59 protein-coding genes, 1 tRNA gene and 1 pseudogene (2 of these 61 only partly in view) are annotated in these 57091 nt (G+C 56.6%); 15 read left to right on the top strand and 46 right to left on the bottom strand.

The genetic code is table 11. The features are described 5' to 3' along the window. Positions 1-409: the 5' portion of a zinc ribbon domain-containing protein gene (locus G439_RS0106820; RefSeq protein WP_022868441.1), read on the bottom strand. Its footprint begins 326 nt before the window's first position; the window shows 409 of its 735 coding nt (coding positions 1-409); it begins with the start codon at positions 407-409; its stop codon lies beyond the left edge, outside the window. Beyond that, positions 406-1254: a Nif3-like dinuclear metal center hexameric protein gene (locus G439_RS0106815; RefSeq protein ID WP_022868440.1), complete on the bottom strand. Its 849-nt coding sequence runs from the start codon at positions 1252-1254 to the stop codon at positions 406-408. The genes G439_RS0106820 and G439_RS0106815 overlap by 4 nt, the downstream gene beginning before the upstream one ends. Positions 1255-1344: 90 nt before the next feature. Between G439_RS0106815 and lipB the strand changes: the two genes are divergently transcribed. The 4 genes from lipB (at position 1345) to G439_RS0106795 (ending at position 6033) form a co-directional block, all read left to right on the top strand. After that, positions 1345-2016, top strand: coding sequence for a lipoyl(octanoyl) transferase LipB (gene lipB / locus G439_RS0106810; RefSeq protein ID WP_022868439.1), 672 nt, complete (start codon positions 1345-1347; stop codon positions 2014-2016). After that, the gene (gene lipA, locus G439_RS11445; protein ID WP_022868438.1) at positions 2013-3134 is read left to right on the top strand and encodes a lipoyl synthase; all 1122 of its coding nucleotides are present in this window, start codon (positions 2013-2015) and stop codon (positions 3132-3134) included. Before lipB ends, lipA begins: the two co-directional genes overlap by 4 nt. Next, positions 3131-4573, top strand: a complete 1443-nt coding sequence (locus G439_RS0106800) for a class I adenylate-forming enzyme family protein (RefSeq protein ID WP_022868437.1) — start codon at positions 3131-3133, stop codon at positions 4571-4573. The genes lipA and G439_RS0106800 overlap by 4 nt, the downstream gene beginning before the upstream one ends. Positions 4574-4653: 80 nt before the next feature. Then, complete coding sequence (locus G439_RS0106795) at positions 4654-6033, top strand: NAD(P)/FAD-dependent oxidoreductase (protein ID WP_022868436.1); 1380 nt, start codon at positions 4654-4656, stop codon at positions 6031-6033. A 14-nt stretch (positions 6034-6047) separates the two neighbouring features. Here G439_RS0106795 and G439_RS0106790 read toward each other — a convergent pair. Both G439_RS0106790 and G439_RS0106785 read right to left on the bottom strand, forming a co-directional pair. Further along, positions 6048-6121, bottom strand: a tRNA-Val gene (locus tag G439_RS0106790). 75 nt (positions 6122-6196) lie between these two features. Beyond that, positions 6197-6595, bottom strand: coding sequence for a DUF3052 domain-containing protein (locus tag G439_RS0106785; protein ID WP_022868435.1), 399 nt, complete (start codon positions 6593-6595; stop codon positions 6197-6199). A gap of 278 nt (positions 6596-6873) precedes the next feature. On the opposite strand from G439_RS0106785, the gene aceE reads away from it, so the two are divergent. After that, the gene (gene aceE, locus G439_RS0106775) at positions 6874-9630 is read left to right on the top strand and encodes a pyruvate dehydrogenase (acetyl-transferring), homodimeric type (RefSeq protein WP_022868433.1); all 2757 of its coding nucleotides are present in this window, start codon (positions 6874-6876) and stop codon (positions 9628-9630) included. Positions 9631-9700: 70 nt separating this feature from the next. Here the strand turns inward: aceE and aspA are convergent, their stop codons facing one another. From aspA to G439_RS0106740, 7 genes are all read right to left on the bottom strand, one after another. Continuing rightward, a complete protein-coding gene (aspA, locus tag G439_RS0106770; protein ID WP_022868432.1) occupies positions 9701-11110 on the bottom strand; it encodes an aspartate ammonia-lyase in 1410 nt (469 codons plus the stop codon). A 121-nt stretch (positions 11111-11231) separates the two neighbouring features. Beyond that, entirely contained in the window at positions 11232-11585 is a 354-nt protein-coding gene (locus G439_RS0106765; protein ID WP_022868431.1) for an acyl carrier protein, read from the bottom strand. 2 nt (positions 11586-11587) lie between these two features. Continuing rightward, positions 11588-12091 carry a DUF3145 domain-containing protein gene (locus G439_RS0106760; RefSeq protein WP_026459483.1) on the bottom strand — a complete coding sequence of 168 codons (504 nt, stop codon included), beginning with the start codon at positions 12089-12091 and terminating at the stop codon, positions 11588-11590. 143 nt (positions 12092-12234) lie between these two features. Next, positions 12235-12726: a peptide deformylase gene (def, locus tag G439_RS0106755; RefSeq protein ID WP_022868429.1), complete on the bottom strand. Its 492-nt coding sequence runs from the start codon at positions 12724-12726 to the stop codon at positions 12235-12237. 1 nt (position 12727) lies between these two features. After that, positions 12728-14542: a proline--tRNA ligase gene (locus tag G439_RS0106750; protein WP_022868428.1), complete on the bottom strand. Its 1815-nt coding sequence runs from the start codon at positions 14540-14542 to the stop codon at positions 12728-12730. A gap of 57 nt (positions 14543-14599) precedes the next feature. Further along, positions 14600-15070 (bottom strand): hypothetical protein, encoded by a 471-nt coding sequence (locus G439_RS11440; RefSeq protein WP_022868427.1) that lies wholly within the window; start codon positions 15068-15070, stop codon positions 14600-14602. Between the two features lie 100 nt (positions 15071-15170). After that, entirely contained in the window at positions 15171-15659 is a 489-nt protein-coding gene (locus G439_RS0106740; RefSeq protein ID WP_022868426.1) for a hypothetical protein, read from the bottom strand. Positions 15660-15808: 149 nt separating this feature from the next. Between G439_RS0106740 and G439_RS0106735 the strand changes: the two genes are divergently transcribed. After that, positions 15809-16834 carry an aldo/keto reductase gene (locus tag G439_RS0106735; RefSeq protein ID WP_243442557.1) on the top strand — a complete coding sequence of 342 codons (1026 nt, stop codon included), beginning with the start codon at positions 15809-15811 and terminating at the stop codon, positions 16832-16834. Positions 16835-16905: 71 nt separating this feature from the next. Here the strand turns inward: G439_RS0106735 and G439_RS0106730 are convergent, their stop codons facing one another. The 8 genes from G439_RS0106730 to rpsB all read right to left on the bottom strand — a co-directional run bounded on the left by G439_RS0106730 (position 16906) and on the right by rpsB (position 23930). After that, complete coding sequence (locus G439_RS0106730; protein WP_022868424.1) at positions 16906-18144, bottom strand: M50 family metallopeptidase; 1239 nt, start codon at positions 18142-18144, stop codon at positions 16906-16908. A gap of 11 nt (positions 18145-18155) precedes the next feature. Next, entirely contained in the window at positions 18156-18707 is a 552-nt protein-coding gene (locus G439_RS0106725) for a DivIVA domain-containing protein (RefSeq protein WP_022868423.1), read from the bottom strand. A gap of 30 nt (positions 18708-18737) precedes the next feature. Next, a complete protein-coding gene (gene rlmN / locus G439_RS11435; RefSeq protein ID WP_022868422.1) occupies positions 18738-19958 on the bottom strand; it encodes a dual-specificity RNA methyltransferase RlmN in 1221 nt (406 codons plus the stop codon). Next, the gene (locus G439_RS0106715; RefSeq protein WP_022868421.1) at positions 19955-20851 is read right to left on the bottom strand and encodes a phosphatidate cytidylyltransferase; all 897 of its coding nucleotides are present in this window, start codon (positions 20849-20851) and stop codon (positions 19955-19957) included. Before G439_RS0106715 ends, rlmN begins: the two co-directional genes overlap by 4 nt. Continuing rightward, positions 20851-21408, bottom strand: a complete 558-nt coding sequence (frr, locus tag G439_RS0106710) for a ribosome recycling factor (protein WP_022868420.1) — start codon at positions 21406-21408, stop codon at positions 20851-20853. Before frr ends, G439_RS0106715 begins: the two co-directional genes overlap by 1 nt. A gap of 19 nt (positions 21409-21427) precedes the next feature. Continuing rightward, entirely contained in the window at positions 21428-22141 is a 714-nt protein-coding gene (gene pyrH / locus G439_RS0106705) for a UMP kinase (protein WP_022868419.1), read from the bottom strand. A gap of 83 nt (positions 22142-22224) precedes the next feature. Continuing rightward, positions 22225-23052, bottom strand: coding sequence for a translation elongation factor Ts (tsf, locus tag G439_RS0106700; protein WP_022868418.1), 828 nt, complete (start codon positions 23050-23052; stop codon positions 22225-22227). 29 nt (positions 23053-23081) lie between these two features. Continuing rightward, a complete protein-coding gene (gene rpsB, locus G439_RS0106695) occupies positions 23082-23930 on the bottom strand; it encodes a 30S ribosomal protein S2 (protein ID WP_022868417.1) in 849 nt (282 codons plus the stop codon). A gap of 365 nt (positions 23931-24295) precedes the next feature. On the opposite strand from rpsB, the gene G439_RS0106690 reads away from it, so the two are divergent. After that, positions 24296-24805, top strand: coding sequence for a M23 family metallopeptidase (locus G439_RS0106690; protein ID WP_165544528.1), 510 nt, complete (start codon positions 24296-24298; stop codon positions 24803-24805). A gap of 20 nt (positions 24806-24825) precedes the next feature. Here G439_RS0106690 and G439_RS0106685 read toward each other — a convergent pair whose 3' ends face one another. The 12 genes from G439_RS0106685 to rpsP form a co-directional block, all read right to left on the bottom strand. Beyond that, positions 24826-25740: a tyrosine recombinase XerC gene (locus tag G439_RS0106685; RefSeq protein WP_026459482.1), complete on the bottom strand. Its 915-nt coding sequence runs from the start codon at positions 25738-25740 to the stop codon at positions 24826-24828. Positions 25741-25750: 10 nt separating this feature from the next. Then, on the bottom strand, positions 25751-26896 hold the full coding sequence (gene dprA / locus G439_RS0106680; RefSeq protein WP_022868414.1) for a DNA-processing protein DprA: 1146 nt from the start codon (positions 26894-26896) through the stop codon (positions 25751-25753). After that, entirely contained in the window at positions 26883-28433 is a 1551-nt protein-coding gene (locus G439_RS0106675; protein ID WP_022868413.1) for a YifB family Mg chelatase-like AAA ATPase, read from the bottom strand. The genes dprA and G439_RS0106675 overlap by 14 nt, the downstream gene beginning before the upstream one ends. Beyond that, positions 28430-28843, bottom strand: a complete 414-nt coding sequence (locus tag G439_RS0106670; RefSeq protein WP_243442556.1) for a YraN family protein — start codon at positions 28841-28843, stop codon at positions 28430-28432. The genes G439_RS0106675 and G439_RS0106670 overlap by 4 nt, the downstream gene beginning before the upstream one ends. Positions 28844-28950: 107 nt before the next feature. Continuing rightward, on the bottom strand, positions 28951-29250 hold the full coding sequence (locus G439_RS0106665) for a DUF2469 domain-containing protein (RefSeq protein WP_026459480.1): 300 nt from the start codon (positions 29248-29250) through the stop codon (positions 28951-28953). A gap of 20 nt (positions 29251-29270) precedes the next feature. Then, positions 29271-29963: a ribonuclease HII gene (locus G439_RS0106660; RefSeq protein ID WP_022868410.1), complete on the bottom strand. Its 693-nt coding sequence runs from the start codon at positions 29961-29963 to the stop codon at positions 29271-29273. After that, entirely contained in the window at positions 29960-30730 is a 771-nt protein-coding gene (lepB, locus tag G439_RS0106655) for a signal peptidase I (RefSeq protein ID WP_022868409.1), read from the bottom strand. The genes G439_RS0106660 and lepB overlap by 4 nt, the downstream gene beginning before the upstream one ends. An 85-nt stretch (positions 30731-30815) precedes the next feature. Further along, positions 30816-31172 (bottom strand): 50S ribosomal protein L19, encoded by a 357-nt coding sequence (rplS, locus tag G439_RS0106650; RefSeq protein ID WP_022868408.1) that lies wholly within the window; start codon positions 31170-31172, stop codon positions 30816-30818. A gap of 178 nt (positions 31173-31350) precedes the next feature. Next, a complete protein-coding gene (trmD, locus tag G439_RS0106645) occupies positions 31351-32694 on the bottom strand; it encodes a tRNA (guanosine(37)-N1)-methyltransferase TrmD (protein WP_022868407.1) in 1344 nt (447 codons plus the stop codon). Next, positions 32694-33215 (bottom strand): ribosome maturation factor RimM, encoded by a 522-nt coding sequence (gene rimM, locus G439_RS0106640; RefSeq protein ID WP_022868406.1) that lies wholly within the window; start codon positions 33213-33215, stop codon positions 32694-32696. Before rimM ends, trmD begins: the two co-directional genes overlap by 1 nt. A 96-nt stretch (positions 33216-33311) precedes the next feature. Then, the gene (locus tag G439_RS0106635; protein WP_022868405.1) at positions 33312-33551 is read right to left on the bottom strand and encodes an RNA-binding protein; all 240 of its coding nucleotides are present in this window, start codon (positions 33549-33551) and stop codon (positions 33312-33314) included. A gap of 2 nt (positions 33552-33553) precedes the next feature. Further along, positions 33554-34036, bottom strand: a complete 483-nt coding sequence (rpsP, locus tag G439_RS0106630) for a 30S ribosomal protein S16 (RefSeq protein ID WP_026459478.1) — start codon at positions 34034-34036, stop codon at positions 33554-33556. A gap of 238 nt (positions 34037-34274) precedes the next feature. Here rpsP and G439_RS12185 point away from each other — a divergent pair, with 238 nt between their 5' ends. Next, positions 34275-34916 (top strand): inositol monophosphatase family protein, encoded by a 642-nt coding sequence (locus G439_RS12185; RefSeq protein WP_022868403.1) that lies wholly within the window; start codon positions 34275-34277, stop codon positions 34914-34916. A gap of 2 nt (positions 34917-34918) precedes the next feature. Beyond that, complete coding sequence (locus G439_RS12835; protein ID WP_022868402.1) at positions 34919-35215, top strand: inositol monophosphatase family protein; 297 nt, start codon at positions 34919-34921, stop codon at positions 35213-35215. Here the strand turns inward: G439_RS12835 and G439_RS0106615 are convergent. The 5 genes from G439_RS0106615 to G439_RS0106595 form a co-directional block, all read right to left on the bottom strand. Further along, entirely contained in the window at positions 35192-36295 is a 1104-nt protein-coding gene (locus G439_RS0106615; RefSeq protein ID WP_022868401.1) for an amidohydrolase family protein, read from the bottom strand. The genes G439_RS12835 and G439_RS0106615 overlap by 24 nt on opposite strands. Before the next feature lie 2 nt (positions 36296-36297). Beyond that, positions 36298-37884: a signal recognition particle protein gene (gene ffh / locus G439_RS0106610; RefSeq protein WP_022868400.1), complete on the bottom strand. Its 1587-nt coding sequence runs from the start codon at positions 37882-37884 to the stop codon at positions 36298-36300. A gap of 88 nt (positions 37885-37972) precedes the next feature. Continuing rightward, positions 37973-39196: a signal recognition particle-docking protein FtsY gene (gene ftsY, locus G439_RS0106605; protein WP_022868399.1), complete on the bottom strand. Its 1224-nt coding sequence runs from the start codon at positions 39194-39196 to the stop codon at positions 37973-37975. 51 nt (positions 39197-39247) lie between these two features. After that, positions 39248-39685, bottom strand: coding sequence for an ABC transporter (locus tag G439_RS11425; protein WP_165544527.1), 438 nt, complete (start codon positions 39683-39685; stop codon positions 39248-39250). Between the two features lie 33 nt (positions 39686-39718). After that, the gene (locus tag G439_RS0106595; protein WP_022868397.1) at positions 39719-41314 is read right to left on the bottom strand and encodes an RNA polymerase sigma factor; all 1596 of its coding nucleotides are present in this window, start codon (positions 41312-41314) and stop codon (positions 39719-39721) included. A 192-nt stretch (positions 41315-41506) separates the two neighbouring features. Between G439_RS0106595 and G439_RS0106590 the strand changes: the two genes are divergently transcribed. Next, positions 41507-42601 (top strand): polyprenyl synthetase family protein, encoded by a 1095-nt coding sequence (locus tag G439_RS0106590; RefSeq protein WP_022868396.1) that lies wholly within the window; start codon positions 41507-41509, stop codon positions 42599-42601. Between the two features lie 77 nt (positions 42602-42678). On the opposite strand, the gene G439_RS0106585 is transcribed toward G439_RS0106590, so the two are convergent. After that, positions 42679-43032, bottom strand: coding sequence for an Rv2175c family DNA-binding protein (locus G439_RS0106585; RefSeq protein WP_026459477.1), 354 nt, complete (start codon positions 43030-43032; stop codon positions 42679-42681). 89 nt (positions 43033-43121) lie between these two features. On the opposite strand from G439_RS0106585, the gene pknB reads away from it, so the two are divergent. Continuing rightward, entirely contained in the window at positions 43122-45137 is a 2016-nt protein-coding gene (gene pknB, locus G439_RS0106580; RefSeq protein WP_022868394.1) for a Stk1 family PASTA domain-containing Ser/Thr kinase, read from the top strand. A 9-nt stretch (positions 45138-45146) separates the two neighbouring features. Here pknB and G439_RS0106575 read toward each other — a convergent pair whose 3' ends face one another. The 3 genes from G439_RS0106575 to G439_RS0106565 all read right to left on the bottom strand — a co-directional run bounded on the left by G439_RS0106575 (position 45147) and on the right by G439_RS0106565 (position 48734). Continuing rightward, the gene (locus G439_RS0106575) at positions 45147-46523 is read right to left on the bottom strand and encodes a class II 3-deoxy-7-phosphoheptulonate synthase (protein WP_051125738.1); all 1377 of its coding nucleotides are present in this window, start codon (positions 46521-46523) and stop codon (positions 45147-45149) included. Between the two features lie 53 nt (positions 46524-46576). Continuing rightward, on the bottom strand, positions 46577-47794 hold the full coding sequence (locus G439_RS0106570; RefSeq protein WP_022868392.1) for a pyrophosphate--fructose-6-phosphate 1-phosphotransferase: 1218 nt from the start codon (positions 47792-47794) through the stop codon (positions 46577-46579). Between the two features lie 139 nt (positions 47795-47933). Continuing rightward, positions 47934-48734, bottom strand: a complete 801-nt coding sequence (locus G439_RS0106565) for a lysophospholipid acyltransferase family protein (protein WP_022868391.1) — start codon at positions 48732-48734, stop codon at positions 47934-47936. 184 nt (positions 48735-48918) lie between these two features. Here G439_RS0106565 and G439_RS12775 point away from each other — a divergent pair. Both G439_RS12775 and G439_RS11420 read left to right on the top strand, forming a co-directional pair. Further along, a pseudogene (locus G439_RS12775) lies at positions 48919-49431 on the top strand (3'-5' exonuclease); the annotation flags it as partial. Positions 49432-49461: 30 nt separating this feature from the next. Next, a complete protein-coding gene (locus G439_RS11420) occupies positions 49462-50208 on the top strand; it encodes a GIY-YIG nuclease family protein (RefSeq protein WP_341532749.1) in 747 nt (248 codons plus the stop codon). A 364-nt stretch (positions 50209-50572) separates the two neighbouring features. Here the strand turns inward: G439_RS11420 and trpD are convergent, their stop codons facing one another. The 6 genes from trpD to G439_RS0106530 all read right to left on the bottom strand — a co-directional run bounded on the left by trpD (position 50573) and on the right by G439_RS0106530 (position 55993). Beyond that, on the bottom strand, positions 50573-51625 hold the full coding sequence (gene trpD / locus G439_RS0106555; RefSeq protein ID WP_022868390.1) for an anthranilate phosphoribosyltransferase: 1053 nt from the start codon (positions 51623-51625) through the stop codon (positions 50573-50575). After that, complete coding sequence (locus G439_RS0106550) at positions 51625-52017, bottom strand: response regulator (RefSeq protein WP_022868389.1); 393 nt, start codon at positions 52015-52017, stop codon at positions 51625-51627. Before G439_RS0106550 ends, trpD begins: the two co-directional genes overlap by 1 nt. 147 nt (positions 52018-52164) lie before the next feature. After that, positions 52165-53148 (bottom strand): FKBP-type peptidyl-prolyl cis-trans isomerase, encoded by a 984-nt coding sequence (locus G439_RS0106545; RefSeq protein ID WP_022868388.1) that lies wholly within the window; start codon positions 53146-53148, stop codon positions 52165-52167. Positions 53149-53152: 4 nt separating this feature from the next. Continuing rightward, positions 53153-53506, bottom strand: a complete 354-nt coding sequence (erpA, locus tag G439_RS0106540; RefSeq protein ID WP_022868387.1) for an iron-sulfur cluster insertion protein ErpA — start codon at positions 53504-53506, stop codon at positions 53153-53155. Between the two features lie 112 nt (positions 53507-53618). Beyond that, complete coding sequence (locus G439_RS0106535) at positions 53619-54623, bottom strand: glycerate kinase (RefSeq protein ID WP_022868386.1); 1005 nt, start codon at positions 54621-54623, stop codon at positions 53619-53621. Continuing rightward, positions 54620-55993, bottom strand: coding sequence for a dipeptidase (locus G439_RS0106530; protein ID WP_022868385.1), 1374 nt, complete (start codon positions 55991-55993; stop codon positions 54620-54622). Before G439_RS0106530 ends, G439_RS0106535 begins: the two co-directional genes overlap by 4 nt. Before the next feature lie 58 nt (positions 55994-56051). On the opposite strand from G439_RS0106530, the gene G439_RS0106525 reads away from it, so the two are divergent. Continuing rightward, positions 56052-56678, top strand: coding sequence for a DUF3043 domain-containing protein (locus tag G439_RS0106525; protein WP_022868384.1), 627 nt, complete (start codon positions 56052-56054; stop codon positions 56676-56678). Positions 56679-56859: 181 nt separating this feature from the next. Beyond that, a protein-coding gene (locus tag G439_RS12175) for a hypothetical protein (protein WP_131333555.1) crosses the window boundary here: on the top strand, positions 56860-57091 show its beginning. Its footprint extends 284 nt past the window's final position; only the first 232 of its 516 coding nucleotides appear in the window; it begins with the start codon at positions 56860-56862; its stop codon lies beyond the right edge, outside the window.

Below are 57091 nucleotides of genomic sequence, written 5' to 3'. Positions count from 1 at the left end.
CAGCGTTCATGGCATCCATGGCTTGGATCGCTGATTCGCGCCGTTCTTCAGCGTCGATTTGATCGTTTTCGAGCTTGCTTAGACGCAGATCCATCTGTGCGATTTCGTGTTCCATCGACGCGATGTCTCGTAAAGGAACCTCGTTGTTTTCGATGCGTGCGCTCTGGCGAGCTCGCCGAGCCCGCACTTTGTCAATCTCGTCTTCGATCCGGGTGATCTCGCGACCAATGTCTGAGATCACCGCTGACTGGGCAATTGCGGCGCGCTGTAGATCCTCTGCTCGTCCTGCCAGTTCCCGCACTGTGGTATGAGCGGGGTGCGAGTCACGACGGTGACGCAATGAAGACTCGCGCTGATCCAGGTTTTGCAGGTCAAGCAGAAGCAGTTGGTCGTTGTGCGAGACTTTCACGCGTTTCCTCCCGAGGTCGGCCGGTGGCTGTTCCACGGCTCGGTGACAATGGTAGAGACTTCCACGTCAAGGTCCACATTCTGCAGGTGTGCTTCTTCGCGCAATCGTTGTGCCAATACGGGCAGCCATGGCCATTCGGTTGCCCAATGGCTGGCGCTGAGCAATGCTGGTTTGCCTGCCTCGACGTGTTCGGAAGCCGGATGGTGGCGCAGATCCGCGGTCAGATATGCATCTGCACCCAGCCTTCGAGCATCGTCTAAGAAGGAGTCTCCCGAACCACCCGACACTGCGATGGTCGTGATGGTCTGGCCTTCGTCGCCCGCAACTAACAACCCAGTGGGCCCCGCTGGTAGCGCCTGTGCAACCTTGTCGGCGAAGGCACCCAGTGTCGTAGGTTCAATGCGACCAATTCTTCCCAGGCCCACGGGGTTACCACCGTCGTCATGGGTCACGACAGTAAATGGTTGAGCGTCACAAAGGCCGAGGAGGTCAGCGAGAGCTTGTGCAACTCCGGTTGGGGCACAGTCAGCGTTGGTGTGGGCATTAAATAGCGCAATGTCGTGCCTGATTAACTCTGCGACAACGCTGCCCTTGGGATCGTCTTCGGGCAGGAAAGACACACCTTTGATCAGCAGGGGGTGATGGGTAATGACCATGTCGACGTTGTTGGCACAAGCCTGGTCGACAACCGCTCGTACTGGATCGACTGCCAGGAGGACTTTGCGAATCGGGGCGTTTTGCCGTCCCAGGATTAGTCCTACGCGATCCCAGCTTTCAGCCCATTCCTTCGGATACCAGCTTTCCATGAGGGCCGTGATGTCGCCCACAGTCCATGTTGCGTTCATTGCACCAGAATACCTATAGGCAGTTTTTCGTTTCATCAACCATTTACTTTCGATTCGAAAATCAATTCTGCGAGGTTTAGCATTTTCGACGTGGATGTCATCAATCTGCTCGACAAAGGACTCAGCGACTACATGGAGGTCGACGCATTGCAGCGTCGCCTGCACGAGGCCGCAGTCCAAGGCGGGCCAGATTCCATTATCGTCAGCCAAATGTCGCCCACATGGACGGCAGGACGCCACACCAAGCCCGAAGACGTACCCGACGGCGACGTACCCATCATCAAAGTTGACCGCGCAGGTTCGGCAACATGGCACGGACCGGGCCAGTTAGTGGTCTACCCGGTGGTACGCCTGCGCGAACCCGTCGACCTTGTTGCATGGATTCGAGCGGTCGAGGCCGCAGTGATTGACACCGTCAACATCACCTGGGGTCTACCTGCCACCAGAATCGAAGGCCGCGCGGGAGTCTGGCTGCGTGAAGAAGGATGCAGAGACCGCAAGATCTGCGCCATCGGACTCAAGGTTGCTCGCGGAGCAACCCTGCACGGTGTGGCCCTGAACGTCGATATTGACCCGTCGACAGCTTTTAGTGGAATCATCCCATGCGGATTGGCCGACGCTGACGTCGCATCTTTGTCCTGGGAAGGAATATCCTCCAGTGTTGAGGATGCCGCTAACGCCCTTGTCCCCCGAATCTTCGAATCGATTCTCCCCTGCTTAAATTCACCCGACCAACGCCTCGTTTACAGGAGCTACGAATGAGCACGCTGCCAGATCCCGAAGGCCGCAAACTGCTGCGGGTCGAGGTACGAAACTCCGCAACCCCCATCGAAAATAAGCCCGAGTGGATCCGCACCACTGCTAAAGCCGGGGAAAATTACGAAGATATGCGAAAGCTGTCCCACGGCAAGGGGCTACACACGGTGTGCGCGGAGGCAGGGTGTCCCAATATTTACGAATGCTGGCAAGACCGCGAAGCCACCTTCCTCTTGGGAGGAGCCCTGTGCACACGTCGCTGCGACTTCTGTGACATTGCGACTGGCAAGCCAACCGAATATGACACCGATGAGCCTCGCCGCATCGCCGAGTCTGTCACCGAACTCAACCTGCGTTACGTCACCATCACGGGCGTAACACGCGACGATCTGCCCGATGGTGCAGCCTGGCTCTACGCCGAAACCTGCCGCCAGATCCACACCCTCAGCACAGGTACCGGCGTCGAATTATTGGTCGACGATTTCCGCGGGCAAGACGAATCCATCGACATGGTTATCGAGGCCGGACCTGAAGTCTTTGCGCACAATCTGGAAACGGTCCCCCGCATCTTTAAAAAGATTCGTCCAGCCTTCCGCTATGAACGTTCTTTGGCAATGATTCAGCGTGCCCACGATGGTTCCATGATCACGAAGTCAAATCTGATCCTTGGCATGGGCGAAACCCGTGAGGAAATCAGTGCAGCAATGCGCGACCTGCGCGACGCGGGCTGCGACTTACTGACGTTAACGCAGTACCTGCGGCCCTCCCCTCTCCACCATCCGATTGACCGCTGGCTCCACCCCGAGGAATTCTTGGAGTTGGCGGCTGAGGCCGAAGAGATCGGTTTTGCCGGCGTCATGGCTGGCCCTATGGTTCGTTCCTCCTACCGCGCGGGTCTACTGTGGGCGAAGGGGATGCGCGCACGAGGATTCGAGATTCCTGCGCAGCTGTCTCACATCTCCGATTCGGGAACGACTCTTCAGGAAGCTTCGAGCGTTCTTGAGCGTTTGCGTGAACGCACATCTCGCCCTCGTGGTCACGCTATCGGCAAGGCTGGAATGCCTAGGACGGCGCCACCTGCACAGCTTGCCAGTATCGCTGTAGCCGCGCCGCCACGCCTGTGAGTTCCGTCGACTACAGTCCCGCACGAACCCTTTTGCGTGCGGCCCATCAGCATCCACACCGTGCAAGCCTCATTGATGCTCAAACGGGCGCTGTGCTTTCCGTGTCACAAAGTAGCGACCACGTACGTCGCACCACCACGGTATTGGCGGGCTTGGGGATTGGTGAAGGCTCGCGGGTGGTTTTATGTACGGCAAATTCACCGTGGCACTTCATTGTCCACGTGGCCTGCTCATGGTTGGGTGCGGTTAGCGTTGTCGTCTCGCCCCGTCTACCCGAAGGCGAGATTCGCCACCGCATTAACCTGGCACATGGAGCTTTAGTCATCGTCGATTCTGCGCAAATGGCGTCAGATCTGAGCTTGGCGCATTTCAAGAAGATGGTTGATTCGGCACATCCCATGATGGGAGAACCTCCGCGAAGGACAACCGAGGTCGCTGCAATTCTCTTCACTTCAGGTTCTACGGCCCAGGCTCGCCCAATCGAATTGACCCATGAAGTCTTATGGTGGGGCACCCGCAACTTTCGAGATGGTTTCGAATATTCGCCCGGCCATCATGTGGTGGGCGTATGTGCGCCGATGTCCCATATCGGCGGCTTTAACGGCACATCTTTGGACACCTTTGCGCACGGCGGCACCGTTGTCGTCTTTGAGTCTTTTAATCCCGAACTCATTTTGCGCGGCGTTGAGCAACACCGTATTTCCATGATGTTCGCGGTCCCAACGATGTGCATCGCTCTATTGGAGGCCCAGCGTACTGTGGAGGCAGACCTATCGTCTTGGGTCAAGCCGTTGGTTGGAGGGGATGCTTTAACGCCGCTCCTGCGCGAGCATATGCGCCAAGCTGGGCTCGATCCGATCCATGTTTGGGGGATGACGGAAACTTCAGGAGCGGGTGCCATGATGGCACCTGATGCCATTGGACCCGCTGGCGCTATCGGTAGGCCTTTCCCCTATGTTGATCTGCGGATCTGCGACGAGGCTGGCATCCAGGTTGAACAGGGTTCGATTGGCGAGATCCAGGTTCGCGGTCCCGGGGTTGTCACAGGTTCAAAGTGGTTGCGTACTGCCGATCTAGGCTTCATTGATGAGGGCGGTTGGATTCATCTGGTCGGACGCGCATCCCGAATGATCAATACGGGCGGAGAGCTCGTGGCTCCTGCGAAGATCGAAGAAGCTCTACGCACGCTTGCGGGTATCACCGATGCGATGGTGGTGGGGCTTGAAGATGAGAGGTGGGGACAGATTGTTGCTGCGGCGATCGTGCTTGCACCCGGTGGAGGCACCGGCGACTTGACCAGCCTCCAATTCTTGAACGCCCAGCTTGCTAATGTCTTAGCCCCCTGGGAACGTATTCGTCGAATGACTACCGTTGATGCGATTCCGCTCAGTGTGAATGGGAAGCCAGATCCACAGGCTGTAATACGTCTTTTCGCCTAATGCGTCACGTTCAGTCGATCTCTATGGCCTTTAGTCCCGCCATTTTGGTAAGGTCGGCCTGTCTTAAATAAGGAGAGGTCATGTCCCGTCACAGAATCGTCATTATCGGCTCCGGCTTCGCTGGTTTAACTGCAGCTCGAAAATTAGCTAGCCAAGACGTAGACATTACGATTCTGGCTAAGACAAGTCATCACCTTTTCCAACCGTTGCTCTACCAGGTAGCCACCGGAATCCTCTCCGAAGGCGACATCGCCCCCACGACTCGCGAAATCCTCGCAAAAAAGAAGAATGTGCGGGTGGTTCAGGCTCTGGTTACAGATATTGACGTCGAGAACAAAGTCGTCCTGTGGAGGAACCACAATATTGCCCACAAGACCCCGTACGACACCTTGATTGTTGCTGCAGGAGCTGGTCAGTCTTACTTCGGCAATGATCATTTCGCCGTTTTCGCTCCCGGTTTGAAGAGCATCGACGACGCCTTGGAACTACGGGCCCGAATCTTTACCGCTTTTGAGATAGCCGAAATCACTCGCAACGACCCCGACCAAGTCAAGAAGCTCATGACTTTTGTTGTCGTAGGCGCAGGCCCCACCGGAGTTGAAATGGCAGGCCAGATCCGCGAGCTTGCCTCCAAGACTCTTAAAGGTGAATTCCGAAAGATCGACTCCACCCAGGCCCGCGTCATCCTCGTCGATGGTGCCGATCATCCGCTTCCCCCCTTCGGAGCCAAATTGGGTGAAGCCACGCGAAAGTCTTTGGAAAAGATGGGCGTCGAGGTACGCATGAACGCCCTCGTAACAGATCTGGACGCCGACACGGTTACGCTGAAATTCGCAGATGGTTCCACCGAGACTATCTATTCCTCATGTAAGGTCTGGGCCGCAGGAGTCCAAGCCTCAGAACTGGGCAAGATTCTCTCGGATCGAACGGGGGTTGAAATCGACCGCGCCGGCAGGGTCGTAGTCAATAAGGATCTGACGATCGCCGATCATCCAGAAATTTTTGTCCTCGGCGACATGATGAGCGTGCCAGGCGTTCCCGGTGTTGCCCAGGGTGCCATCCAGTCTGCCAAGTTTGCAGCCGATACGATCAAAGCTCGCCTCAATGGGCGCACTCCCAGGAAGCAGGAGTTCACCTACTTTGACAAAGGCTCGATGGCCACAATTGCACGTTTCAAAGCTGTGGTGAAAATGGGCCAGTTGAAGATGACAGGTTTCCCTGCGTGGGTGGCCTGGTGTTTCCTTCACCTGCTCTACATCGTTAGCTTTAAGTCGCAGGTTGGCACACTGATCCATTGGTTCTTCAGCTTCGTATCTGGGGATCGCTCCCAGCGAACAACGACTAATCAGCAGATGGTGGGACGACTCGCCCTCGAACAACTGGGCACTGGGTCATCTGGTCGCCTGGTTGCTGGAGACTTGCTACTTGCACGCGACGATAACGATTCGCAGCGCGATTAATTGAGAACAACGGGTGGGCCCGGCCGGGTTCGAACCGACGACTTCTGCGGTGTAAACGCAGCGCTCTGACCAACTGAGCTACAGGCCCCAGTCCCTTCCTTTAATGGAAGGACTGCAGATACGCTAGCGCAGGATGCCTGGCTAGCGCCATCTAACAGCTGTGTTATCGGCTACGAGGGCGAGCCGTCAGCCGGATTCCGGCCCAATCCTGACCCACCGATGCCGCCGAGGTAGAATGTAAACCAGCGACCTTGGCGGCGTCCTCGACATCAGCGACGGGAACTGCACCCGGACGCGAAGGCTTCGGAATGAAAACCCAAATCAGTCCGCCGTCATCCAAGTTGGACATTGCGTCAACGAGGACGTCGGCAAGATCTTCTTCTTCTGCATCATCTGAGCGCCACCACACGATGGCACCATCAACCACATCGCCGTAATCAACATCAACGATTGGCTCGGAGGTTTCCTTCTCAATCGCAGAACGCAGGTCCTGGTCGGCGTCGTCGTCGACGTAGAACTCCTGCACGACCTGTCCCGGCTTGAATCCGAGGCTCATCGCCACGATGACCGACCACCCTTCAGCGAGAGCGCTTGGGACGCTTCTTCGTACTTCACGTCTTGCATCCTAAGGCACAACCTTGTCACCGCCATCTTCTGTCCGCCACGGGAGCGTTTTATTTTCCCTATTCGGATCAAAAAACGCTTGTTGACAAAATTGAGGTGCTTCCCATAGGCCCGAGGTCCCATAATCGCTCGCATTCGAGGCCAACAAGATGGAAAATAGGACTCGATAGCACGAAGGCGTGTTCACACGCAGAATCGACGAAGAAGAGGCAATCCGTGAGTCCAGCGAACGAGAACCATCCCGTCGTCAACGGCCTGCTCAGCCAGGTACCGGACAACGATCCACAGGAAACTAACGAGTGGGTCGAATCCCTATCGGGGCTCATCAACGAAAAGGGTGGGCCGCGTGCTCGCTACATCCTGGTGCACATGCTGGATGAAGCTCGCCGTAACGGTGTCCAACTTCCTCAGGAGTACACCACCCCCTACGTCAACACCATCCCTGTCGATCAAGAACCGTATTTCCCTGGAGACGAAGCGATGGAACGCCAGTATCGTCGCTGGATTCGTTGGAATGCCGCCGTCCAGGTAACCCGAGCTCAGCGCCCAGGCGTCAAGGTTGGCGGACACATCTCCTCCTATGCCTCCGTGGCCACCCTTTACGAGGTCGGCCTCAACCACTTCTTCCGAGGCAAGGATCACCCCGGCGGCGGAGACCACGTGTTCTTCCAGGGGCATGCCTCCCCCGGCCCCTACGCCCGAGCATTCCTCGAGGGACGCCTGAGTGAAGCTGAAATGGATGGCTTCCGTCAGCAAGCATCCACCGAGCACGGCATTCCCTCCTACCCTCACCCCCGTCAGATGCCAGAGTTCTGGGAATACCCCACCGTGTCTCTGGGACTAGGCCCGGCTGAGGCGATCTACCAGGCGTGGTTTGATCGCTACCTGCATATGCGGGGCCTCAAAGACACCTCTCAGCAGCACACCTGGGCATTCATCGGTGATGGTGAGATGGACGAACCTGAATCGCGAGGCATGCTTCAGCTTGCCGCCCAGCAGGGACTCGACAACCTAACCTTCGTCATCAACTGCAACCTGCAGCGTCTCGACGGACCGGTGCGCGGCAATGGCAAGATCATCCAGGAGCTCGAAGCCTTCTTCAAAGGCGCGGGGTGGAATGTCATCAAGGTGATCTGGGGCCGAGGCTGGGACCAGCTTCTTGCAGCAGATAAGGACGACGCCCTCGTCCACCTCATGAACGACACGCTGGACGGCGATTACCAAACTTTCAAGGCAAACGACGGCGCCTACGTTCGCGAACACTTCTTCGGTCGCGATCCACGCACCAAAGCGATGGTTCAAAACTGGACCGACGAGCAGATTTGGGCACTCCAGCGCGGCGGACACGACTACCGCAAGGTGTACGCCGCCTACAAGGCAGCGATGGAGCACACCGGACAACCCACGGTCATCCTCGCACACACAATTAAGGGCTATGCGCTGGGAACTCACTTCGCCGGCCGTAACTCCACCCACCAGATGAAGAAGCTGACCTTGGAAGATGCCAAGCAGCTGCGTGACCGCCTCCAGATCCCCATCACCGATGAGGAACTCGAACGCGATCCCTACATGCCTCCCTACTACATGCCGCCGCAGGACCACCCTGCCCTGCAGTACATGAAGGAGCGTCGAGAGAAGCTCGGCGGATGGGTGCCAGAACGTCGTGTGGACCACGACCCGAAGCTACCCGCTCTCCCATCCAAGCCTTTTGAAGGATTGTCCAAGGGCTCTGGCGAACTCGAAGTTGCCACAACAATGGCTCTGGTACGCCTACTCAAGGACCTCTTCAAAGACAAGGAAGTGGGCCGCTACTTCGTGCCAATCATCCCCGATGAGGCTCGAACCTTCGGTCTCGACGCTATTTTCCCGTCCTCGAAGATCTTCAATACGCACGGGCAAAATTACACGGCAGTTGACGCTGACATGATGCTGTCCTACAAGGAATCCGAGCAGGGGCAGGTGCTGCACACTGGCATCACCGAGGCCGGCTCGGCAGCTGCTTTCCAGGTCGCAGGTACGGCGTACACCACGCATAACCTGCCAATGGTGCCGATCTACATCTTCTACTCGATGTTCGGCTTCCAGCGCACCGGAGACCAGTTCTGGGCTGCAGCCGACCAACTGGCACGCGGCTTTGTCATTGGCGCCACGGCGGGGCGTACGACCCTGGCGGGTGAAGGTCTGCAGCACATGGATGGTAACTCCCCCGTCCTGGCTTCCACCAACCGTGCCTTCGTCATCTACGACCCGGCCTACGCTTACGAGATCCGACATATTATGGAAGACGGCCTCAAGCGTATGTACGGCGAGGACGACGGGCGTGACCCCAATGTCATGTACTACTTGACCGTTTACAATGAGCCGATCCAACAGCCCGCAGAGCCTGAAAATGTCGACGTTGACGGAATCCTCAAGGGCATTCACCAGGTTGATGGGCACAGTGGCAATGGCCCCAAGGCACAGCTCATGGCTTCAGGTGTGGGTGTGCGTTGGGCTCGTGAAGCCAAGCGAATGCTGGCCGAGGACTGGGGCGTCGATGCCGCGGTCTGGTCTGTCACCTCATGGAACGAGTTGCGTCGCGATGGTTTGGAAGCAGATGAACATAACTTCCTCCATCCCGAAGAAGAACCTCGCCAGGCGTATCTGACTCGTAAACTCACGGGCGCCGAGGGCCCCTTCATTGCAACGTCCGATTACGACACATTGGTTCAAGACCTCGTGCGCCAATGGATCCCGGGTGAATACCACGTCCTAGGAGCAGACGGCTTCGGTATTTCCGACACTCGCCGCGCTGCACGGCGTTACTTCCACATTGACGCTGAGTCCCTGGTGGTCAAGACCCTCGCAGCTTTGGCGAACAAGGGACTCATCGACCGGGCTGTGGTGTCTCAAGCCATTGCCAAGTACGACCTGTTCAATACCACCATTGATGCAGCGGGCAACGGATCAACTAACACGACGAAGACCGCCTGATTCAATCACTCTTTGAATGCTCAAGTCGGGCCCTGCACTAAAGATGCAGGGCCCGACTTGAGTGTCAGGTTCAGACTCTCTTACCGCGATAGCGTGGGTGAGCCAGGTTGTCGGCGGACAGAATTTGATCGATCTCTTCGGCCCCCATCAGATCCATTGCCAAGATCACATCGCGTACAGACTTACCCTCTGTGGCGGCACGTTTGCCGACCTCGTCGCCCATTTGGTGGCCGATCACGTCGTTGAAGTAGGTGACGATTCCAATTGAGTTTTCGACGTAGGACAAACACACATCGGCGTTTGCGGTAATGCCGAGCACGCAGCGGTCTCGCAGTGTGCGGCAAGCGTTGATCAGCAAGTCGATGGATTCAAAAAGGCACTGAGCGATGACGGGCTCCATGACATTGAGCTGGAGCTGTCCTGCTTCTGCCGCCATTGTGACCGTCTGGTCGTTTCCGATAACTTTGAAACACACCTGATTGACCACTTCGGGAATGACGGGATTGACCTTCGCAGGCATGATGGAAGATCCTGCAGCCATCTTCGGCAGGTTGATTTCTCCCAAACCTGCTCGAGGGCCCGATGACAGTAGTCGCAGGTCGTTACAGATTTTCGACAGTTTGACAGCAGTACGCTTGATCGTTGCGTGCATTGACACATATGCACCCGTGTCACTCGTAGCTTCAACCAAGTCAGGAGATGCCACCATTGGCCGTCCGGTGATTCGCCGTAGGTTGCGCACAACAGCGTCTTGATAGCCGTCGGGCGTATTCAGCCCCGTGCCAATAGCTGTGGCACCAAGATTGGTTTCCAGAAGCAGCTCAGCATTATTGATAAGCCGCTCGTCTTCCTCACGCAGGGTGTGCGCGAAAGCCATCATTTCCTGGCCCAGGGTCATCGGTACCGCATCTTGGAGTTGGGTCCGCCCCATGGTGAGCACCGCTCGAAACTCGTGGCCTTTGATTTCAAAGGCATCGGCTAGATCGTCAACCGCACGGCGCAAACGTGCCACCTTTGTGTCGAGGGCGAGGCGGAAAGCCGTCGGATAGGCGTCATTAGTGGACTGGGAACGATTCACGTCGTCATTTGGGTGAATAACGGTATATGCCGAACGCGGTTCACCGAGCATTTCGAGGGCGAGGTTAGCAATAACCTCATTGGCATTCATATTGACGCTCGTACCCGCACCACCCTGGAATTGGTCGACCGGGAACTGGTCCATGCACGCACCTTCATTAAGGATTTTGTCGCATGCGGCGACAATCGCGTGGGCAATGCGGGGCTCCAGAACGCTCAGTTCCATATTCGCCAGTGCACAAGCTTTTTTCACTTGGACGATGGCCTCAATCAATTCCGGGCACTCGTTGATCGTGCGTCCCGAAATCCTGTAATTTTCAACAGCCCGCAATGTGTGGATGCCCCAATATGCATCGGCGGGAATCTGCCGACTTCCGATCAGATCTTCTTCGATCCTGGTCACAGCCTTGTTCTTCCTCGTCGTTTCTTCAGATGACTATCATCTTCCTCGGTCCTGACCTCTACCAGACTAGCTGGCAGAACGTCTGCTCTACGTCAGGGCCAAAGCTTGGGGGCCAAAGGCGCTATTTTTTCGCAGCAGATCGCACGTCTTTGAGCACATCGTCGACGGTCTGCCAACTCTTGACTTGTTCATCGGGCAGACTGATGCCTGCCTCATGCTCAATTGCCGCAACGATTGCATAGATAGACAATTCGTCACAATCAAGATCCCCGCGCAATGTCAATGCTCCTCGAGCCTGTTCAGGTTCAAGGTCGCATTCACGCAAAATCGCTGCCATAGCAATTTCGCCCAAGGGATCTTCCTCGTCTGGCAGAACTTGATTGGTGCCAGAGTCAAGATTTGTCGATGTAGTAGAAGCTGCATCCTCGGAGAATTCACCCAGTTGATAGCCCAGGAGCTCAGCGATTGTTCCCATTGTTAGCCCACTCGGTTATTGAGCCAGCGCACGGGAGCTCCGGCACCAGCGTGCCTGAAGGGTTCGAGTTCGTCATCCCAAGCCTGTCCGAGTGCCAGATCGAGGCCCTCGCGCAGGTCTTCCATCGTGGCGGCCGACTCCAGGGCGGCTCGGATTCTGTCCTCGGGCACGACGACATTGCCCACCGAGTCCATCTGAGCGTGAAAGATTCCCAGTTCAGGTGTGTGCGACCAGCGTCCACCATCGGTATTAGCGGTGGCTTCTTCAGTGACTTCGTAACGCAAATGTTCCCAACCTCGCAGAGCTGAGGCTATACGGGCTCCGGAGTCGACGGGCCCTACCCACGCGAATTCACAGCGCACCATCGTTGGCGCTGCGTCCTGATCAGTCCATTGCAGATGGACTTCTTGGCCGAGAGCTGTGCCGATGGCCCACTCAATGTGCGGACACAGAGCGGCCGGCGTTGAGTGCACGAAAAGTACACCGCGGGTGTATGTCCCTCTCATAGTGACCTCCGGTTGATGTTCGAGGATCGTCTTCCCCTACGCCCTCGTCAACTGATCACTTTGAAACACGGTGATGCCACCAGGATAGAGCACATCGCCAGAAGACTCCATGAAGCCACCTGGCGATGCGCATCTTAGAATCGTTAGAAGTTTGACTGGCGAATGTCTCGAAGGGCTTTCTTGCGAGTCTGGCGATCCAGACGATCGATATAAATCATTCCATCGAGATGGTCGCACTCATGCTGGAGGCAGCGCGCCATGAGTTCCTCGCCCTCGACAACGACCTTCTTGCCATCCAGATCAATGCCCTCGACTCGTGCGTACCATGAACGCTCGGTCGGATACCACAGGTCCGGAACGGACAAACATCCTTCGTCGCCGTCCTGATACTCATCTTCGCTCAGTTCAACAATCTTGGGATTGAGCACGTAGCCGATCTCGCCGTCGATGTTGTACGAGAAAGCACGCAAGCCCACACCAATCTGGTTAGCAGCAAGTCCAGCGCGCCCCTCCATGTCTACGCCCTCAAGCAAGTCCTCAACGAGAGCTTTCACGCGATCATCAATGGTGGTAATCGGATCGCACGGAGTGCGCAGGACCGGATCGCCAATGATGCGAATATCTCGAATTGCCACCTCAGCGTTCCTCTCCCATGAGTTGTGCTCGCATCTGAAGCAACGTATCGATCACATCGCCAACAGGTACCTCAACCTTGTCGCCAGAAGCACGCACCCTGATCTCCACGAGTCCATCGGCCAGGCCTCGACCAACAACCAGGGCAAGCGGGATGCCCACGAGTTCGCAGTCTTTGAACTTCACTCCCGCACTGACTTTGCGTCGATCATCAAGCAGGACATCTAAGCCTATTGAATCGAGTTCTTGAGCCAGAGACTGAGCCGTTTCGAAGACCGCGTCATCTTTTCCAGTGGCCAAGACGTGCACATCAAAAGGAGCAACTTGAATCGGCCAAACCAGGCCTTTGTCATCTGAATAGGCTTCGGCGATTGCAGCCATCACACGTGACACACCGATTCCATAGGAGCCCATGGTCACCACTTGAGACTTGCCGTTTTCATCCAAAACAGTCAGTCCAAGGGCCTGCGTATACTTACGTCCGAGGGCGAAAATATGCCCTAATTCGATGCCACGAGCTAATTCAAGAGGGCCTGAACCGTCCGGCGCGGGGTCGCCATCTCGAATTTCAGCAGCTTCGATCGTGCCGTCAGCCTCGAAGTCTCGTCCTTTAACGAGGTGGAGGACGTGGCGCTGAACTTCGTTGGCGCCAGTAACCCATGATGTTCCATCCACAATGCGCGGATCAAGCAAATACCTGACGGATCCGACAGGGTTGCCATCCTCGTCGGTCGTACGCGAAGGCGCATTGGGGCCGATGGCCATTGGACCGATGTATCCGCGCACGAGTTCAGGATGATTCTTGAAATCTTCATCCCCTGCCATCTCAACATCAGCGGGAGCAACAGCTGCCTCAAGACGCTTGAGATCAACATCGCGATCACCTGGCACGCCGACCACCAAAAGTTCTCGCGAACCATCTGGATGAGTCAATGTCACGACAACATTCTTCAACGTGTCCCCTGCGGTCCACGCCCGGCCATCTTCACGTGGGTATTCGCTATTGACCAGGTCGACGAGCGACTCAATCGTCGGGCAATCCGGGGTATCTACAACCTGAGCTGCCGGTTCGTTGGATGCATCGACAGCTTGTGGAACCGGAGTGGTCACAGCCTCAGCGTTGGCGGCGTAGCCGCCTGCGGAACGAACAAAAGTGTCTTCACCAATGGGTGATGGACTGAGGAACTCCTCAGACTGTGAACCGCCCATTGCGCCGGCCATAGCGTTCACTGGAACAACTTCGAGCCCCAGGCGCTTGAAGATCTGCAGGTAGGCGTCCCGATGCCGGGCGTAAGAAGCAGCCAAACCTTCATCGTCGATATCGAAGGAATATGAATCCTTCATGATGAACTGACGGCCTCGGATAATTCCTGCACGAGGTCGGGCTTCGTCACGATACTTGGTTTGGATCTGATACAGGGACAGCGGCAGATCCTTGTAGGACGAAAACATGTCTTTGACCAGGAGGGTAAACATCTCTTCGTGCGTGGGCGCCAGCACGTAGTCGTTACCTTTACGGTCTTGAAGACGGAAAAGCGAGGAACCGAAATCGTCAAAGCGGTGAGTCGCTTTATAGGGATCAGCCGGCTGAAGTTCAGCGAAATGAACCTCGTGGGCGCCAATGCGATTCATCTCCTCGCGGATGATGTTCTCAATCTTGGTCAATGTCGTTAGACCAAGAGGCAGCCACGTGTAGATACCCGGAGCCGTCCGACGTATGAAACCGGCGCGAATCAGCAACTTATGGGATTCGACCTCAGCATCGGCAGGGTCCTCGCGCAGAGTGCGCAGAAAGTATGAAGACAAAGATTTCAGCACGCCTACAAGATTAGTTCACAGTGGCAAGACCGGGCCAACCCTGCCTAGACGCGTCCATCACATCCCCTCAGGCGCAGGCTTCAAATGATGAGAGCGTCGAAACGCCCTAGCTGCCGGGGCGCTGAGTTCGGACTCGATTCTGTGGGGATGGGCCAGGTAGAAACGCTCCGCTCTCCAGCCCGGATAGACCCAGCGAGGTAGCGGACTGATGGTGCAGGCCCAGATGCCGATAAGGCCAATGGAAGCGAAGAGGAAAATAACCACCGATATTTCGACGATGGCTTCACGCCCCTGGATTTCCCGCCTGACAAGTAGCCCCACGATGATCCATAAGACACCGAGAACTGGAATCATCGGCCAGATCATCTGCTGGATGGAGCCTGCAACCGGGGCGCTAGCCACGGGAAATAGTTTCTCAACGGTCATGCGACGCGTCCTAGCAGTCAGTCCAGCCCACAGCCACAACCACATCGCAAGGATCCCGTTTCCTGTCAGGATCAGCATGGCAACACCAGCCCATTGATCCATCAGACATCTCCCTCAGACCCAGTGGCCAGATCCATGTATAGACTTCCTTGTCCTTGGATGCAGTCTAGTTCACCTATCTGGTACTCGAAGGTACCAACCTTTACTGGCAAGCTGCAGCAATATCGCGCAGCATCCTCATAGATGACCACGATTCCAAAGTCAGAGCCGCCCATAAAGAGGCCTTCGATGCACCGGATTCTTCACTCGCATAGCGCTCACGAAGATGAAGGAGCGTCCGGTCCTGGGTGATCGGGAGCAGTGCAATGACACAGGTTCCATAAGCGTCGTCCCCTTCGACATCTGCGGGAGCTGGAGCTCTCATCAGCAAATAGTCGCCCTCTTTCTGATCAATAACCCTCGATCCGTCATCCTCGAAAGCCTCGTCGAGCACCCGCCAAACTATCTGGGCCGGGGCATTGATCTCCACTCCTCGGTCAGCGACGATATCTGCATCGGGAACGAGTAAATCACCAGGCAAAGAAATAGCTGCTTGGGAGGCGGTCAAGCCAATGCGACGGGGAAAACCTGATGCCAATACGCCGCCTACTGCGATGCCAGTACCGAGGACGAACAAAGTCGAACGGCGCATGGATGCTCCTTATCGGTCAGGACGACAACTCTGTATGACTCCGCGGTTACAGAAATTTCGCACATTGTTCGAGCGCGGAGCACTGAGCCATTATGACTGAAAACGCGTCTCGCATCACCTCCAGCCGTCTTGACCTCTAGACTGTTTGTTTGGAAGTACAACTTAATGACATGGAGGGCATGATGGAGCAGCGACTCCTGGGAAATACCGGCATAGAAGTGTCGGTTATTGGTGTAGGAACCTGGCAGCTTGGTCCCGACTGGGGCGATGTCTCATCGCAGGAAGCACACGCCCTATTAGGTGCGTCGATGGACGAGGGTGTGACATTCATCGATACTGCCGACGTTTACGGGGATGGACGTTCAGAATCGCTGGTCGGTTCCTTCGTTAATTCCTACGAAGCAAAGCGCCCCTTCGTTGCCACAAAGATGGGCCGGCGTGCCGCTCAACTTCCCGAGAACTACAACGCGCAGGCTTTCCGCCAGTGGAACGACCGATCGCGGGCAAATCTGGGGGTTAACACTCTCGACCTCGTCCAATTGCACTGCCCTCCGACAGCAACCTTGGAGGACCCTCGTACCTGGGACGAACTACGCAAAATGGTTGACGAAGGCCGGATTAGCCATTTCGGAGCTTCAGTAGAAACCTGCGATCAGGCACTCATCGCAATGGACAACGGGGCCTCGACCATTCAGATCATTCTCAATGTCTTCAGGCGCAAGCCTCTCGAAGAGGTCCTACCCCAAGCTGCCGAGCGAGGCGTCGGCATCATTGTGAGAGTACCGCTGGCGTCAGGACTCCTATCTGGCCGCTACACGCACGAGACGACATTCGCCGAAGGCGACCACCGGACCTACAACCGTGACGGCTCTGCCTTCGACGTCGGTGAAACATTCGCGGGGGTTCCCTTCGATGTGGGCGTCGATGCCGCAGCAGAGTTCACCAGGTTGTGCCAGGAACTCGGACCCGAGGGTGCCTCCCCCGCCCAGGTTGCTCTCAAGTGGGCGACCGAACAAACGGGCGTAACCACGGTCATTCCGGGTGCTCGCAACACCGAGCAAGCCTTGTCGAATGCGGCAGCGGCGGCACTGCCGACTTTGAGCGCAGATCTCAATGGCGCACTCGAAGATCTTTACAACACCAGTATTCGCGCCCACGTACACGGACGCTGGTGAGATCAAGCGCTCATTGCTTCGCTCATTGTTAAGCGAGGCAATGAGCGCTTCTTCATGCCCAAGATCTCAATCTAAGACAGGGAAATAGGATCGAAAAGATCGGCCACGATCAGCAGCACGCTCATTGCCGTCAAAAGTGCGCCAACGGTCCACGTCAAAGGAACGAGGCGTGCGATATCAGCCGGGCCACGATCAGATCTGCCGGTCAGCGCACTGGCTTTTCGTCGCAGCCCCTCCCATATGGCACCAAGAATATGGCCGCCGTCTAGGGGAGGTAACGGAATCAGATTGAAAACGAAGAGCGCCATGTTGAGCGATGCCAATAAAGACAGCAAAAGGGCCACGGTCTGACGAGTGTCAACGAGACCAATAGCTTCGGAGTCGCCGGTGACTTCGCCAGCGAGTCGACCAACACCGACGATTGAAACTACCCCACCCGAATCACGTTCTTGGTCGGTGAATAAAGCAACGCCAACATCCCACACTGCCTGAGGCAATCGGACAACCACCGAAGCAGTACCCGTGAACATGCGCCAATTTGCTTCAAGGACATCGCCGAAAGTCGCTGACACATATTCCCGCCCAGCAGACACTCCAATAATGCTGCGGCCATCTTCGGATTGGGCAGGTGTCAATCGTTTCGGCAGCTCGGTTCCATCGCGTCGAATCACAACTTCGAGTTCTTCATCCGACGAGGCCGCCACCGTCTGCTGAAATTGAGTCCACGAATCAAAACGTTGCCCGTTGACTGACACGATCGTGTCCCCGGCTTTCAATCCTGCCTGATCCGCTGGAGAAGGAACTTCTCCTTCAGCGCTGAGGATTGTGGGAGCAACTTGGGACAGAGTCAGAGTAGGTGTTGCGCTGCCAATTCCAATCATTGTGATTGATGTGAGAAGAATGCAGATCAATAAGTTCATTAAGGGCCCGCAGGCCATGACGATGATTTTGCGAGGAGCCGATAAGTAGTAGAAGGCTCGATGTTCCTGCCCCGCTGGGATTTCCTGGGCTGCGGCGACTCGAGCTTCTTGAGCCAGTGTGGGTTGTCCCTTGCTGTTTGTCAGGCGCGTACCTGGCCGAGCCGGAGGATACATCCCAACAATTTTGACGTATCCACCTAAGAGCACCACGCGCAGAGCGTAGAGAGTCTCGCCGACCTTTTTCTTCAAGAGCGCTGGCCCAAACCCTACGGCATATTCAGGAACGAGGACTCCGAATTTCTTGGCTGGGATCATGTGCCCGACCTCGTGCAACGCAACCGAAGCCATCAGTCCAACGATGATGAAGGCAATCCCCCACAACGAATCCATGGCGTTTCCCGTCAGTCGACGGCCAGAAGGATCTCCACAGCACGTCCCAAGTAGGCGTCAACAGGCCCCTCTGCATAGGCTTTTTTGCCGCGAGCAGCCTTAAAAACGCTATGGCGAACCTCGTCAACAGTGATGTCAGCAGAATCATCAAAGTAGGCAGCCAAGCGGTCGAGCAGATTGTCCACCGCCGATTTTTCATAGCCACGTCCAGACTCGGGTTCAGCGAAACGCTCGCCCCTAGGTCGCTGCAGCCTGGGATACAGGGTCGTTGCACGATCCGCGACTCTTTCGTACCAGGCGGACTCCCCGTTCACCGCGACATGGTCGGCTCGGTCGCGCTGAACGAAAGCTGCTTCCAAACGATTCATTGCAGCATCCACAGACTCGATCCGATAGCCACGCCTCTTGAGAGTAAAAGTTGCCTGGCGCACCTGCTCAGCGCTGAATTGATCAGCTGGAACGCCGCCTTCGTAGGCTCGCCTAGCATCCTCGAAGAAGGCATCAACCGATTCGGGGTTGTAGCCCCTCTTGAAGATGCTCACTGTCGGGAAGGCGTCACTCATCGTGTCTCCTACGTTGTCCTTCTGATCGTATCAGGCCTGAGCCTGTGCAGTTGTATTCTCGCGATTCAGTACTGCCGTGGCCAATTGACCGCAGGCTCCGTCAATATCCGAGCCACGAGTATCACGAATCGTCGTTGCAATCCCATTGTCACGCAATGTCTGCACGAAAGCGTCCTGAGCGCGCCGTGAGGACGCGGTCCAAATTGAGCCAGGCGTCGGATTCAAAGGAATCGGATTGACGTGTGCCCAACCGTGGCCACGTTTATTGAGCTCATCTGCCAAGAGTTTTGCCCTGAATACGTGGTCATTCATGTCTTTAATGAGCGCGTATTCAATAGAAACTCGTCGCCCAGTCGCCACAAAGTAGCTGCGCGCCGCATCAAGGAGCTCACCAACTTTCCAACGCGAATTGATGGGAATGAGATCATCACGCAGATCATCGTCAGGCGCGTGTAAAGAGACCGCCAAAGTGACAGGCAGTCCCTCTTGCGCAAGTTTGTTGATCGCCGGAACTAATCCAACCGTTGAGACGGTGACATTACGAGCCGAAAGTCCAAAACCGTGCGGCGATGGATCAATCAGCCGATGCAATGCCCCGATGACAGCTTTGTAGTTGGCGAGAGGCTCACCCATCCCCATGAAGACGACATTCGACAGGCGAGTGGGACCTCCTTCAAGGAGTCCGTCACGACACGCAGCTTGAGCGATACGTACTTGGTCGATGATCTCGGCGGTAGACAAATTGCGCGTCAGCCCCATCTGGCCTGTCGCACAGAAAGGGCACGCCATCCCGCACCCTGCTTGGGAAGAAATGCACAGGGTAGTGCGCTGGGGATAACGCATGAGAACAGATTCGACACGAGCACAGTCAAAGAGCTGCCACAGATGTTTGATTGTCAGTCCACCGTCTGCTCGCTGGCTGGTGATCTCGGTGACCAGTTCGGGCATGAGCACTTCAGTGACAGTGTCATGCATCGACACTGGCAGATCGCTCATTTGACTCGGATCTGCAGTGAAGTGTTCGAAATAGTGGCGAGACAGTTGATCGGCGCGAAAAGCAGGTAACCCTGCCTCTTGAATAAGCTCTTTGCGCCCCTTGAGATCCAGGTCAGCTAGATGGGAAGGGGCTTTGCCTCGCCGCTTGGCAGTGAAAGACAAAACCGGCTTGGCGTCCGGGGATGTCGCTCCTTCAGGCGCCTGATCCGTGGGGCGTACCTGACGGCGAGGCATTGATGAATACTCGAGGGTCATGACCGCCCATCCAAGGCAAAAGAAGTAATGAGGTACAGCACGGGAGCCGCCATGAGTAGAGCGTCCACTCTATCGAGCACTCCACCGTGTCCTGGCAGAAGTGACGACATGTCTTTGATTCCTGCCTCGCGTTTGATTAAAGACTCGGTGAGATCACCAACGGTTCCAACAGCGGCGCCAACCAGACCCAGAAGCAGCCCCCATGCGGCGTTGCCGCCGAGCAGATGGACTCCTGCAACTCCGATAACGATGCACGCAATAACAGATCCAGCGAAGCCTTCCCACGATTTCTTTGGTGAGAGGCGTGGAGCCATTGGATGTCGTCCAAAAAGGATGCCAGCTGCCCATCCCCCGGTGTCGTTGCCGACAATGAGCAACACAAATAGCGCGAGAATCCAAGGATTTTCGTGTTCTTTGAGCGTCAAAACAAAGAAAGATGCGAGGAAGGGAATGTAGACGGCAGCGAAAATTGACGAGACAACGTCATTGATGCGTGAGCTGGCGGATGGGTCGGCTAATCTCCAAGCGATGCACGCAAAGACCGTTAAAAAGAGGGCGAAAAGCAATGCTTCGGGGCCCAGGACCCAGGAGCATGTCAGGATTCCGATGGTGCCGACATACAGTGCGGGAACGGCAAGGGTTACGCCCATTCGAGCGAAGGCTCCTCCGAGTTCCCAGATTGCGGCTAGGGCTATCAACATGACCACCGCAACGAATGCTGGCCGGTAAAAGAACAGCGGAACCGCCACAATAACAACGAGGACGACGCCCGTTGTGATTGCTGCTGGAAGATTTCGACCGGCTCTTCCGGTGGCGGCCAGGGAATCCCCCTCCCGAGTCGGGCCCGGGCGGAGAATCCCGCCCAGAAGCGTGGAGGGGGATTCAGCAGACATCAGATGGTCAACAGCTCCGATTCCTTAGTGGCAAGCAGGCTATCGACTTTGTCAGTGTGAGCCTTAGTCAATGAGTCGAGGCTCTTTTCTGCGCGATCGACCTCATCCTCGCCGGCTTCGCCGTCCTTCTTTAGACGGTCAAGTGAATCCTTCGCCTTGCGTCGGATGTTACGGATGGATACGCGCGCGTCCTCGGCCTTTGACTTGGCTTGCTTGACGTACTCTTTACGGCGATCTTCGGTCAGGGCGGGTAGAACGACACGAACGACATTGCCGTCATCGGTCGGGTTTACTCCCAAATCAGACTCGCGCAGCGCTTTAAGAATCTCTTGAGTTGCGGTGCGATCAAAGGGAGAAATGAGAACTGTTCGTGCCTCGGGAATCTGGAACGAAGCCAACTGCTGCATGGGCGTGGGTGCACCGTAGTAGTCCACCGGAATCTGCTCGAACATCGCTGATGTTGCTCGTCCGGTACGAATGTTGGCAAATTCGCCCGAAGCGGCTTCAACCGCCTTCTCCATCTTTTCCTCGGCTTCGAGGAGAATATCGTCGATCACTGTAGATCCTTCCATCTATTCAGTCTTCAGTCGTCACAAGCGTACCGATTGTGTCACCCAAGAGTGCGGAGGTGACGTTACCCGGGTCGGACATGCCAAAGATTCGGGTGGTCAGACCGTTATCTCGACACAGAGCTAAAGCCGACCCATCAATGACTTTAAGGTCGCGAGCTAGGGCTTCTGAATAGGTCAGAGCATCAAAGCGCGTGGCATTGGGATTCTTATTCGGGTCATCATCGTAGACGCCATCGACGCCGTTCTTCGCAACAAGAAGCTCATCACAGTGAGTTTCCAATGCGCGTTGCGCCGAGACGGTGTCGGTAGAGAAGTACGGCATGCCGGCACCCGCACCAAAGACGACAACACGGCCCTTCTCCATATGTCGAATGGCACGCAACGGAATATAAGGCTCAGCAACCTGGGTCATCTGGATTGCAGACTGGACGCGGGCTGGTACGCCAGATTGTTCAATGAAGTCTTGCAAAGCCAGAGCATTCATCACGGTTCCGAGCATGCCCATGTAGTCGGCACGTGACCGATCCAAGCCCGATTTGGCCAGCTGGGCTCCACGGAAGAAGTTCCCACCGCCAACAACCACTGCAACCTGTACTCCTTGGTTGACTGCGGCTGCGATCTGTTGGGCGATGTCTCGTACAACGGCTGGGTCCAGGCCCACTGCACCGCCGCCGAAGGCTTCGCCGGATAGTTTGAGCAATACTCGACGAGGTGTCATCTATCTTCTCCTGGTGGGTGAGGAATGCTTCTAATGGATACCGTAATGGCCCCGCCCGGTGGGCGGGGCCATTACAAGAAGACTCAGGCTCCCACGTGCACTCGCACGAACTCGGTCACCTTCGCGCCAGCCTCTTTGAGGACCTGGCTCACGGTCTTGTTGGGGTCACGCGCGAACGCTTGGTCAACAAGGCAGTTGTCCTTAAAGAAAGCGTTGAGGCGGCCTTCAACGATCTTAGGAACCATGTTTTCCGGCTTGCCCTCTTCGAGCGTGATCTTCTCCAGCGTCGCACGTTCCTTGTCCAGGACGTCGGCGGGAACAGAATCACGATCAAGATAGCCGGGCATGTAAGCCGCAACGTGCATAGCGATGTCGTGAGCGACCTCGGCGCCGGCGGCATCGGTGACGACAAACACGCCGACCTGCGGAGGCAGATCCGGGCTTGTCTGATGCAGGTAGAGGTCAACATTTTCACCCTCGACGCGCACAACACGTGAAATCTCGAGCTTTTCGCCGATAACCGCGGCCATGCCGTTGAGCTTGTCCTGAACGGTTTCGCCGTCCATCGCAGCAGCCAGTCCGGTCTCAACATCCTTCGCGTCGGCAGCAACGACAGCAGCCAGTACGGCGTTAGCAAAGTCGATGAACTTCTGGTTCTTCGCAACGAAGTCAGTCTCGGAGTTCACCTCGACCATGTGGCCGACGGTGCCATTGACCTCGGCAACCAGGAGGCCTGCCGAAGCGGAACGGTCTTCGCGCTTGGACAGAGACTTCAGGCCTTTGAGGCGGATGATTTCGAGAGCCTTCTCGGCGTCGCCATCAGCTTCGGTCAGTGCCTTCTTCACGTCCATCATTCCAGCGCCGGTCTGCTCACGCAGAGCCTTGACGTCAGCAGCGGTGAAATTCGCCATTGATGTCTTCCTTTCGGGGAGTTTTCGGATCAGTCCTGGGCGGGGGCCTCAGCGGCAGCCTCTTCTTCAGAGGGCTGCTCGGTGGCTTCCTGCGCTGCAGCGTTATCGCCTTCGAGCAGCTCGCGTTCCCACTCGGCCAGGGGCTCAGAAGCGGGAGCTGCTTCTTCGTCCGAGGACTTGCGCGACTCGGAGCGGGCCAGGAGGCCGTCGGCAACAGCATCGGCGATCACGCGGGTCAGCAGTGCAACGGCGCGAATGGCATCGTCATTGCCGGGGATACGGTAGTCGACCTCGTCCGGATCGGCGTTGGTGTCGAGAATGGCAACGATCGGAATCTTGAGCTTCCGAGCTTCAGAAACAGCGAGATGTTCCTTCTTGGGATCGACGATCCACACAGCGGAGGGAACCTTGGTCATGTCGCGAATGCCGCCAAGAGTGCGGGTGAGCTTGTCCTTCTCACGGCGCATCATCAGCAGTTCCTTCTTGGTGTGACCCGAAGCTGCAACGTCATCGAAGTCGATCTGCTCGAGTTCCTTCATGCGCTGAAGACGCTTGGCAACGGTATTGAAGTTGGTCAGCATGCCACCGAGCCAACGGTGATTGACATAGGGCATTCCAACACGCAGAGCCTGCTCGGCAACAGCTTCCTGAGCCTGCTTCTTGGTGCCGACGAAGAGGATGGAACCACCGTGGGCCACGGTCTGCTTGACAAAGTCATAGGCAATATCGATATCGGCAATGGTCTGCTGGAGATCGATGATGTAGATGCCGTTACGCTCGGTAAGGATGAAGCGCTTCATCTTCGGGTTCCAACGGCGGGTCTGGTGACCAAAGTGAACGCCCGATTCGAGCAATTGACGCATAGTGACGACTGCCATTGCATCGTCCTTTCCCCGCGAATGCGCGGAGTTTCGGGACATTGTGTCCCTTATCCGGTTGGTCGCCCTGCAGCGGAAGTCCCGCTGCGAGCCCTGGTGCCATGACCGGCGCCTCCCGTAGGACCGTGGCACCGTGCCCCGCGCATTGACGAACTTGACGTTCGGTGACGCGGAAATGACACGCGAAGTCATCCGTGCCAGACGGATGCTGGATCAGTCTAAACCACGATGGCGCCTACTCCTGACCTGTCTACTGTGACCCTTATCCCGAGCTCACTTATCCACAAGTGGTATGGCTTGCTTTCCATCCACAGATTGAGGTCATCGTAATGCGCCTGGATACGTCCACACATCAATGTGGACGTATGAAAACAAAGCTTTTACATCGCGCATTACCTATGACCATCGTAAGTCTGTCTGCGTTGGCACTCATGTCGTTAAATCCGACCTCAGCCAACGCCGTGAAACCCGGGGATGGTCCCGTGTGGGAATGGCCTGTAGCCGAAGGACGTCAAGTCACACGTCCTTTCGATCCTCCCGCCCACAACTGGTTGCCCGGACACAGAGGAGTCGACCTTTCTGCCCCCGTAGGATCCTTCGTGTCAGCACCAAAAGACGGCGTCGTACGTTACGCAGGCACCATTGTTGATCGCAATGTCGTGTCGATTGACCACGGTGCCATCACATCAACCTACGAACCGGTCTTGCCGTTGGTAACAGCAGGCGAATCCGTCACCGCTGGGCAGGTTATTGGAATTATCGAGGGCGGGCACTCCCCTGGCCCTCTGCACTGGGGTGCAAAAATAGACTCCGATTCCTATATCAACCCTTTGCGTCTACTCGTGGGACGGGTCCACCTCAAGGAATGGGAGTAAAAGCCAGAACGAAGACATGCTTAGGCTCGTGGATGCGCTTGACGATAGACGGCTGAGAGCCTGCGGGCATCAACGTGGGTGTACCGCTGCGTCGTACGTAAAGAGGAGTGTCCGAGGAGTTCTTGGACAGCACGCAGGTCGGCCCCTCCCTCAAGGAGGTGGGTTGCAGCTGTGTGTCGCAGAGCATGGGGAGCAACATCACGCACCCCCGCTCGGGTGGACATGCGATGGATCATCGACCGAACGATTCGTTGATTAATGCGTCCCCCGCGCTGCCCCAGAAACAGGGCCGTGGTCTGCGGATGCGATACCAACTGCGGACGAGCTGATTCCACCCATTGGTCCAGGGCGAGAGCAGCCATATCGCCGTAGGGGACGACCCTGTCTTTATTACCCTTGCCTCGTACTCTGACAGTGGCTGACGTTGAATCGAGGGAAGCGACATCCAATGCGCACAACTCGGCCACACGGATGCCGGTGGCATAAATGAGCTCCAAGATTGCCCAGTCGCGCACAGCCACGGGGTCTTTGTCAGAACTCAAGCTACGGGCATATTCCATTAAGGTCGATGCGTCGTCTTGGTCGAGAACCTGAGGTAGGCGCTGATCAGCTCGCGCTGATGACAGGGCCAAAGACGGATCTGAGTCGAGAACGTCGTGCTCGCGAGCCCAACCACAAAAGCTGCGTAGCGAAGAGATTCGTCTCGCAGTCGAAGAACGAGATGCTCCATTGTGGCTGTGGGATGCCAACCATGCCCGAAGTGTCCTGGTGCGAATCGACGAACGTAGTAGGTCCTCATTGGCATCCGGAGCCAGCCCTAGAAATTCGTACAGTCCTTCAATGTCTGCGCTGTATGCGCGAATGGTGTTTTCGGAAAGGCCCCGTGAGTGTCTGAGGAATTCCAACCAGCGCGTGGCAGGAGGAGTTCTCGTCATGCCCACCATGCTAGCGACGTCGACGCCATCCCGCGGTGCTTGATTCAACCATGCTTCTAAGTTCAAGCTCGGCCAGCGCCGTCAAGACCTCTCGATGTCCCATTCCAGCCGCTCGGCAAATGTTCTTCAGTCCAGAGGCCGAACGGGCTGGGAGAGCCTCCCAAACTCTGCGCAGATTGGGGGGAAGAGAATCGCTTCCTCGATCAGGCCCCACGGGAGCTCCAAAGAGTACGCCTTGGTCATTGACCGCAATTGGATCGCACATTTCAATCAGGTCCTCGCTTCCACGGATCAGGGTCGCTCCGTTGCGCACCAATTCATGGCACCCTTCAGATGCCGGCGAGGTCAGAGGGCCGGGCATGGCGCCGACAGGTCTGCCTAGCTCAAGCGCTCGCCGAGCTGTTGCTAGCGCTCCAGACCTCATTCCTGCTTCGACAACCAAGGTTCCCACGCCCCATGCCGCAATCAATCGGTTACGTCCCAGGAATCGCCATTTGGCTGGCCGCCAGCTCGGAGGAACCTCCGACACGAGAGCCCCACCCAGCGCCAGAATATGCTCAAAATGTTCAATGTGGGCTTGAGGGTAACGATTCAGGAGCCCGCCAGCCATGATGGCAATCGTGGGAGCCTGGGCCGCAAGCGCACCTTGATGCGCGGCGATGTCAATGCCGAAAGCTCCCCCCGATACCACCGTCCATCCCTTTTCTGAGACCTCGCAAGCCGTATCTTGTGCGTGCCGGTATCCCGATTGGGTGGCTGCCCGAGCTCCAACTATTGACACGGGACGGTGTGCGTGTAGAGGTCCTTGAACCCACAACCCTGTCGGAGCGTGGATCTCTAAATCATCCAGGGCCGCGGGCCAGTCTTCATCGCTCGCAATAATGAAGCGGATGCCGCACTCATGTGCCCGCTCTAGTTCGACCTGGGGCTGCCAAATGTCTGCCCTGGGCTTCCATCTAGCCCATACCTCCTGCCAACGCACCTGAGCCTCGTTCAATGGCTGAGGTACAGGTCCGGGCTGGTCAGCTAAAACCCAGCGCTTTGCTTCTTGATCTCCCATAGCCATTCTCAGCGCGCAGGCACTGACATCATCAGGTTCGGTCACCCCGTTCCACCACAGTGCGTTGAGGCGGTGTGTATTGTCATCGGTCGCCATTGGGATCTCCTGTTCGCAACGCCAGGGCTCGCGCCAAATCAGTGCTATCGGGCGCAGAGCGCTCTTCTAAGTCAGCCAAGGTCCACATGAGTCGTAGGACTCGATCTGCTCCTCGCATTGACAAAATGCCGTCATCGACGGCTCGGTCTAGGCGGTCGCACACCTGCTCGTCAATGCCTGAGACTTCTCGTATCCAGGTTCCTGGCAGCTGCGCATTAAGAGTCCAGGGAGTGTCCTTTAGCCGATGAGAGGCACGCTCACGCGCAGCCTCGACTCTGGAACGCACCTGACTGGACTTGGGTGCTGGCCCTTCAGCCAGATCAACTCGCGTCGGAGCCCTCATAGGGACCGTGATGTCGATTCGGTCCAGGAGAGGGCCGGATAGTCGTGACATGTACCTGCGCCGAACTACCGATGAGCAGGTGCAGGGTTTACCGCGCCTTGAACCTCCACACGGGCAAGGATTCGATGCTAGGACCAGCTGAAAGCGTGCAGGAAAGCGGGCATGGCCCTTCGCCCGGTGGATGGTGATGCTCCCCTCTTCAAGAGGTTGACGCAGCGCATCAAGCACGGAGGGAGCAAACTCTGCCGCCTCATCCAATACGAGCACTCCACCATGGGCCAAAGAGACTGCTCCTGGAACAATGCCAGAGGCGCCACCTCCAATGAGGGCTGCCATCGTTGCTGAGTGATGCGGGGATTGAAGAGGCGCATTCCTCATTAATTGAACCTGAGGTCGTCTTCCCACCAGAGAGTGAACGCACGTCGTCTCCAGTGCCGTCTGGTCGTCCAGATCCGGCAGAATTGTCACGAGTCGCGATGCGAGCATTGTTTTGCCGGCTCCTGGTTCGCCAATAAGGAACATGTGGTGTCCACCTGCTGCGGCGACCTCCAGTGCTTCAATAGCCCTACCTTGTCCGCGAATATCAGATAGGTCAAGATCACTTATTGGGGCCAAATCGCCTTCGTCAATCGTTGTGGCGCGCGAGCCCGATGCCGTGGGCCGCAAGCTAGTTCCACCAGCCCATGTGACAACGTCCGCGAGGTGGGCAAATCCTTGCACCTCAAGCCCTGGGACAAGTTGGGCTTCGGCCATGCACTCAGCTGGAACGATGGCTCTGTGAATCCCCAATTTTGCTGCCCCCACCAGGGCAGGTAGTAATCCTTTAATTGCGCGCAGCGACCCATCCAATCCCAATTCGCCAATGATGACCGCCTCTTGGAACGCAGATGCTGGGACTTTGCCTGCTGCAATGAGCACTGACGCAGCAATTGCCAGATCAAATCCAGATCCCGATTTGGGTAGTCCCGCGGGAGACAGGTTCACAGTGATCTTGGAGTCGAAGGCTTCTAGACCGCACGATTGGATCGCAGATTTAACGCGATCTTTGGCTTCACGCAGTGAGGCATCTGGAAGACCAACCAGTGTGAATCCAACCAGTCCACGCCCCACGTGCGTTTCGACCTGGACGAGGTGCCCATCGAGTCCAATGAGAGCCACCGAGATTGTTGTTGCTAGAGATCCTACGGCGCTCATGCGATGGCCTCGATCCAATCAATCTGGGGGTGATAGACCCGCAGGTCAGTAGCTGCAGTCACGCTAGCAATACCAGGTCTGATGGTTTGCGGATCCAGTACGAGGGCAATCACGTCCACTCGCAAGCCGCATCGGATGTGGTGTTGGTGGGCCCAAGATGCGGCCAGGCGCCGCAATTGTGAAAGTTTACGCTGGTCGATGGACTCCAAGGCTGTACCGCACCTGGTCCCGATTCGTGTCCTGACTTCGATGACGATAATCCGAGCATCGTCTGTGGCAATAATGTCGAGTTCGCCTTTCCTTCCGTCACGCCAATTGCGCTCAATGACGGTAAGACCGGCATCTTGGACGATCCGGCATGCTGTTGCCTCACCTGCTTGACCGAGAACTCGTCTGCCATTGATATTCACCGAAATCACCTCCGCTTTCAGTTTTGCCTGACTGAAGACGTGGGTGAAAGTACGCAACCCGCGTCTGTGGATAGACGCGGGTTGGTAAAGCCTGTGGATAAGGAACCTTAGGGTATGTCGAGCTCCGGTTTCGACAGTTCCTCAACGTTGACGTCTTTATAGGTGATGACTCGCACCGAGCGCACGAATCTCGACGAACGATAAATATCCCAGACCCAGGCATCATTTAACGTCAGTTCAAAGAACACGTCAGAGCCAACTGGACGTGCCTGCACGTCAACGTGATTACACAAATAGAAACGCCGTTCAGTCTCCACGACGTATTTAAACAATCCGATCACATCGCGGTACTCGCGGAAAAGCTCAAGCTCGAGATTGTTCTCGTAGCCTTCGATGTCCTGACTCATTGGATCATCATCCCCCATGACTATTCGTCCAGCGCCCGTGGCACGCCAATACGAAGCGGCAGGTTCCAACTGCGACGATGTTGGTCGCAAGCCCCAAGCTTTTCAAGCCCCGCAATATGCGCGGGGGCCGAATATCCCTTGTTCTTCGCCCAACCGTAGCCAGGATCTTCGAGCCGAGCCATAAGTCCATCACGGTGCTCCTTAGCGAGGACCGAGGCCGCTGAAACGACGGCACAGTCGAGATCAGCCTTGACACGGGTGACCACCTCAATCCTGGGAATCTGCGGCAACCGCGGCCCTTCTTCTACGGCGCTCATCAGATCTTCAGGAGTGCTCAACCAATCGTGTGAGCCGTCGAGCAAAACAATTCCAGGCATGTGTCCCCTGGAGATCACCTGCTCCAATGCCCTCATCCCAGCCAAGCGCAGCCCCACAATAATTCCCCAACGATCAATCTCGGCCGGCGAAGCCAAACCGACGGCACTATCAATCGCCCATTCGCTCGCCAAGGGAACCATAGCGGCCCGTCTGTGAGCCGTCATCGACTTCGAATCCGTCAATCCTGCAGGTACTGGCCTGTCAGCAGCATCGACTAGCGCGACTCCGACAGCGACTGGGCCAGCGAGTGCACCACGACCGACCTCGTCCATTCCCGCCACGATGCCGTGGGTGGCAGCAAGGGCCAGTTCCACTTCACGCCCGGCAGTTTTCATGACTTGCCACTAACGGCGGAAAATGCGTGGCGATGCTCAATTTCGGAACTCCACCGCGACTGCGGCCAGATCACCGCCCAAACCTTTCCAACAACGGCAGACTGGGCCACGAAAGGAGTCTCACCCTCCCCCATGTGATAACGCGAATCGGCTGAATTGGCGCGATTGTCTCCCATTACCCACAGCGAGCCCTGAGGAATTTCCACATCAAAAGCAACTACCGAAGCGGTCTGTCCATTTGCCAAGTACGCAGATTCATCAATCGCAACACCGTTCACGGTAATCGGACTGCCTGAACCCTCACAAGCAACGTGGTCCCCCCCTACGCCGATCACCCTTTTAACAAGTGTCTGCTCACCGTCATCGGGTAGAAAGCCGACAAATTGTCCGATTTCTTTGAGCCAATTTGACCCGCCTGATGAGTTGATAGAAGACAACCAACCCAACTCATCGCGGAAGACGACAACGTCTCCTCGTTCAATGTCACCGGTGAAAGCTGATATTCGCGAAACTGCGATGCGATCGTCCTCGACCAGGGTTTCTCGCATTGATGGTGACGGGATCCAAAACACTTGGACGATGAAGGCTCTGAGCAAAGACGAGATCACCAGAGCAACGACCAGGATCAAACCAATTTCTTTAACCCACATCCAAGGGTTGGCTCGTTGGACGGCGTACTGTCGGCGTTGGTCTTTCAGGGACGGTAGATGAGCTGGACCCTGGTCGATCGTATCCTCAAGGTTTCGATCCGACGGCTCTTGGCTCATACTGTTCTCCCGACATTGACACTATAAGAAATGTTAGGCCCGGCACCACAGGGATGCCGGGCCCGACACGGTCATGCTCGCAGGATCACTCCGCGCTTCCCGAACGGTGTTCCTTAATCTTCGCGGCCTTGCCGTGACGATCGCGCAGGTAGTAGAGCTTCGCGCGGCGCACATCACCCTTGGTCACGACCTCAACTCGGTCGATCGTGGGAGCGTGAACCGGGAAGGTGCGCTCAACACCCACACCGAAGGACACCTTGCGAACAGTGAACGTGGAAGACACGCCATGTCCGCGGCGGGCGATCACAACGCCCTGGAAAACCTGGATACGGGAACGGCTGCCTTCAATAACCTTGACGTGCACCTTAACGGTGTCACCGGCACGGAACGAGGGAATGTCCTCGCGAAGGGCTGCCGCGTCGACTGCGTCCAGCTTCTGCATTGTTACTCCTTGACGCCTCTGCCGCAGGTCAGTTACGTCTGATTCGGCAGGACAAGCCTGCGTGATCTATTCGCTTGGATGACGGTGATGGCCCCCTGCGGCAGGTTGCATCTCATCCAAACGGCTCTTCAGTGTCGCACATTCACGGTTTGAGGTCACCGCCGAATGAGTCTTGAACTCATTGTCTCGGGGTGATCTTGCGCACGAGGATCACATCACGATTGGGGACACCACCAACATTGAAAACCCTGCGCCCAACGCGCATAAAGCCGTGCTTGCGGTAGAACTTTTGAGCACGCTTATTGGCTTCATTGGTCCCCAGGAGAACCTGGCTATTTCGACCTCGTATTTCAATGTCCTCGATCGCGGCTTCGAGTAGTGCTCCAGCGATCCCGCTGCCCTGCCAGGCGCTATCGACGTAGCACTTGGAAAGATACGCGGCATCTGCTCCTACTCGGCCGGACTCGACCATGTCTGCAGGGATACCATCTCCGCCACTGAGCAGGGTCAGCGTGTAGCCCACCAGTTGTCCACCCGCCTGGGCCACCGAGATTCGGTATTCGTCAGGGTCTGCAAGCATGCGCTCGAAGGCTTGCACGCTGAGTTGTTCAGTCATGAAAGCATCGATCGCTTCTTGGCTGAGATGTTCTGGGCAAGCCATGGGGAATGTTGCGCGGGCCAATGCACTCAACGCTTGAGCTTGCTGGGGATGTGCGGGTTCGATTGCCAAGGCAACTGCCCGCTGGCCGGCTTGAGCCGCATATCCTCGAGATGCTAAATACTGTCGGGCCTGGGCATTGAGGTGGTCGGTGGTCATGGCAAGAATGAGATCGGGGCGCCGAGAGACTGTGCGTTCCAGGGATTGCTCCAGGCGCCATGATCGGATGGCTTCATGGTCGCCGCTGAGCAGAACATCAGGAACGTCAAAACCTCGCCACGAACGGGGCTTAGTGTATGCGGGATATTCAAGCAGCCCGTCAGAATAGGACTCTTCGACGATTGAGTCTGGGTTGCCCATGAAGCCATCGAGAAGTCGAACGACCGCCTCAACCAAAACCAGTGCGGCCGCTTCACCGCCGTTAAGAACATAGTCGCCGATGGAATATTCGAGGACGTCGCAGCCCTCGCTGTGATAGTAGTCGGCCACCCTTTGGTCGGGACCTTCGTATCGTCCACATGCCACGATCAGCTGATCTGCGCTAGCCAAGTCAAGTGCAATTTCTTGTGTCAAAGGCCGCCCAGATGGAGTGGGGATGGCCAATACACGCCGTGGAGGAGCATCGCTGACAAGTGGGGTTGCCAGGATCTCGTCAAGAGCTTGCCCCCACACATCCGGCTTCATCACCATCCCAGCCCCTCCGCCATACGGCGTGTCATCGACACTACGGTGACGGTCGCTGGTCCAGTTGCGCAGATCGTGGACGTTAACATCGACGAGTCCGTGGTCGCTGGCTTTACCCATCAAGGACAGCTCGAGGGGGGCGAAATAGTCCGGAAAGATCGTGACGAGGTCGATACGCATTATTCGTGTGACTTTCCGTCTGCGATGACTGCCTGATCATCGAAAAGACCTGGCGGTGGGTCGATTGTCATAGTTGCAGTTTCAACATTGACTTCGGGAACGATTTGGTGGACGAAAGGCACCATGACCTTACCGTTGTCAGTGCGCACGAGAATCAGGTCTTGGGCGGCGCCTGGCTGTAGGCCGACAACAGTGCCCAATTCTGATCCCGAAGGGGTGCGCGCGGACATGCCTTTGAGCTGGTGGGGATACCATGCGTCAGCTTCGTCGTGAGCGTCAACGACGAGGACGGCTCCGCGTAGTTCTTCGGCTTCTTCTCGAGATTGAATCTCAGCGAAAAAAGCCAGTACTCGATCTTTATGTTGGCGAGTGGCTTCCACCGTGAAGGTGCGGCAGCTTCCGTCATCAAGTTCGAGGATGGAGCCTGGCGAAATGACCTGGGGGTCATCGGAACGCACATCCAGAATAACTTCGCCTCGTAACCCGTGGGCTGGACCAATACGTGCGGCAACCATCTTCATGGCAGTGGCCTTTCTTGTTCTTGTGAAGGTCGTGGGCGTCAGATGCGCAAGGAGGGATCCGGACAACCGGATCCCTCCTTGCGTTTAAGACAGGCCTTACTCGCGATCGGTGTCAACGACATCGACTCGAACGGGGCCGCGTGTGGACAGCGCACTCATCACGGTGCGCAGCGCACGGGCGGTACGACCGTTGCGTCCGATGACACGGCCGAGATCTTCGGGATTAACCCGGACCTCGAGCAGCTGTCCCCTGCGCATCGAGCGCGGGGAAACCTGAACGTCCTCGGGATGGTCAACGATTCCGCTAACCAAGTGCTCCAACGCGTCTGCGAGCATGCTCAGGCTTCCTCGCCAGCTTCCTCGGAGGCTTCCTCAGCGGGAGCCTCTTCGGCGGAGTCGGCATTCGCCTCTTCCTCAGCCTTCTTGGCGGCTTCTTCTTCGGCCTTCTTGGCTGAAGCAGCAGCCTTGCCCTTTTCGGCAGCAGATTCTGCAGCCTTGATGGCCTCTGCAGCCTGGGCGGCCTTGTCAGCCTCGGAAACCTCGACGCGCGAAACGGCGTCTGCCTTGCCGTTGAACTTGGCGATATCGCCGGTCAGCACGAGCAGGTTACGCACCTGGTCGGAAGGCTGAGCGCCAACGCCAAGCCAGTACTGAGCGCGATCTGAATCGATCTTGATGATCGACGGATTCGGCTGTGCGTCGTAGATGCCGATCTCTTCGATGACGCGGCCATCACGCTTCTTGCGTGAATCGACGACGACGACACGGTAGGCGGGAGCGTGGATCTTGCCCACGCGCTTCAAGCGGATACGAACTGCCACTGTTGTGGTCACTCCTGTTTCGATTCGGTGTGGGCATCGAGTCGTCAAGGTGGGAACACAAGTCGACCGTCAACCCGGGACACGATCAAAGGAGGCGAGAGGGTCCTCCAAAGATCGGGTACAGCTCACGATTGTGCCACGAAAAGACTAGGATCCCCAATCTTTGCGACTCTCCGCGGACAAAATCCTGCGTGGTATCCCTCACGCACCCTCGCGCAGATTCGTGGACGATGAACGTATGACTGCTGCACACCCGACTCACGAAATCATTCATACCCTCACCATTATCGCCCAACAGGCGGCGCTCTCGGTGTCGCCGTACTTGCGTGATGCCGTGCGAAAGGGCACGTCCTTCGAAACAAAGACGGACTTTCATGATTCGGTGACAGTTCACGATCGGATTGTCGAGCAGGCTCTGAGAGGCATTCTTGGCAACGCGGTCCTAGGCTCCCTGCTTTTAGGTGAAGAGGCAGGTTTGAGTCAGCTTAGGGCGAGTGATTCTCTTCCAGATCCGGTAGCGATTCCATCAGACCAGGAGTGGTCACAGACTGCAGAAATCGTTGCAGACTTAGGTGAACATGTGAGGTGGATCGTCGATCCGATCGATGGCACATCTAACTTCGCTGCGGGAATGCCCTGGATCAACACATCGATTGGTGCGGAATACGACGGGCACATTGTTGCAGGGGTGGTATATGCCCCGCTCATGCGTGAGCTCTTTTGCGCTGACGATCAAGACGCGTGGTACGAGACGCCCGACGGTAGTGGCCCTCTGACAGCCGATGGGCTTGATTGCAAGGGTCGCGCGGTACTCAATAACTACTATCCGAGTAGGAAAGATCTGAAGGTGAACCCCAAATTGCAATTTCCCACGACTTAGCATTGCTTTGCGCCTACCAATCAACCCGTAGGCTCGGAGCCTACGCCCTCAACCTGTCCTATGTGGCAGCCGGCTGGCTCGGCGCGACAATGGAACTGACATTCAAGCCGTGGGATGTTGCGGTAGGAATCCATATCTTGCGTGTCGCAGGAGGGACGGCGCTCAACGTTGACACCGGAAGCGGTATGCCCGACGGCCTGCGCAGTGCCCTGGTTGCCTCTGGCAACGGCTTCGACGCCACAACAGCGCAACGCGTCCTCGAAGAAGCACTAGCGTCAGTCGATCACACATCCCGATAGGACGACCGTTCGTGGTCCTGCTATGGCCTGAATGTCTCGGCGCGGATCCTCTTGGAGGATTACAAGGTCGGCGGTTGCTCCTTCGTAAAGGGCGGGTAGTCCCATCGCTCGGCGCGTCCGCCAGGTGGCGACATCAACGATACGGGAGGGCGCCATCCCCCATTCCTGCCACATCGCCAGCTCTTTGAACACCGTTCCGTGGCGTTGGAAGCCTCCTGAGTCGGTGCCCAGAACGAGTTCGACACCCGAATCGACCAACAATCCAAAGTGCTCGCGGCGATGTTCGTACATCTGACGCATGGTGGCTGCGTACACCGGATACTTTGCTCCGGCCTGAGCAGCAAAGTCCTTGAAACGCTGTACTTGAAGAAGCGTTGGATCAACGAGCACCCCTTGTCGGACAGCTTGATTAAGCTGATCTGCATCCATGCCCGATCCGTGTTCGATGTCATCGACTCCAGCGTCTAGCAGGTCGTCGATAGCACGGTGAGAAAACGAGTGCACCGCTACTCGCGCGCCCTCGTCGTGCGCCGCCGCAACAGCATCAATGACAACCTTGCGGTCCCAGAGTGGATCAAGATCTGAATCCACGCCGTTGGAACGATCGATCCAGTCTCCGATAATTTTGACCCAGCCATCGGAATTCTTGGCCTGCTCGGCCACCAGAATCGGTAGATCTCTCTGGCTCGTTGCCTCGATCGGAAGATCGCGGAGATAGCGTTTGGGCCTGGCTAAGTGCCTGCCCGAATGGATGAGAATGGGAGCCAGAGCATCCGTTTTCATCCAAGAGTTATCTACGGGGACCCCACAATCTCGAATTGCCAAGACGCCTGAACGCAACGTATCTAAAGCGTGCTGACGTTGTTCGTCCTGGCCAACAGGGCCTTCATCACCAATGCCGAGATGACAATGAACGTCGACCATCCCCGGAATCGCATACCCCGTCACAGTAGGAGTAACGCTCGCATGATCTGCCTGCAGGCGGCGAACCTGGCCCCTGTCGATGTTCCAGATACCGTCAACCCATTGGGAGTCTTGGTCAGGTCCCTGAGCCCACAGCATGGATCCGGCGAAAATCATCGTCACTTCCCCGAAAGCATCCGCTTGATATCGTCGGGCAAATCGTCCATTGTCGGACGCGACTGTTCCTGTACTTGAGGAACACCGAAAGCCGAACCTGAAGGAGCTGACGAGGATCGCTGATCCGGCGGCAGAAGCGCCTCAAGTTCTTGCTGTTTACGTTTAGCCGGGTTACCCGAGCGAGCTTTCTTTTTCACCTTCGCACGGGCTGCCTGAGCCTTACGCGCGTTCGCTTTCTGTTTGGCTTTGCCGCCGGCACCAGGCAGAGCACCCATACCGGGCATCCCACCCATCTGCCCCATCTGGCCCATCATGTCGCGGGCCGCCTCAAATCGTTTGACGAGACCGTTGACGTCACTAACTGTCGTTCCCGAGCCACGAGCGATTCGCGAACGACGCGATCCATTGAGGATTGAAACGTCAGCCCGCTCAGCCGGAGTCATCGAGCGAACGATGGCCTCAACACGGCTGACTTCGCGCTCGTCAAAGTTCTCAATCTGATCACGGATTTGGGCGGCACCAGGAATCATGCCCAGCATCTTCTTCATCGATCCCATCTTGCGGATCTGTTGAAGTTGCGACAGGAAATCGTCAAGGGTGAGTTCGCCGGCCATTGCTTTGGCTGCGACTTTCTCTGCCTCCTGCGCGTCCATGCGCTTTTCTGCCTGCTCGATGAGGGTCAGGATGTCACCCATATCGAGGATTCGACCCGCCATACGATCGGCGTGGAAGCGTTCGAAATCGTCAAGCCCTTCGCCTGTAGAGGCGAAGAGAATCGGAGCTCCTGTCACTCCGCGCACCGATAGCGCTGCACCACCGCGAGCGTCGCCATCGAGTTTGGACAGGACAACACCCGTGAAGCCGACGCCATCGCGGAAAGCCGTGGAAGTCTGTACGGCATCCTGACCGACCATGGCGTCCAGGACAAACATGACTTCGTGCGGGTTGACGGCCTGGCGTATGGCGATGGCTTGGTCCATCATCTCCTGGTCAACACCCAGGCGGCCTGCCGTATCAACGACGACGACATTGATGCCGGATTGGCGTGCAAACTCCACGCCTGAGCGCGCAACCTCCACCGGATCGCCAACGCCGTTGCCAGGCTCAGGGGCCCAGACTTTAACTCCGGCTCGCTCCCCCACTACCTGCAGCTGTTGGACAGCGTTCGGGCGCTGAAGGTCTGAAGCAACCAGCAGAACAGTCTTTCCCTCTTCGCGCAGCCATTTACCGAGTTTTCCAGCCAGGGTGGTCTTACCCGCACCCTGGAGGCCTGCGAGCATGAAGACGGTAGGCCCAGAGGAGGCGAAATTGAGCTCGCGTGTTTGACCACCCAGGATCTCGACGAGTTCGTCGTGAACGATGCGCACCACCTGCTGGCCGGGGTTGAGTGCCTGTGAACGGGCAGCTCCGTAGGCCTTTTCGCGCACCTGCGTGGTGAACTGTCTGACAACGGGTAATGCGACGTCAGCATCAATGAGGGCTCGGCGAATCTCCGAGATTGACTGATCGACGTCGGATTCGGTCAGCACTCCACGTGAGCGAAGTTGCTTAAACGACTGTGTTAAACGATCGGACAGGTTTCCGAACACTTGATGAACTCCCGGTTGATGTGAGGGAAAGAATTTCGAGGACTGCGATTAGGGTAGCGCACCCTGGGGCCATCTCCTCGTGTGGGTTTCAGTCCCCGATGATTGCGTCAACGAAACCTTGGGGGTCAAAGGGCGCAAGATCGTCCGCCCCCTCTCCTAGTCCAACAAACTTAACGGGTACGCCCAACTGACGTTGGACGGAAACAACGATCCCTCCCTTGGCTGATCCATCAAGCTTCGTCAAGACGATTCCCGTGACACCGGCTACCTCGGCAAAAACTTCAGCCTGCTTGAGTCCGTTTTGTCCGGTGGTGGCATCAAGGACGAGGAGGACTTCGTTCACAGGTGCTTGTTTCTCCATGACACGTTTGACCTTGCCAAGCTCATCCATGAGCGTTGACTTGGTTTGAAGACGACCAGCGGTATCAACCAAGACGACGTCTACGGAGCGTCGAGCCCCCTCTTTGACTGCGTCGAAGGCAACCGAGGCGGGGTCTGCTCCTTCACGGTCGGAGCGAATAACATCCACTCCGACTCTGTCGCCCCAGGTGCCGAGCTGATCTGCGGCGGCCGCGCGGAAAGTGTCTGCAGCACCAAGAAGAACAGTTTTTTCTTCGGCGACCAGAAGTCGCGCAAGTTTGCCGACGGTGGTGGTCTTACCAGTTCCGTTGACACCGACCATCAAAACGGTGGCGGGCAGTGGGCCTTCGTCACTGGAGTGAGGCTGCAGGTGCAGACTGCGGTCCATTGCGGGGTCAACGAGGGCGAGGAGCTCATCGCGCAGAATCTGACGAATACGGCCCGGCTCTGATGCGGATTCGACGGCCACCCGATTCTTCAGTGACGTCATTAAAGTGTCTGTAGCTTCCAGCCCCAAGTCGGCAATGAGGAGAGAGTCTTCAATCTCTTCCCAGTCAGCCGCTTTGAGGTCGGAGCGTGCAAGCACTGCGAGGACAGCTTGTCCTAAAGTTCCAGCCCCTGCGAGTCGAGCTCGCAGGCGTTGCATTCGTGATGGAACGGATTCTGGAACCTCTATAGGAGTGGGTTCAGGGGCGGCTTGGACCGCAGCAAGATCCTCGTTCGCAGGTGCTGGGCCTGCACGGGGCGCGGCAGTCGAGGAGGTGTCCTGGGGCGCCGGAGCGTCGGCCTCTTGAACGACAGGCGTTTCGCGTTGCGGCTGAGCGATATCGCTACTGTCGGGCGTGCGCGGTTTGCGAAGGACGAGGACGACCATGCCGATTGCCAATACGACAATCCCGATGGCAATAGCAATGCCCAGTGGCTCGGTGAAGAAATTGACGAGAGAATCCATAGACACATCATCTCTCATCACGGGTGGGACATTCCACCTGTATTGCCGGCGTTAGGAACGCTCAGAATTCTTGTTTGCTTGACGAGCTTCCCAACGATCCGTCACCTGTTCGATCCGGTCAATTCCGGGAAGCCGATCAGCATCAAAGTAAGCGGACCGATCCGATGCAGACACGGCCATAAGATTCGTAAGAGTCATTTGTGTGGGATCAACATCGTCGAGCGCCGAGGGACGGTCGCCCTTTTGGTGCAATTGTGCGTTTTGTTCGCGCAGGTGAGTTTGCCACTGCTGTGCTGGTCGTCGCACCAGAGCAAGACCAACCATCACTGACACGGCGACGATGAGCGTAATCACCATCGCGAGAATCATTACTGCCGCACCTTCAAGCATGCGTCCATCGTGACTCATCCGATCAAAAATCGACGTATTACGCTCCAGGCTTTGCCAATTCGTCACCATGAAGTCAATCACCGAAAAAGATCGGGGCACGAGTCGCTTGACTCGCGCCCCGATCTGGGAGCTTCAGTCGAGGTAATCGCGTAGCACCTGAGATCTCGACGGGTGACGCAATTTCGACATGGTCTTGGACTCGATCTGACGAATGCGTTCACGAGTGACCCCGTAAACCTTGCCGATCTCATCAAGAGTCTTTGGTTGCCCGTCTCCGAGCCCGAATCTCATCGAAACAACGCCTGCTTCGCGCTCAGACAAGGTGTCTAAAACGTGATGCAGCTGTTCCTGCAGAAGCGTGAAGGACACGGCGTCGGCTGGAACGATGGCTTCGGAGTCTTCGATGAGGTCACCGAACTCGGAATCGCCATCTTCGCCCAGCGGTGTATGCAAAGAAATCGGTTCTCGGCCGTACTTCTGGACTTCGACGACCTTTTCTGCCGTCATATCCAATTCCTTGGCGAGCTCTTCGGGAGTGGGTTCGCGTCCCAGGTCCTGAAGCATCTGGCGCTGGACGCGGGCGAGCTTATTGATGACCTCGACCATGTGCACGGGAATACGAATTGTGCGCGCTTGGTCAGCCATTGCGCGAGTGATGGCCTGGCGGATCCACCAGGTGGCATACGTGGAGAACTTGTATCCCTTGGTGTAGTCGAACTTTTCGACAGCGCGAATGAGACCCAGGTTGCCCTCTTGGATGAGGTCGAGGAATTGCATGCCTCGTCCGGTGTAACGCTTGGCGAGGGAAACAACCAGGCGCAGGTTCGCTTCGAGAAGATGATTCTTCGCTTGCTGGCCGTCTTGCGCTAAGAAGTGCAGTTCGCGACGCTCTTTAGAGGTCATCGAGTCAGCTTCATTCTTAAGTTTGTACTCAGCATATAGGCCCGCTTCGATGCGCCGAGCGAGGTCAACTTCCTGTTCAGCGTTGAGCAGAGAGACCTTACCGATCTGCTTGAGATAATCCTTGACCGGATCTGCTGTCGCGCCTGCTACGGTCACCTGCTGGACAGGTTCGTCAGATTCATCGGAGTCGGAGACAACGAATCCGCCCTTGACTTGAATACCCGCAGACGTCCGCTCACGCAGAGCGGCGCCTTCATCGCCCTTGGGATCGTCTGATTCGTCCTCGTCAGAATCGTCGGAATCTGCTTCTTCGTCGTGCTCGTCGTCTTCGGCGTCAGAATCCTCTTCGTCGTTGACATCGAGGTCTTCTTCGGTCAGTTCAATATCGTCGTCGACGACATCAACATCTTCGTCCTCGATGGTCTCATCGACAAGATCGTCTGCCTTTGCTGGTTTTTCATCCGCAGGCTCAGCGTTTTTCTTCGCGACGCTCTTACGGGAGGTGCTGCCTTTCTTTGCAGCAGTGTTTGCAGCGCCAGTTGATCGACGAGAAGACGTCTTCTTAGTGGGAGCCGCAGCCTCTTCTGTGCTGACCTTTTCTTCCGCGCTCTTCTTCTTAGAAGTGGCGGCCTTCTTTGAGGAGCCAGCAGTTTGGCGACTCGAAGCGGAGGATTTCTTTGAAGCGGTAGCTTTCTTTGTGGCTGTGGTCTTACCAGACGCAGCTGCCTTGGCAGTGTCTACAGCCTCGCCAGTTTCTGTTACGGCAACGGCATCGCCTGATGTCTTCTTGGAAGCGCTTGTCTTGGCGGCGCGAGATGCACTCACACGTGTCCCTTTCTGAGCGGGCAGGAGTAGTGCCGAATGAGTCGCATCGGCAAACAATTGACCATTATAGTCCTAAGATTCGCTGATGCCCTCCCAAATGCCACGCAACGAGGGCTTGAATTAGGCCACGGGCGTTGACTATTAGCTGAAATCTCCGTAGCTGCAATGATCCAGCTGGGCTAATCTGTCGCCATGAGTTCTCTCAAACTCCGCTTCGCTCAGCTGCGTCCAGAGATTGATCGCGTAACTTCACATGCTTTGGATGATGCCTTGTCATCCTTCGAGGCTCCCCAGGCCGGCCACCACTTCTATGCGGCCGCCCACACTGCGATCACCGGTGGTAAACGTTTGAGAGCACTTCTGGCCCAACTCGGCGCCTCAATAGCCCAGAAGCAGCCTTTGACCGCTGCGCCAGTACTCGACCTCGGTGCTGCACTTGAGCTGTACCAGGCGTCCGCCCTCGTCCATGACGACATTATTGATCACGCTCCAACTCGCCGCGGCGTCCCAACGACACACGTCCACTTCGCGAATCAGCACGGGGACCGACGCTGGATCGGAGACTCTGACGAATACGGGCGAGCAGTTGCAATCTTGGCAGGCGATCTTCTTTTTTCTGCTGCTGAGCTGGCGATCTGCCGCCAAGGTTCCCAGCTGCCTTCGCAGCGCGCATTAGCTCTCATGTCGGCGTATTCAAAAATGCACGCAGAGGTCGCCTACGGACAGTTCCTCGATGTGGCGGGTGAACAAATTCCTCTCGATCCCCTCAACGATGCTGCAGTCGATGCTCAAAAGGCTCAGCAAGTTGTACTGCATAAGTCAGCGAGGTATTCCATCGTTCATCCAATGCTCCTAGGGGCTACCGCGGGTGGTGCACAATCAGATCTATTAGCGGCTCTTGAAAAAGCACTGACTCCTTGGGGCATTGCCTTCCAACTGCGCGATGACGAACTCGGAGTGTTTGGAGACCCGCAGATCACGGGCAAGCCTGCAGGTGACGACATTCGTGAAGGTAAGCGAACGGTGTTGCTGGCCTTAACGTGGGCGTACGCAACCCCAGGAGAGCGCGAAGCTCTATCAAAGATCATTGGCCGCTCGCATCTGACCGAAGGCGACGTGGCAAGAGCCCGAAGCATCATCGATGAACGAGGCCGCCGTCGCCACGAAGAGATGATCACGGAACTTGTCGAGTCGGGAGAACAGGCGCTACAGGACCCGATTTTCAACGCTTACGACAACTCCGATCTGGCCGAACTAGCGCAGATTGTTGTCCACCGACAATCATAAGGAACCCCTAGTCCACAACCGCGCACTACTCACGTTGGCCTTTTGACGAGCAATCTGCGGCAGGCCAGCATTGCTCACTAGAAGGCAAGGGTCGAGGCAATGGCATTGACCCTGTGGTGGCGTCCAGCGATCAGCGCATCAATAGGCTTGCACCCCAATTCGTCCTGCTCTGTGTAGAGCCATGCCACCGCCTCTTCTTCAGTGAAGCCGTCATCGGATAAAAGGGTCAATGTTCCAGGCAGATTGAACAGCGGCTCCCACCCGTTGTCTCCTTTAACAAGGATCTCCGACGGAATGTAGGCAGTACCGCCCTCTTTCTTGGCGAAGAGAATACGATCTCGCACCAACTGTTTAATTCGGCGGGCTCCAACACCCAACAAACGGCCAGCTTCTTCAAAAGTCAGCAAAGTCTTATTTTCGCTCATAGTCATACCCTATCTGCGGCGTTGGCGCCTCGTCTTGACAGGCACGCCGCACAAGCACACCGCAGACGCGACATTGCTCCCATAGAATCCGAGTCGTGACTGTACGCCCGGACGAGCCTGCCGAACAAGGCGCCCCCTTGCATGAGCCTGAGGGCGGCGATGATCATCCCCTCGAATCCGGATCCGGCGTCGAATCTGCATTCAAGGATCCCCTGATCGGCCTCGTCGTCGACGGCCGTTACCGGATTGAATCGCGACTGGCACGTGGAGGCATGGCCACGGTCTACATCGCTCAAGACCAGCGCCTAGAAAGGCCCGTGGCACTCAAAGTCATGCACCCCCACCTAGCGGAATCTGCCGACTTTGTCACCCGTTTTCGCCGTGAAGCCCGATCCGCAGCGAGGATCGTTCACCCCGGCGTCGTCTCCGTATTCGACCAGGGTGTCGTCCACGGCCAGGGCTTCCTCGTCATGGAGCTGGTAGACGGAACAAACTTGCGGGCTCTTTTACAGGCCCAGGGGGCCTTCACCATCTCCCAGTCTTTGCGCTACGTGCAAGACATTCTCGAAGCACTCAGGGCTGCCCACCGAATGGATGTCATCCACCGCGACATCAAACCCGAAAATGTTCTTCTACCTTCTGATGGTCCTGCCCGCGTAACCGATTTTGGCCTGGCTCGCGCGGCTTCGGAAGTCTCGATGTCATCTACTGGCTCGATGCTCGGCACAGTGGCATACATTGCCCCTGAGACCGCCGCCTCAGCCACTTCGGATGCACGTACCGACATTTACGCCGTGGGCATCATGCTCTACGAGATGCTCACCGGAGCTGTTCCCTGGGAAGGTGAAACTCCCCTTCAAATCGCCTCGCATCATGTGCGCGATGAAATCCCACTGCCATCGCAGTCTCAGCCGTGGATCCCCCGCGAGATCGATGACCTCGTCGGGTCATTGGCTGCCCGAGATGCCCAAGAACGTCCAAGCGACGCCCAGGAGGCCCTTGATCTGGTCGCCCGGGCCGCGGCTTCTGTCCCCCAAGATATCGCCAGCAGACGCGCGGATGTATTGCCACGCAACCGTGATTCCAGTACGACTAAAACAACGGCACTGTCTGTAGCGGGTCTGACTACGGCATTGCCGTCAGTGACTCAAAGTTCCTCCCAAGCGGTTGTCCACACGTCGGGTGCTGCAAAGTCCCCGGCGCTGGCTGAGCCACACCGCAAGTCTCGTTTGCCGCGTATCCTCACGGTATTCCTCGTCCTCCTCATTGCTGGAGGCGCTGCAGGCTACTGGTGGTGGACGGAATACGGGCCAGGCTCGTATCTCACAATGCCCGCTACGAACGGCCGCGACTCTTCCGCCGTTCAATCTGAGCTCGAAGCGATGGGGCTCGAAGTTCTTGTCGAACAGCAATTCTCAGATGACATTGACACTGGAAAAGTCATCTCTTCTCAGCCTGAAGGTGGGGCGCCCGTTCATAAAGATGCTGAAGTAAGACTTTTCGAATCTAAAGGCGTCGACATGAAGAGTGTGCCGGACTTGGCCGGGTTGACACAAGAAGAAGCCAAAGAGGTCCTGGAGAAAGCAGGTTTGGCTCTCGGAGGTGTCGAGAAGGAATATTCCGAGGACGTGGCGCAAGGACTGACACTGAGTCAGGGACAAAAAGCCGGATCGTCAATTCCCCATGACACCGCGATTGATCTGGTGGTATCTGCTGGACGCAAGCCTATCGAGGTGCCGGACATCTCTGGTTTAACCGCTGACGCAGCTCAGGCGGCCATCGAAGAATTGGGGCTCGTGGCTACACCCTCACAGGCTTTTTCTGATTCGGTTGCCGAAGGCACGGTTATCTCCCAGGAAACACCCTCAGGCCAGGTTTTGCACTTGGGCGATTCCGTGTCATACACAGTATCGAAGGGACCAGAGATGGTGCAGGTTCCTGACGTCACCGGCAAACAACGCGACGAAGCCCTATCAATCTTGCGTAATGCCGGCTTCGAGGTGAGTATAGAAAATGTTTTAGGCGGACTCTTTGGCACTTCACGCTACACGGATCCGCAGGCTGGAACGATGGCGAAACGAGGATCAACCATCACCCTCTATGTCGTGTGATCTGGGCGTTTATTTGCCAACACGGCTCAAGTACTGTGCAACTTGGAATGCCATCTCCAAAGATTGCTGGTGGTTAAGCCTGGGGTCAACCAACGTTTCATAGCGCTTTTGCAGGCCCTCGTCATCAAGGTGGAGCGCCCCTCCGACGACCTCAGTGACGTCGTCTCCAGTCAACTCGACGTGGATGCCGCCAGGAACCGTTCCCGACTGCTCATGGGCCTCGAAAAAGCCTCGCACTTCGTTCATGATCGTTTCGAAGCGCCGGGTCTTGTAGCCGGTCGACGAGGTGATCGTATTGCCGTGCATTGGGTCGGTGATCCATGTGACCGGTCTGCCATCGGCCCTCGCTGCTTCGAGCAGCACAGGTAGTCGGTCGCGAATCTTGTCGGCACCCATACGAGTAATGAAAGTTAAACGTCCTTCTTCGCCGTCAGGATTGAGACGGTCCATCAGGCCAATCATCTGTTCAACGGTGGTGGTAGGACCAACTTTGACACCGATGGGGTTGTGGACGCGAGCCAACAATTCGATGTGTGCCCCGTCAAGGTCTCGAGTTCTCTCCCCTGCCCATAGGAAGTGTCCAGAGCAGCAATATGCTCGCCCCGTTCTGGAGTCCGTGCGGGTCATGGCCGACTCGTATTCGAGCAGTAGAGCTTCATGGGAAGAGTACAAGTCTACTTCGCGCAGGGAGTCAAAATCCACGCCTGCGGCTTCCATGAATTTAACAGCTCGGTGGATTTCTTCAGCAATGGACTCATAGCGCACATAGGCAGGGTTCGAAGTGAAACCGCGATTCCAGTGGTGTACGAGCCGCAGATCCGCATAGCCTCCCTTGGTGAAGGCGCGAATTAGATTGAGCGTCGAGGACGCATGGTGGTACATATCCATGAGTCGGTGAGGATCAGGCACTCTAGCCTGGCTCGTGAACTCGTAGGAGTTGACAGCGTCTCCGCGATAGCTTGGCAGGGTCACTCCGTCACGGGTCTCCATGTCGGAGCTGCGAGGCTTTGCGTATTGACCTGCGATCCTACCGATCTTGACCACCGGCAAAGATGCACCGTAGGTGAGCACAACCGCCATCTGCAGGAGCGTTTGGATCTTGAGGCGAAGATGATCCGCTGTTGCTTCTTCGAAAGTTTCCGCGCAGTCACCGCCCATAAGGACAAAAGCCTCACCTCGCGAGGCCGCGCCAAACCAGCTGCGCAGATCATCAACTTCTCCAGCAAACACCAAAGGAGGTTGACGGCGTAACTGCTCGGTCACGCGACGTACCTCTTGAGCGTCGGGGTACGCAGGCTGCTGAAGAGCTTCATGGCTGCGCCACGTATCCCAAGGCGCATTGGCTGATGCGTCGGGCGATGACAGATGCTCGGGCTCGGCGCGCAGCGGCCCAGAAAAGAGGCCGCTGCGCGCGTTCGCCGAATTCGAAGAAGGAGGGTTCACTTGGCTGCGGGCTTCACGTCCTGGCCAATCTCGGACATCATGTCGAGGAACCACTGCTGGGAAATGTCAAAGGGCTTGCCACCGGCAATGCGCGGGAAGGCAATCGCGCATAGACGATCACCGTTCTCTTCGTCGTGCCCGATGACACCGGACTCGCCCTTGAGAGCGCATTCGACCGCCAGGTCGGTCATCGACTTGATCAAACGAAGATCGTCGGCATTTGCACGCGAGGAACGTGAGAAGTAGCCGGACTTTTGGACCATGACTTTCTCGGCCTCGATCTTGGAAGCGAATTGCTTGGCGAACCACTGGCCAGGGTTGATGGTGTCGAGCTTGACGTGACCGAAAGGATCGCGCTGCACTTCGATGCCTGCAGCTTCCATCTCAGCAATGATTTCGGGGACGCCAGCACCCTCGGACAGGAAGATATTAACGTTGCCCTGCTCATCCATGATGGTCTTGAGACGTGCAGCTTCGGCATCGATGTCGAGAGCCATTTCAGGCAGGAAGACAGCGTGGATGCCCCAGCGTTCCTTCGACAGACCGATGGAAGGCACCCACTGCTGGGTCTTGAGCCACTCGTGGTATTCCTTCGATCCTGCTGCGGTCAGCCAACCGCAGTGGCGTCCCATGATCTCGTGGATGATGAGCATACGAGGGTTGGAGCGGTGCTCGCCGATAATGTTCTGGGAGTACTCGCAGACCTCTTCGGCTGCGGTCCATGCACCCAGGGACTGACGAATCGGAATCACGTCATTATCAATGGTCTTGGGTAGACCAACCACGGTCAGGTGGTAGTCGTTTTGTTCGAGGTAGGCGGCGAGGTCGGCAGCGGTGGTATTGGTGTCGTCTCCACCGATGGTGTGCAGAACATCGACACCGTCTTTGCGCAGCTGTTCAGCTGCTTTTTCAAGAGGGTTTTCGCCCTCGGCAACCAGGCCACGCTCAACGAGGTTCTTCGCGTTGGTCAGCTTGACGCGAGAATTGCCAATCGGAGAGCCGCCAAAACGATGGAGAACAGCAGCGTTCTTACGGGCTTCATCGTCAACGACCACAAAGTTGCCGGTGAGCAGACCGTGGTAGCCATTTTGGTAGGCAATGATTTCAATATCGGGAGCGATCTCGTTGTAACGCTCGATCAGACCTCCAACGGCGGAGGACAGGCAAGGAGCGAAACCGCCTGCGGTGAGCAGGGCGACACGGCGGACCGACATGGATGACACCTTTCAACCAGGATGTAATTCGCACGGACCGGTGGTCCGCGCACGACGCTAACCAGTTTACTCATCAACGCCGCTCACGCGTCAGGTCAGTCGTCCCACGGACGGAACCTGTGACTGTTAACGCGGTTGTCTATTCGTTGTGCTCGCCTTGGGTGCGGCCTTCTGGAGCTTCGGGAACCTCGACCTCAGGCACGCGCCGGCCACCGGGAGCAGCTCTGCCATTAGAGGGTACAGGACCATCAAACTCACCAGCTTCTGCGAGTTTGGCTTTGACATCAGCCGCGTAGAGATCGACATATTCCTGCCCAGACAGCAGCAGGAGGTTGTACATGATTTCATCTGTAATAGACCGCAGGACGTAACGATCCTTGTGCATGCCCTTGTAACGGCTAAAGTCCAAAGGCTTTCCAACGACCATTCCAATGTTGGTACGTGAAGGTACGCGCTGACCGATGGGCTGGGCGACATGAGTGCCGATCATGGCAACGGGAATGACGGGAGCTCCAGAGAGCAAAGCGAGCCTGGCTACGCCGGTTTTACCGCGATACAGTCGTCCGTCCGGCGACCTCGTACCCTCGGGATAAATACCGAAAAGTTCGCCCTCGGATAGACGCTTCAAACCTGCTTGCAAAGCTCCTTCAGAAGCCCGTCCCCCGGAACGATCCACCGGAATCGTTCCAACGGCTCGCATGAATTCTTTTGTCACCCATCCTTTGACGCCGGTTCCGGTGAAATAGTCGGCTTTGCCCATGAAGACCACTTCGCGGTCAAGCATCATCGGTAAGAAGACAGAATCCCAAACTGCGTTGTGATTGGAAGCAAGAATGGCTGGGCCTTCTGCGGGAATATTCTCTTTGCCGCGGATCCACGGCTTGTAAGCAGCACGAAGGACTGGGCCTCCTGTGGCCTTGAGAGCCTGATAGAACGCCACGTTGTCTCCTCAATGAAGGGGTAGATGCACGAACTAAGATCAACTCTATGCCTTGCCCCACACTGCGCTCAGTGCAAGCGCCGAAATACCCGATTCTGGGAACACTCGTGCGATCGCTAGTGCACAGGTGCGCAATCGGCTGGCCGACAGCGGGCGCGAGGGAATCCAGCTCAGCCTAGAAGACATGGGACTGCCTCTTGATGAAGTCACCTGGATCGTCCTCGATGTGGAAACCACCGGTCTGGGACGCGCCGATGAAATCACCGAGATCGGCGCCGTCAAAATGAGCCACGGCACAATCATCGACGAGTTTTCAACAATGGTCGATCCCCGCAAGCCGATCCCTCCTCGGATCACAGCGTTGACCGGAATCACCCCGTCAATGGTCGCGGGCGCACCCACAATCGACGCTGCGCTCCCCTCATTCTTGTCCTGAGCCGCCATCGATCCAACCGATCCCGACGATCACCTCATTTTCGTGGCCCACAACGCCGCATTTGATCTAGGTTTCCTCAGTCGAGCAGCTCGTCACCACGCGCTGCCGTGGCCCAAAACGACAGTCGTCGACACCTTGGCTCTAGCCCGCTTGGCGCTTCCTCGTCCCCTGGTGAGCAACCACAAGCTCGCGACACTGGCTGCCTACATGTCATCCCCAGTTGCGCCCGGGCACCGAGCACTCGAAGATGCCAAGGCAACGGCAGCGGTACTAGCAGGACTCCTTGATGCGATGGCTCCACTGGGAGTCACCACTGTCCCAGATATCACCGTTTTAGGCGAGCCTGTGCCTCACTCTCGCCGACGGCGATCCAGTATGGCTGATGGGTTGCCCGCTTCCCCAGGTGTGTATCGTTTCCTGGACGAAGATGCAAACCCCTTGTATATCGGTTCAGCTACGAGCCTCGAATCGCGCGTCCGTTCCTACTTCACCGGAGCCGAAAAACGCCGCAAGATTCAACGAATGGTTGATCTGGCAGCACAGGTCGAGTACTCAATTTGCTCGACGGTATTGGAGGCGCGCGTCCTCGAATTGCGTCAAATCCGCTACCTTCGCCCTATCTTCAATTCCGCATCGACTCGCCAAGATTCACAGCACTGGCTCACGTTAGATTCGCAGCGTCTTGAGGTGGTTTCGCGTTTGCCTCAATCTGCGCTTGGCAAAGCTCTGGGACCTTTTGGCACTCGGCATCACGACGAGACAGCTCGCAATGGCATTCTGATGGCGTGTATGCCCAGCACATTCGGCGTACACACCAATGCCGCTTTGGTGTTATCCGATTCGCAATTCGAATGGGTCAGCGCAGTTTTACAAGGACAACACTGCGGCGTTGTTGATGAATTAGAGAGTGCAATGTCAGTGGCTAGTCGAGCCGGCAACTACGAGGGCGCCGCGAGGATCCGAGAACGACTCAGCGCATACTCCACCGGAATCCAACGCCAAGACCTAACAGTCAATCTGATGGGGCCCCAAAAGTAGTATGGGGAATCCAGACCTGCGATGGACAGTGGCAGATTCACTCACAGTCCTATGGACGCTATAACCGTGGAGTCATTGTGCCCGCCTTGACCAGTCCTATCCCCTGGATTGACGCCCTGACACAAGAGACAGTGCCACCCGAGCCCGAAGTGGCTGCCAATGAAGCAAGCTGGCAGGAAACGCGTTTACTCGTGTCATCACTCAAAGATAGTCGGACACGAATCTTTTATTGGGACTCACCGTTGCCCTGGATGCAGTCGATTTTCTCCCCGATGCGTCGAAGCGATCTCCTAGAAAAAATCGAAGCCGCGTCCACACCCCCACGGACAATGCGTTGAGGATGAACGCGGCAACGACCTGGTGATCAGGATCGCGTCATGTCAATCCAGCGGTCCAAGAGATTCATACCGGCACCCTCGTCCAAAAGTGTGAGCGCACGTGTCACATGATCACCAAAAGTGTCAACGAAATTCGACGTCGTTCCCTCCAGCCGCGACCACGTCGTTAAACCTGCGGCTACGTTGAGGGCAACGGCATCGCGCACAGCTCGGGTTCCACCGCCTGAAAGGACTTCACGAGCGACAAGCGCATTTTCTTCAGCGTCTCCTCCTCGAAGGTCTGCAATCGCTGCTGGCGCCATGTCATAAAGCTCAGTCGGATCGAAGTGAAGTTCTTCAATCTGGCCATCCACGGCGTTCCAAACTTGGTTCACGTCGACGGTCGAAAGTTCATCTAAAGCGGTGTTTTGCCCTCTGAAGACCATCGCGCACGAGCCTCGCTGCGCAAAGACACCTGCCATGAGCGGAGCATTTCTCTCATTTGAACAGCCAATGACTGACGCTTCAACCTTCGCGGGGTTGGTGAGAGGACCCAGCACGTTAAATGCTGTGGGGAACCCCAATGCACGACGAACGGGAGCTGCGAAGCGCATCGATGGGTGCACGTGGTTAGCGAAAAGGAATGCGATACCTAGCGCGTCGAAGATTTCGCGTTGACGCTGAGCTGACACGTTGAAATTAACGCCCAGCGCTTCCAAAACATCAGCCGATCCTGATTGCGATGTTGAAGCGCGATTACCGTGCTTGACCAGGGGCACTCCTGCTGCAGCCAAAACGATCGAGGACATCGTTGAGATATTGACGGTCTTATGTCCATCGCCACCGGTGCCAACAATATCGAGAGCTCGTGATGGCAAATCCACTGAAACAGCATGATCGGCCATCGCATCCGCTAAACCATGCACTTCTTCAACGGTGGCACCTTTAATGTGCATTGACGTTAAGAACGCAGCCAGACGCGATTCGCCGAGCTCACCGCGCATCACCTGATCCATCACCCAATAGGCTCGGTCATAGTCCAAGTGACCGCCGGCATTGACCTCGCTAATGATCTGTGGCCATTGGAAAGCCTGATCCATCAACGTGTTCCCGCCAGGACCTGTGCAACGGCCTCTTGCAAAACGATCGGATCGAGAGGACGAGACACGATCGCAGCAGCTCCGAAGTGGGAGGCAAGCCAATCATCCTGCTGCCGAGCAGTTAAGAAAATGTAGGGCGGAACTGACTCGAGGGTGTTTTCAAGATCTCGGGCGATCGACATGCCGCCTTCCTTCTTGGATTCCGCGTCCATGATGGCCAGAGCGAGATCGTTATTTTCCATGATTTCTCGAGCACCGAAAGCCGTAGCGGCCTCGAACCACTGGATCTTCGGAGAATTTTTGGAGGCTCGCAGGCCGACACCCTCGATAACGGCCTGACGGGTGTCGACGTCGTCACTGAAGACAAGGACGTTGACAGTCTGTTCACTCACGGGAGAACTCCTTGGGTTTGAGGCAATGACATGCCCGGACGTTTCAGGAACATTGTATGCACTGATGGGCGGCTACCCCGTAGGGAAACCGCCCATCTGTGAGTCCTTGCGTAACAACCCTCTTGATGAAAGCAAACGAGGTGTCTTTTACTTGTTGGCGCTCAAAATACCGACGATGTCGACAACTGCAACCGAGGCGGCGGGGGCCTGAGCAGATTGAGACCCGTCAGCAGCACCAGTCACAGGAGAGACAATCACGAGTCGTGAACCAACGGTTTGACCATCGAAGGTGATGGGGGCTCCCTCTTGGTGGGCTGGCATTGATCCAAGAGTCGTTCCCCAGGTTGATTGCTGAGTCGAAGCATCGCCGAAAAGAGAAGAAACCACTCGGTAGAGCACGTAGTCGTCCTCGCCAATGCTTTGGCCCGTGCCCTTGAGGAAAGTAACCACCGATTGATCGGTCGGCACGGCAGCAGCCTCGGCATATTCGATAGTGGGTTCAACTCCCGCTTCTTCACTCACCGTCAGACCATCAACGAGAGTTTCATCGGTACGCTTCGCATCTTTGAGGAAGGAGGCCTGTGGATCAACGCTTGACGAAGAGTCAATCAGGTCAACAACGAAGACGAGAGTCGAACCAGCCGGAATGGAGCCCTGAGCCACGTCGCCGTATCCCCACTGCGAGGGAATGACAATCTGGACGCGGTCCCCTACGTGTTGGCCAGCTAAGCCATGTGTCCACCCGGGAATGACTTGGTTAAGTCTGAAGGATGCGGGCGTTCCCGACTCGAAACTCGATTCGATTTTGGTGCCGTCCCATAAAGCCAACTCATAGTTGACCAGAACAGTGTCCTCAGCGGTGATCTCCGCTCCGTCACCCTCGTGCAAGGTCTTGACGGCCACGGTTGTAAAGTCGTCGGTCTTACCCGCTTCGATGGTGGGGTCTTGCCCAAACTCGTGCGTATCGACCTTCGGGAAGTTGCCTTTACCCGAGCGATCAACTTCGACGCTGTCAGCGGAAGCTGACTGGGCCGACTGGTCGGCATCAGTATTTGATGAGCATGCGCTCAGTGAGAGAGTCAGGCAGAGGGCTGCTGTCAATGAGGCGAGGCGACGCATAGGATTCTTCATAGGCTCAGTGGAAAGATTCTCCGCAGGCGCAAGTGTTCTGCGCGTTCGGGTTGTCGATTGTGAAACCTTGACGCTCGATCGAGTCGGCAAAGTCAATGCTGGCACCGTTGAGGTAAGGAACGGACATACGGTCGACAACCACCTCGACGCCATCAAAATCGCGGACAGCATCGCCGTCGAGCAAACGGTCATCAAAGTAGAGCTGGTAGATCAGCCCTGAGCAGCCACCGGGCTGAACTGCGATGCGTAGTCGCAGATCGTCTCGGCCTTCCTGCTCGAGCAGACTTTTCACCTTGGCCGCTGCGACATCGGTGAGAGTCACCTCATGAGTCGGAGTCTCGATAGTGGATTCGGGCATGATTGCTCCTTAGTCCTTTTCATTCAGTCAACATCTCAACCCTACGACCGCTGGCTGGGAGTTTCCATACAAAGAGGGGCGCGAGGTCTGTGTGAGTGATTGAAGCCTCACTTCAGGTATCTGAACGCGGGGCCCAGGTATGAGCAATACGAGCACCCATGTCTTCCAATCCGGACGATCCGTGCGTGGTCATCACACCGTGGATACCCCATTCGGCTTTTTCGTGATGAGAAAGGGACGACTCGACCCCCACTGCCACAACGGGAACAACATAGCGTTGAGCCAATTCAGTGACGGCATCCAAAGTCGCTTCGGCCAGCTGGGGGGAATGCAAATGCGGCTCAGCAATGATCACGAGGTCGACCTGAGCCATGTCTTCTCGGATCGTGCAGTTAGAGATCAGGAAGTCTCCCGTTGGAACAATCAGTCCGCCCAACGCGGCAACAATTGCTCCAATGCCTCCCCCAGCTCCCGATCCTTCAATCCGGCCAGGATGCGTCTGAACTACCTCTTGGTTCTGTGCGGACAGAGGAAGCAACTGTTTCTCAGGCCATTTCAGACCACTGGTCAGGGCGGATGTCAGCTCGCGATCCTGAGTCGTGCGGGCACTAAGGTCAACACCGACGGCGAGGACAGAAGCCATCCCCAGGAGAGGCCTCCTTGTGGAGGCTGCCATCACTAGAGGAGCGTGACCTAGTCGAATGCGGGCCTGATCAAGGGCCTCGATAATGAACTTACTTTGAGTTCGAGGCGCACCACTATCGACGTCGATCCCCGAAATCACCGACAAGAATCCCAGACCAGCATCGACATCAATGTTGTGTCCGCCCTCGATGACGACGGCTTTACCCGCATCGACGGCTTCAAGGACAGCGTGACCTGCCTTGCGCGTCGTTTCTTCCCAGACAGCAACACTAATCGGACACCAGTCAATGTCAGCGGCTGATTCCAAGGATGGCCCAAAAGCCGGGCCCGGCCCCAATGGGTGGATGATGACGTCCCACTGGGGTCGAGTGCGTTGAAATCCCCGAGCGAGGAGTTCGAGTGCTCGCCGAACAGATATCTCCTCTTGATCCCCACCGTTCCAGTGCCCGGTGATGAGGACTCTAGGGCTCACAGATCACCCAGGCGGGTCAATAGGATGGACTCAGCCAGAATCGCTGCCTTCAGATCTGAAATCGACTGGGATTCGTCCTCGGAGTGAGCATTTGTCATCGGATCTTCAACACCGGTGACAACTACCTGCGCGTTGGGGAAGAACCTCTGGAAGTCAGAGATGAAGGGGATAGATCCGCCAACCCCGATATTGACTGAGGGTACGCCCCATGCCTGCGTTAAGGACTCATGCAGAAGTTTGGTGACGGCAGAGTCCATGTCCGCCTGGTAACCGGGTCCCGCATCCAAGTCTGAGACCTCGACCCGAGCGCCGAAAGGAGCATGATCTTTCAGGTATGCGACGAGAGTATCCATTGCTTCACGAGGGTCTTTGCCCGGCACGGTGCGCATCGAGAGGCGGAAACGAGTGTGGGGCGAGATCGTGTTGGAGGCATCCTCGACCGGTCGTGCATCGAAGCCGATGACAGTGATCGCAGGCTTCGTCCAGGTCCTTGCTGCAAGATCACCCGTACCCGCTAGTTCAACGCCGTCGAGCAAACCTGCCGCGGCGCGGTATTCCTCTTCGGGCCACTCCACATCTGCGGTGTCCACTCCCCCGAGCCCCTCAATGGCAACGTCGCCATTTTCGTCGTAAAGGGAAGCGATGAGCATCGACGCACAGGTAACCGAATCAATAATTGGCCCACCGAACATCCCCGAATGGACGGCATGGTTGGCAATAGTGACATCAACAGTCACGCAGCAATTGCCACGCAGAGACGATGTGACTGCAGGCTCCCCTACCTTCCAGTTATCCGAATCTGCCACGACGATGACGTCGGCTTGAAGCTTCTCTTGGTGAGTTTCAAGGAACGTCGTAAAGCTTGGAGACCCGATCTCTTCCTCACCCTCAATGAAGACAACGACATTGACGGGAAATTGGTCTGCCAAGAGGCGCATCGCACCCAGGTGCACGATGATGCCTGCTCCGTCGTCAGATACTCCTCGTCCATACATGCGATCGCCACGTATTTCAGCAGTGAAAGGATCCGAGGCCCAGCGAGCCACGTCACCGGTCGGCTGCACATCGTGGTGGGCATAGAGCAAGACAGTGGGAGCGCCCTCAATCACGGGACCTCGCGCTACTACGGCAGGCTTGCCTTCGATACCGTCTTTCGTTGTAACAGAGAGAATCTCAGCATCGAAGCCAATAGCGGCAAAGCGATCACGCACATGGGCCGCACTTGCAGCCAAATCATCTTGGCGTTTGGGATCAGAGGAAATGGAAGGAATGGCGACTAGAGCCGCCAGTTCGTCCAGGAGAGCCGGGAAAACGGACTCTAGACGCGAGCGTAGGACTTCAATGTTCATGGTGTTGTCTGTGTCAGTCATGAGGCCACAATAGTGGAAGTTGGTGAGCCAATCGGCTTCAATCAGCTAGCCTATTGGGGTGTCTGACCAGAAGAAGAACTCCGAGAAGTCCTCATCCTCCACGTCCTCGGCGGGTGATCCGCATCGTAAAGGCCGTCCGACGCCCACGCGCCGACAAGCCGAAGCGCGCAACAACCGCCCCCTAATTCCCGCTGATCGCAAGGAAGCCAAACGCCAGGCCAGAGCTAAGCGAGACGAGGCATTCCAACGCGAACAACTCGCCCTGGCCACCGGAGATGAGCGCTACCTTCCCCTGCGCGATAAGGGCAAGGTGCGGCGTTTCATTCGCGACTGGGTGGATGCACGTTGGTCGTTTTCTGAGTTCCTTTTGCCTGTGATGGTGCTCTTCCTCGTGGTGATGATGGCGGTGTCTCTCATCCCGAATCTTGATGCGACTGTTGCTTCGTATGCGATGGTGGGCGTCACTGTCGTCATGTACGGGCTGTTCATCATCGCAGCCATTGAGGCTTTCATAGTGTGGCGTAAAGTCAAAAAGCGTATCCATGAAACGTATCCCAAAGAAGAGATCGTTAAAGGTAGCTGGTACTACTGCTTCTCGCGCATGATCATGGCGCGTCGGTGGCGCTCCCCCAAACCCCAGGTTGCTCGCGGCGAGTTCCCCGGAAAGTCATCGAAGAAATCCTGATCTGCATGGAGCTTTCGAGGGCTCTTCGCATAAGCGAAGGGCCCTCTCTTCATTTGCCTGATCCTATCCACAAGTGACCTGCACGAACTTTTATCCACAGATTTTCTTTCTCTTGTAGTCCGTGTTCACCTCCTGGCTCAAGACTGAACACAACGCAGTCAACAAGGAAGGAAAGGCCATCGTGCTTCACTCACTGAGCTCAAAGCAGCAAGCCCGGGTCGAATTGTCACGAGGACTCTACGGCCATTCCGGGTGGCTCCAAGACACAGGAGTCTGCGATCTTATCGCGCCATATATGACTGGCACACGAACTATCGACTACTGCCGTTTTAGTGATCTGACAGGCGAGGACATCCACACCCTCGTCGATATTTTGCCGAAAGAAGCTTTGCTAGACCGGCAAAATAACGCCC

Origin of the sequence: Schaalia vaccimaxillae DSM 15804 (assembly GCF_000420425.1) — a bacterium.
Classification (GTDB): domain Bacteria; phylum Actinomycetota; class Actinomycetes; order Actinomycetales; family Actinomycetaceae; genus Pauljensenia; species Pauljensenia vaccimaxillae.
This window is presented reverse-complemented; position numbering and strand designations above follow the sequence as displayed.

What these genes read in the sequence shown, in the direction of transcription:
- rplS (WP_022868408.1), bottom strand. Translation starts at nt 31,172, where the DNA reads ATGCAGAAGCTGGACGCAGTCGACGCGGCAGCCCTTCGCGAGGACATT.
- G439_RS0106660 (WP_022868410.1), bottom strand. Translation starts at nt 29,963, where the DNA reads ATGAAAACTGCCGGGCGTGAAGTGGAACTGGCCCTTGCTGCCACCCAC.
- G439_RS11440 (WP_022868427.1), bottom strand. Translation starts at nt 15,070, where the DNA reads ATGGATCAATGGGCTGGTGTTGCCATGCTGATCCTGACAGGAAACGGG.
- G439_RS0106740 (WP_022868426.1), bottom strand. Translation starts at nt 15,659, where the DNA reads ATGCGCCGTTCGACTTTGTTCGTCCTCGGTACTGGCATCGCAGTAGGC.
- G439_RS0106545 (WP_022868388.1), bottom strand. Translation starts at nt 53,148, where the DNA reads ATGAAGAATCCTATGCGTCGCCTCGCCTCATTGACAGCAGCCCTCTGC.
- G439_RS0106570 (WP_022868392.1), bottom strand. Translation starts at nt 47,794, where the DNA reads ATGTCGGTCCGCCGTGTCGCCCTGCTCACCGCAGGCGGTTTCGCTCCT.
- G439_RS0106765 (WP_022868431.1), bottom strand. Translation starts at nt 11,585, where the DNA reads ATGGGAACAATCGCTGAGCTCCTGGGCTATCAACTGGGTGAATTCTCC.
- pyrH (WP_022868419.1), bottom strand. Translation starts at nt 22,141, where the DNA reads ATGACACCTCGTCGAGTATTGCTCAAACTATCCGGCGAAGCCTTCGGC.
- G439_RS0106585 (WP_026459477.1), bottom strand. Translation starts at nt 43,032, where the DNA reads ATGACTATGAGCGAAAATAAGACTTTGCTGACTTTTGAAGAAGCTGGC.
- tsf (WP_022868418.1), bottom strand. Translation starts at nt 23,052, where the DNA reads ATGGCGAATTTCACCGCTGCTGACGTCAAGGCTCTGCGTGAGCAGACC.
- trpD (WP_022868390.1), bottom strand. Translation starts at nt 51,625, where the DNA reads ATGGATCAGGCTTTCCAATGGCCACAGATCATTAGCGAGGTCAATGCC.
- G439_RS0106635 (WP_022868405.1), bottom strand. Translation starts at nt 33,551, where the DNA reads ATGCTCGCAGACGCGTTGGAGCACTTGGTTAGCGGAATCGTTGACCAT.
- dprA (WP_022868414.1), bottom strand. Translation starts at nt 26,896, where the DNA reads ATGGCGACCGATGACAATACACACCGCCTCAACGCACTGTGGTGGAAC.
- G439_RS0106715 (WP_022868421.1), bottom strand. Translation starts at nt 20,851, where the DNA reads ATGTCTGCTGAATCCCCCTCCACGCTTCTGGGCGGGATTCTCCGCCCG.
- G439_RS0106615 (WP_022868401.1), bottom strand. Translation starts at nt 36,295, where the DNA reads ATGATTTTCGCCGGATCCATGCTGTGGGCTCAGGGACCTGACCAAGAC.
- G439_RS0106675 (WP_022868413.1), bottom strand. Translation starts at nt 28,433, where the DNA reads ATGAGCGCCGTAGGATCTCTAGCAACAACAATCTCGGTGGCTCTCATT.
- rpsB (WP_022868417.1), bottom strand. Translation starts at nt 23,930, where the DNA reads ATGGCAGTCGTCACTATGCGTCAATTGCTCGAATCGGGCGTTCACTTT.
- lepB (WP_022868409.1), bottom strand. Translation starts at nt 30,730, where the DNA reads ATGAGCCAAGAGCCGTCGGATCGAAACCTTGAGGATACGATCGACCAG.
- G439_RS0106760 (WP_026459483.1), bottom strand. Translation starts at nt 12,091, where the DNA reads ATGAGAGGGACATACACCCGCGGTGTACTTTTCGTGCACTCAACGCCG.
- G439_RS0106590 (WP_022868396.1), top strand. Translation starts at nt 41,507, where the DNA reads ATGAGTTCTCTCAAACTCCGCTTCGCTCAGCTGCGTCCAGAGATTGAT.
- G439_RS0106815 (WP_022868440.1), bottom strand. Translation starts at nt 1,254, where the DNA reads ATGAACGCAACATGGACTGTGGGCGACATCACGGCCCTCATGGAAAGC.
- G439_RS0106795 (WP_022868436.1), top strand. Translation starts at nt 4,654, where the DNA reads ATGTCCCGTCACAGAATCGTCATTATCGGCTCCGGCTTCGCTGGTTTA.
- G439_RS0106685 (WP_026459482.1), bottom strand. Translation starts at nt 25,740, where the DNA reads ATGACGAGAACTCCTCCTGCCACGCGCTGGTTGGAATTCCTCAGACAC.
- rlmN (WP_022868422.1), bottom strand. Translation starts at nt 19,958, where the DNA reads ATGACCCTCGAGTATTCATCAATGCCTCGCCGTCAGGTACGCCCCACG.
- trmD (WP_022868407.1), bottom strand. Translation starts at nt 32,694, where the DNA reads ATGCGTATCGACCTCGTCACGATCTTTCCGGACTATTTCGCCCCCCTC.
- lipA (WP_022868438.1), top strand. Translation starts at nt 2,013, where the DNA reads ATGAGCACGCTGCCAGATCCCGAAGGCCGCAAACTGCTGCGGGTCGAG.
- G439_RS0106690 (WP_165544528.1), top strand. Translation starts at nt 24,296, where the DNA reads ATGAAAACAAAGCTTTTACATCGCGCATTACCTATGACCATCGTAAGT.
- rimM (WP_022868406.1), bottom strand. Translation starts at nt 33,215, where the DNA reads ATGAAGATGGTTGCCGCACGTATTGGTCCAGCCCACGGGTTACGAGGC.
- G439_RS0106730 (WP_022868424.1), bottom strand. Translation starts at nt 18,144, where the DNA reads ATGGATTCGTTGTGGGGGATTGCCTTCATCATCGTTGGACTGATGGCT.
- G439_RS0106665 (WP_026459480.1), bottom strand. Translation starts at nt 29,250, where the DNA reads ATGAGTCAGGACATCGAAGGCTACGAGAACAATCTCGAGCTTGAGCTT.
- G439_RS0106725 (WP_022868423.1), bottom strand. Translation starts at nt 18,707, where the DNA reads ATGAGTGACGCCTTCCCGACAGTGAGCATCTTCAAGAGGGGCTACAAC.
- G439_RS11420 (WP_341532749.1), top strand. Translation starts at nt 49,462, where the DNA reads ATGGCTCCACTGGGAGTCACCACTGTCCCAGATATCACCGTTTTAGGC.
- G439_RS12185 (WP_022868403.1), top strand. Translation starts at nt 34,275, where the DNA reads ATGACTGCTGCACACCCGACTCACGAAATCATTCATACCCTCACCATT.
- G439_RS0106530 (WP_022868385.1), bottom strand. Translation starts at nt 55,993, where the DNA reads ATGACTGACACAGACAACACCATGAACATTGAAGTCCTACGCTCGCGT.
- ftsY (WP_022868399.1), bottom strand. Translation starts at nt 39,196, where the DNA reads ATGGATTCTCTCGTCAATTTCTTCACCGAGCCACTGGGCATTGCTATT.
- erpA (WP_022868387.1), bottom strand. Translation starts at nt 53,506, where the DNA reads ATGCCCGAATCCACTATCGAGACTCCGACTCATGAGGTGACTCTCACC.